Genomic DNA, 57,671 nt, shown 5'->3' on the forward strand with positions numbered 1-57,671 from the left:
ATCACGAAGGCGCCGTCGATTACCCGGAGAATCGTCTGCACCTGGAGGTATTCAGCGCGGGCGACGTGAAAACGTTCCTGCGCCTGAGCCGCCTTTGGGCAGACAAACTGCCCGCCAGCAGCAGGACCTGGCTGAAGCTCGTCAAAGGCACTCGCGTAATCGCGCATCAGGGCACGTTCAGCAGCAAAAAACCGCCGACGTTGAAGGGGGCTGGCACGCCCAGCGCCGCGCAGTTGTTGCTTCCCAAAAGTCTGATCGACGGCTTGCCGGCCGAACGAAAAATCGCGGTGCCTGCCAGTGGTGACAGTAAAGCGTGCAACTGGTATCGCCTGGACGGGCTGCTGCACGACGCCGACAACAACCTGCTCGACGGTTGGGTGCGTGAAGAAGTGGGCGTGACGCCGTGGCTCAGTCCTTGGTCGTGGGAGGGTTACGAGACCTTGGCAGACTACGATTCACCGCGGAGCATGCTCGCCTCTTTTATGCGTGCATCAGGCCGGTTCAACGAAGACGAGATCACACGCCATGGCGCGGCTGCTGACAAGGCCGACCAAGGCCCGATCAAAAAGCGCCTGTTCGACATCATTGACCGCAACCGTGACGGCAAACTGAGCGGTAGCGAGATACAAGCCGCGCTAAGACTGCCAGCCCACGCGCAGTCGATTTCGCAGTTGATAGTTCGCTACCAAAGCGAATGGCATCACGTCCCGGGCAAGTGGGATGCGCTGGACGACTTGCTGGGGCACGGCGGCTCGACGCCTAACCTGAACTGGTTGGCGGAGAAGGAGCGGATCAAGGCGATGAGTTGGTGGGCAGAGGTGGCCGGACGGCTTGGGTTGCCCGCAGATGGGAAGTTGCATCATCTGCATCCGATCGGGTTGATCGGGTGTTTTGAAAAGACAGGTGGCCTGATAGATGTCGAAGCATTTTTGACGTTGTATGCCGCGGAACACACTTGCTTCGCTCCGGGCACGCCTGCGCTTACGGCGGGCTCAAGAGAAAATCTGCGCAGGACTGTCCTGGCGATCAACAAGTATTACGAGGAATCGACCGACGTCGCGAGCGTTTACGAGGTTGCTTATATGTTGGCAACGGTCAGACATGAAACCTATCACTGGCCGTCACGCGAGTTTTTCAGCGAAAAACCTGAGATTGGAGAGCTTTCTTACTTTAATAAGTACGACCCTGTACTTGCTCCTAACCCAGGCCAGCGAGCGGAAGCTGTGAAATACGGAAATACCAGTAAGGGCGATGGGTTTAAATATCGAGGGCGCGGTTGTGTGCATCTAACATGGAAGACTAATTATCGAAAGTTTTCTGATTTGCGAGGCTTCGATTATGTCGCTGATCCGGATGCGGCGGCTAAAGTCGAGCATTCAGTGCCTATTATGATCATTGGTATGACCAAAGGGCTTTTTACAGGGAGGAAACTCTCTTATTATTTCAAAGGTGATACGCGCGACTATTTATATGCTAGGCAAATTATTAATAAGATGGATAAAGCAGCGTTGATTGCTTCCTATGCAGAGCGCTTTGAAAAAATACTACAGCAGTCATCAAGACTGTCGGGAAAGCTATTATGAAAATTGAGCGCGCGACACTGATGTTCATGTGTTTGTCAATGTCTACTGGGCTAAGCGCGGATTTTTCCTTATCATCTAGTGCCGATAATACGATCTTAACAGCGCGTGTGGATGGTCATGAATTTAAGTACCCGGATATTATTGGTGACCAAGATGGTCTCTGGACGACGGACGGGCTGATCAATAATGCGCCCGCGCTCTACGTTTTGGGTCGAGATAGCTATTACTACACTTTAAAAACGCATGCAGGGGGTGTGCATATTGACTGTGCGTATGCCGATGCCAGAAATTCCACAAATGGGGCCAGAGTGCTTGCTGGTATGTGCGGGCTCGATGAGAGAATTATCGAAGACTTTCAGGTGATCGCTCAGAACTACTCAAACGACTGGCAAGACTCTGTCTACGGATTCGACACATGGCCAATGATCAGCAATAAAACCAGCGGAGACTTTCTCCTGGGAAAAATTGGCAAGGTTGAGGTATACGATCGATATGCCTCCATGGATGATCTGTTGAATGCAAAGCCCGAGAAGTACGTGAAAACGTCTTTGGGCTGTTATTACTTCAAACAAAAGCTGGCCTTCCTGGTGTTTAACAAACCTCGGCCGGATAAGCCTGTATTTCTAGACGTAATCCGCTCTCACGATCCATTTTTGTTAGATCGGTTAACAGAAGCCAAATTAACAAAAATGGCCGTCAGAAAGTGCCGTTAACAGGAACGGCACTAAGGCATTGACGCGTGCAAAAAAAAGACAGTTACGGCTAGCAAATAATTGATCCCGATGCACGGGACCTTTTAAGAAGAAAATTAAAGCAGTCACGAAGGCTGTCCGGAGAAATCGCTATGAAAATCGTGAAGGTGTTACTGGGGCTTATGTGCCTGTCGATGGCAACCGGGGTGAACGCAGCCTTTTCAATTTCTTCCAACGACAAAGATGGAACCCTGACAGCACATGTTAGCGGTCAGGAGTTTCAATATCCCAATATTATCGGCGATCGATATGGCTTATCGACAGGCGTAAAGCTCATCAATAATGCGCCCGCGCTGTTCGCTTTCGGAAGAGACAGTTATTACTACACTTTAAAAGCAGATGCGCGCGGTGCGTATATCGATTGCGCGTATGCCGATGGCAGAAACTCGAGAAATGGCGCTGGAGTGCTTGCGGGGATGTGCGGTCTGAATGCAAAGATCGACGAAGACTCTCAGAGCATTGCACAGGAGCTCGCTAATACTTGGATGCATTCGGTCTACGCATTCGACACATGGCCAATGATCAGCAATAAAACTAGCGGAGACTTTCTCCTGGGAAAAATTGGCAAGGTTGAGGTATACGATCGATATGCCTCCATGGATGATCTGTCGAATGCAAAGCCCGAGAAATACGTGAAAACGTCGTCGGGCTGTTATTACTTCAAACAAAAGCTGGCCTTTTTGGTATTTAACAAGCCTCAGCCGGATAAGCCGGTATATCTAGATGTCATCCGCTCTCATGATCCGTTTTTGTTAGATCGGTTAACAGAAGCCAAACTGACAAAAATGGCCGTCAATAGATGCCGTAAATCCAAATAAAACCTGGGTGCGGGCGCACGAGCAAGCGCTACCCATAGGCAGTTTTCAGAGGCATCTAAAAATGCCTGAAGGACTACCAAACGCACGTTCTGAAGGGCTTTTCCTGCAATGCACTTTTTTGTGCAAAGCACTGTTACGTCCCCGACCTCTATGAAGTCGGGTGGATTCGATCAACTTTTATTTCTGCCATCAAGAGACAAACATCGTGAAAAACATCATCCGCATAGGCGACACACACACCGGAGGCGGCCAGGTGCTTTCGGGTTCCGGGGTCATGAAATTCGGCGGCATTGGGGTCGCCCGGCTGAACGATCCTGTCTTTTGTCCGCTGCCCGGGCATGGCCCGACGTTCGTGGCCGAAGGGCACGCCACCTTCAATGACAACGGTATCCCGGTCGCCTTTCACGGCCATCGCTGCGCATGCGGATGCCTGTTGATTTCGTCCATGCCACAAGCGAGCGCACGTTAGTCATGCCGGTCAGACTGGATCAAGTGCCGCCCGTTGCTCAGCGACCGGGTCGGCCCCGGGTGTGGCTGTGGATTGGCGCACTCGTCTTGCTGGTGATGGCGGGCCTGGCCGCACAGGTGCTGTTGATCCCGCCACCGGAGGAGGGCCGGCCAATCATCCTGGGGCCGGTGGTGTTTTTGTCGCTCGTGGTATGGGCCGCCGTTGCCGGTTTAAGGGCGATGATCTTCGCCGGCCAGCAGCGTTCCGCCGATGGCTGGGATGAGGTGCGGGACGAGGACCTGGCTCAGCGGATCAGCTGTGGTCGCCGCTCGCTTGACGTATTGGGCGCAAGCCTGCACATCGCGTTGCGAGCGCCGGACTCAGATACACACCCTCTGCTCGATCTGATGCTCGTGGACGAACCCGCCATCAAATCCCAGGTAACAAGACTTGGCGGTGTGGCACGTCACAGTCGCTTGCCCGGGGATGTAGCCGAAGCGCCTGAGGATGTGCTGGATGGGGCCTTGCGCAGAGTGCTCGGTGATCTGGCACCTGCATTGGCGCAGTTCCCACAAGACAGCCCGATTACGTTGCTGCTTACGGTTGAGACCTGTGTACCCGAGGAAACGCTTCAAGACATCTGGAAACAGGCGTGGCAACAGTCAGGCATCCGGCACGCCCCAGTGCCTGTTGCCGAAACAGGCATGGCCGCTGTCGACCAATGGCTCGACCAACGTGCTGCGGACCAGAGCCCACTGATGGTCATCGCGCTGCAGATCGCCCCCTCGAACGCCGATGCAACGGCTGAGGCCGCCGTTGGGCTGTTGCTTGCAAACCCCACGAACCATAGCGGTGTGGCGACGCTTGCCTGCCTTCATCGTCCTGAACCGGAGCACGAGCAAGAAGACACCTCATTGATCCGGGCAATGCGTCAAGCGCTGGACTGGGTGCCGCTGCAGCCCGAGCAGGTCGGTCAGGTCTGGCGCGCAGGTGTCGATGGGGCGCGCAACGCCGCAATTGCTGCACAGATCCCAGCGGCCCTGCCGACGGCGGACGCTAAACCGGAGCTGATCGATCTCGACGCGTTGCTGGGCCACGCCGGACCTGCCGCGCCGTGGCTGGCCATCGCCGTCGCTGCGCTGAATCTGCAGCACGAAGCCAAACCTCAATTTGTTTTGTCCGGGGAGGGTTCGGGTGAAACCGCACTCTGGGGCATGGTCTTGACGCCCGTCCCCGCGCGTCCCTAGCAGGAGCTTTTTTATGCGTATTCCACGTTCTATCGGGTTTGTTGTTCTCACGGCCATTTTGGTGGTGGGCTTCGGCCTGATAATTCTGATATGGCAGTTCCCTCACCTCATGGGCATCGCTGCCGGCAGCGAGGAACAAACCGCATGGCTGCTGGGTGTTGCGGCCGCCACAATAACGGCCTGTGCGGGCGCGGTGAGTTTTCAGTGGCTGACGCAACGGTTGGGGCGGGCGGAATATCTCAGAAAAGCCAGTGAAATCTCTCCCCAGCCAGCGTCTGCCGAAGGGGCTGGACCGGGCGAGGACAAGGCGCTACAGATCGCCGATGCGCTCAAAGAGCACCTCCACCACCAATACACCCCCTTCCAGCGCACCCGCACCCGCTTCATTCTGGTCGTCGGCGAGCCCGAACAGATCGAAGCCATCGCCCCAGGCCTGGCCGACGCCCAGTGGCTTGAATCCCAGAACACCGTGCTGCTGTGGGGCGGCAGCCCGCAATCCCAGCTCTGCAAAACCGCCACCCGCTGGCACGCGCTAACCCATCGGCGCGGTCCGGACGGCGTGGTCTGGGCCCTTGATAAGCAGCAAAGCGCCAACGCCGCGACGATGGCCAGTGGCGTCGACGGTCTGCAACAACTGGCGCGAACCCTGGGCTGGCAGTTGCCACTGCACCTGTGGGAGGTCTGCGAGAGCAATCGGACGCAGCAAAAGCACGCACGCGGGCCCGCTGGGTCGCTGCTGCCCCCGCGCTTCCGCGGCTCGCAACTGCAGACAATATTGGCCCCCATTGACGACTCGTTGCACCAGATGGGCCTGGCCGAGCTGGCGGTCTACGCTGACCATGACTTTCTCTCCCGGTTGTCCTCCAACCTGAAAGCAGAGGGCATCGCCCGCTGGCACCAGGCCCTGACGCCGTTGCTGGGCAAGTTCGCGCGGGGCGTGCCATTACGCGGGCTGTGGTTCAGTTTGCCGGCGCTACCGACCGAGTCCGTCGGCAATCTGTGGCTGCCGGGTCCGGCGTGGGCCGGTGTTCTCGCGGGCACACCTCTCGACGCCCGGCGCCTGGGCTGGCCGGTCACTCGCATCACCTATGCACTGACCCTCGGCGCCCTGCTGATCGGGTTGACCGGCCAACTGCTGTCGTTTTCCACCCACCGCGCGCAGATCCTCGACATTCAGTCGTCCCTCGCGGCCGTGGAGCCGTCGGGCAACGGCGATGAGCCGTTGCTCGCCCTCAACGCGCTGATCCTCGAAATGGGACGGCTGAAGGACCGCGCGCGGCGGGGAGAGCCATGGTTTCAGCGCTTCGGGCTGAGTCAGAACGATGCCTTGCTCGCGGCGATGTGGCCGCGCTACGTGGAAGCCAATAATCGGCTGATGCGCGACCCGGCGGCGGAGAACCTCAAGCGCCAACTCGCCGCCTTGGTGGCATCGCCCGCCGACAGTCCTCGGCGTGCCAAGGGCGCGCACAACGCATATGTGCAGCTCAAGGCCTATCTGATGATGGCCCGCCCGGAGAAAGTGGACGCCGGGTTTCTGGTCACGGCCCTCGGTCATGCCGAACCGACGCGCATGGGCGTGTCTCCGGGTTTATGGAAAGGGCTATCACCGACGCTGTGGCAGTTTTATGCCGAGCAACTGAAGGCCAATCCCCAGTGGCAAATCGAGGCGGATAACGCGCTGGTGGCCCAGGCGCGGCAGGTGTTGCTGGTGCAACTGGGCCAGCGCAATGGCGAAGCCAGCCTGTATCAGCAGGTGCTAGAGGCCGCCGCGACTCACGCTCCCGATCTCGGGGTTGAGCAGATGGTCGATGACAAAGAGGCGTGGCCGCTGTTTTTCACCGAGGCGCGTGTGCCGGGTGTCTTCACGCGGCAGGCGTGGGAAGGGCAGGTGCGTCAGGCGATCGACGACATTGTCGCGGCCCGCCGCGAGCAGATCGACTGGGTGCTCAGCGACCGGGAAAACAGCGGCGTTGCGAATACCTCGCCGGAACAGCTGCGAGCGCGGCTGACCGAGCGCTACTTCCATGATTACTCCGGCGCCTGGCTGGAGTTTCTCAACAGCGTGCAATGGCGGCGGGCCGACAGCCTGGCCGACGTCATCGATCAATTGACGTTGATGAGCGACGTCCGCCAGTCACCCTTGATTGCCTTCATGAACACCCTGGCCTGGCAGGGTCAGGCCGGCCATCGCAGTCAGGGGCTCAAAGACTCGCTGATGCAGTCGGCGCAGAAGCTGATGGGCAGCGAGCGCCCGTCGCAGGCCCCTGGCATCAGCCAGCAGCTCGACACGCCGGCCGGGCCGCTGGATCCGACCTTCGGCCCACTGTTGGGGTTGCTGGGCAAGGACGCGGAAGGCAAGGGCGGCGATGACGACCTAAGCCTGCAAGCGTTTCTGACCCGCGTGACGCGGGTGCGCCTGAAGCTTCAGCAGGTCAGCCATGCCGCCGATCCCCAGGGCATGACCCAGGCCATGGCGCAAACGGTCTTTCAGGGCAAGAACATCGACCTTACCGATACTCGGGCCTACGGCGAACTGCTGGCGGCCAGCCTCGGCGAGGAGTGGGACGGCGTGGCCCATGCGCTGTTCGTGCAGCCGCTGGAGCAGGCGTGGGGCAAGGTGCTGGAACCTTCGGCGATCGCACTGAACCGGCAGTGGCAGCAGGCGGTGGTTGATGAATGGGATAAGGCATTTCTCGGCCGTTATCCTTTCGCCGCCACCGGCAGCGACGCCTCGTTGACGATGCTGGGCAAGATGATCCGCGCGGACTCGGGGCGTATTGAGCAGTTCTTGCAGCGGGAGCTGACCGGCGTGTTGCGCAAGGACGGTGGCCGCTGGGGGGTGGACCCGGCCCACGGTCAGGGCCTGCAGATCAACCCCAGGTTTCTCGCGGCGGTCAATCAGCTCAGCCACCTGGCCGACGTGCTCTACACCGACGGCGGCATGGGCATCAACTTCGAGCTGCAGGGCAAGGCGGTGCGCGACGTGGTGCAGACCACCTTCGTGCTCAATGGCGCGCGCCATCAGTACTTCAATCAGAAGGAGAGCTGGCAGCGCTTTGCCTGGCCCGGCAGCAGCGATTACCCCGGCGCCAGCCTCACGTGGACCAGCGTGCGCAGCGGCGAGCGTCTGTACTGTGACTTTCAGGGCGCCTGGGGGCTGATCCGTTTGCTGGACGCCGCCACGGTCAACGCGCTGGACGACAGCGACAGCCGCTACCGCATCAGCGTGCCGGCGCCGGACGGCCTGGACTTGACCTGGCACATGCGCACCGAGCTGGGCGCGGGACCGATGAGCCTGCTGGCGCTGCGCAATTTCAAACTGCCGCGACAGATCTTCCTCAACGGCATCGCCAGCGCGCAAACCCCGTCGCGCGCCGAGGTGACGGAATGAGCCTGCAAGCGTTGATCGCCACGACGCTGGGTGAGCGCGACGCGGTGGCCCTCGCCAAGGCCCACGCTACCGAGTGGGCGTCATGGCTGGCGCCGATCAGTGGTGACTCAAATGTGGGTCAGGACCCCGGCTATGACGATGATTTCCAGAGCATGCGCGAGGAGGTCAACAAGCTGTCCGGGGCGGACGCCGATCGGGTCATCGTACTGGCGGAAAAACTCCTCAAAGGCACCTGCAAGGACCTGCGCGTGCTCACCTATTACCTGTGGGCGCGCCTGCAGCGGGACGGCGAAGCGGGGCTGGCGGACGGTTTGAATCTGCTGGCCGCCATGGTTGATCGCTACAGCGTCGAGGTGCTGCCGGCGCGGCCCAACAGTCGCAAGGTCGCGCTGGAGTGGCTGGCCAGCGCCAAAGTCCTCGACAGCCTGACGCTGTACCCGGAAGTGGTGAAGGCCGAGGCCGAACGCACGGTCGCCGCGCTCGCCTGGCTGGATGAGGTGCTTGAACAATGGCCCGTCGACCAGCGTCCTGAGTTGGGCACGCTGTACTCGGCGCTGTCGGCACGACTGGCCCAGGCCGGCGGACTCGATGCCGTGGTGCCGCAATTCAGTGCCAGCCATGATGCTGCGAACCCTCAGGCCACCAAACAAGCCGCCACCCACGGCGCCGGCCCCGTGCCCAATACCATCCGCTCGGGCCGCGACCTGCTGGACAGCGGCCGCGCGCTGGCCAGCTATCTGCGCGAACAACCCCAGGGCTGGCTGGCCGCCCATCGGCTGATGAAAAGCCTGCGCTGGGACACCGTGCACCAGTCGCCGCCCCAGGACGCCACTGGCCGCACGCGCCTGGCACCGCCCCGATCCGAATACCGCGCGCAACTCAAGCGGCTGTACCTGCAACAGAGCTGGAACGAGTTGCTCGATCAGGTGGAGCGCATGTTCGCCGAGGGCGTGAACCATTTCTGGCTCGACCTGCAATGGTTTCTGTACCAGGCGCTGAGCCGGCAACCGGCGCCGTCCGAGGTCTGGGCGCGCATCGTCAAAGAGGATCTGGGCCTGCTCCTGGAGCGACTGCCGGGCCTCGAAACCTTGTGCTGGGAAGACGGCTCGGCCTTTGCCGACGAGACCACCCGCGAGTGGATCGATCAGCACGTCAGCACTCAAAGCGTGGCTGCCTGGCTGCCCGCGACGGCCGCTTCCAACGCAGACGAAGCCGACATTCTGGCCCTCGAAAGCGAGGCACTGGCCCAGGCCGATCGCGACGGCGTCGAGGTGGCGCTGAGCTGGCTCGACACGCGCCCCGACATTCACGGCGGCCGGCAGCGCTGGCTACTGCGCCTGCTGATGGCGCGGGTCGCCGAACAGTACGGCAAAAGCGAGCTGGCGTTGCACGTCCTCGGCGAACTGGACGCCACGGCCCAGCGCCATGTGCTCGCTCAGTGGGAGCCGGCGCGGGTGTTTGAAGTCAAGGCGCGGCTGCTCAAGTTGCTGCGCATGAAAGCCCAGCGCAGCGACGCCGACAAGGCTGCGCTGGGCAAACGGATGGAGCCGCTGCTGGCGGCTCTGGTGGCTATGGACCCGGTGCGCGCGGCAGTGCTGTGCGGCTGACACTTTCAACCAGGAGGTTTTTTTTGAACACGGACAATCTGACCCTGCGCTACTTCGATGCGGAAATGCGCTACCTGCGCGAGGCCGGCAAGGAGTTCGCCCAGGCGTTTCCCGACCGCGCCGCTTCGCTGAATCTAGACAAGCCCGGCGCCCACGATCCCTACGTCGAGCGGCTGTTCGAAGGCTTCGCGTTTCTCATGGGACGGCTACGGGAAAAACTCGACGATGACCTGCCGGAGCTGACCGAAGGCCTGGTCAGTCTGCTGTGGCCCCATTACCTGCGCACGATTCCGTCGCTGTCGATCGTCGAGCTGCAGCCCGACGTGCACCAGATGAAGCAGAGCGAGCAGGTCGCGACCGGCTTTGAAATACAGTCGCAACCCATCGGCCCCCAGCGCACGCGCTGCAGTTACACCACCACCCAGGACCTGACCCTGCGTCCGTTGGCGCTGGATTCGGTGCGCCTGGCTCAGGAACCGGACGGGCGCTCGGTGATTCGCCTGCGGTTTTCCTGCGGGGCGCTGAGCAACTGGGGCCAGCTGGATTTGCGCCGCATCCCGCTGTACCTCAACGCCACCCCGGCGGTGGCCAACGCGTTGCATCACGCGCTGACCCTGGGCACTCAGGCCCTCTATGTGCGTCAGCCCGGGGACGCGCAACGTCAACCGCTGCAAGGACGTTTTGGGCCCAAGGGCTTCGGCGATGACGACCGGCTCTGGCCGAAGGGCGACAGCGCCTTCAGTGGCTATCAGTTGCTGCTGGAGTACTTCAGTTTTCGCGAGAAATTCATGTTCGTGACCCTGCACGGGCTCGAAAACATGAGCATCGCGCCGGACGCGCCGTGGTTCGAACTCGAGGCTGTCCTGAGTGTGCCCTGGCCCCATGCATTTTCGCTGAGCAGCGAGCACATTCGCCTGCACGCCGTGCCGGTGATCAATCTGTTTCCGCTGGAGGCCGACCCGCTGTCCCTTGATCCCTTGCAGACCGACTATTTGCTGCGGCCCATGCGCCTGCAGGACGGCCACACCGAAATCTATTCCGTCGACCGGGTAACGGCGTCCCGCGACTCGGGGCGGGAAGAGTACGTGCCGTTTTCCAGCTTCCGGCACAAGGGCGGCATGCTCCGTGACGAGGCGCCCGAGCGTTATTTCCACACCCGCCTCAAGCGCGGCGCGAACGGGCTGCACGACACCTGGCTGATACTGGGCGGCGAGGGCGCCGACCTCGATCGATTGACCGAGCGGCCGTGCCTGTCCCTGCGCCTTACCGGCACCAATGGGCAACTGCCTAGAAAAGCGCTGCAAAGCACGATCCTTGACACGCCGCTGCACACGACCCAGTCCGGTCTGCGGGTGCGCAACCTGTGCGCGCCGACCCTGCCGTGTTATCCGCCCAGCCGCGACCGCTTTCACTGGCGGGTGTTGAGCCATCTGGGCTCGAACTTTCTGCCGATGCTCGACAGCGCCGAAGTGCTGCGCGGCACCCTGGCGCTGTACGACTGGACCGGCAGCGAGCTCAATCGCCGGCGTCTGGAAGCCATCGTGGAAGTGCGTCACCACCTCATTCAGCGCTTCGAAAAAGGCTTTCTGCTGCGCGGCGTGGACATCGAAGTGACCCTCGATGCCAGCGGCTTTGCCGGCGAGGGCGATATCTGCCTGTTCGGCGAAATGCTCAACCGGTTCTTCGCGCTGTACGCCGACATCCATCTGTTCACCCAGATCACCCTGATTCTGCAACCGACCGGGAGGAGCCTGCGATGGAGCGAAAACCACAGCCAGCGGATTCCCGGTTAAGAGTCGCCGAATGGCTCGCTGCCGTGCAGGGGCGGGTGGCCGAGGCGAGCGTCTACCGCTTCTGCCAGTTGCTGGAAAACGCTGCGCCGGAGCAGCCGCCGTTGGGCAGCTCGGAAGATCCGGCGGATGATCTGGTGCGCTTCCGGTCCGATCCCGGCATGGGTTTTCCGGCCAGTGAACTGAAAGCAGTGGAGTGGTCGTCTGAGGATCAGGCGCTACCTGCAACCGTGCGCACCCGCTTGCTCGGCCTCTACGGCGTGGACTCGCCGATGCCGACGCGCTACCTCGACGACATCGCGCAAAAGCGGGAAGGCCACGAGGCGCTGGAGGGGTTTCTCGACATCTTCAACCACCGGGTCTTCACCCAGTTCTACCGGATCTGGCGCAAGTATTCCTACCCGGCCTCGTTCGCGCCCGCTGGGGCCGACCCCACCTCGCAGTGCCTGTTCGGGCTGATCGGGATGGGCATCCCCGGCACCGCGAAACGCATCGCCACGCCGCTGTCGCGTTTTCTGGCGTTGCTCGGCGTGATGCGTCTGCCAACCCGCAACGCCGAGGGCATTTCGGCGCTGGTGCATTTGCTGGCGTCTCATACTCAGGCGTCGATCAAGCCGCACTGGCCGCGAAACATTGCCCTCGACGCGCCTGCCAGCCTGTCGTCGGTGCGGCCGGTGAGTCTGTCCCAGGGCACGCCGTTGGGCTGCGTCGGCCGCGACGTCAACAGCGAACTGTTGCTGACGCTGTTCACCGCCGACCACGACGAGGCGCGGGAATGGCTGCCCGGCGGTGGTTTGCACAGCGACCTGCGGGTGCTGTTGCAGGTTTACCTCGGTTGGCGCTGTACTGCGCGCTTGCGCCTGTCGCTGCCCATCGGCTGCCTGCCGGTGCCAGCGCTCGGCGGACGAGGTGTGCTGCTGGGCATGACCGCCGGACTCGGGTTGCAGGGCAGCGCTGCCGGGATAAACGACATCATCACTATCCATCTGGGCCGTTATCAGGGGCTCCACATCAATCCTCAGGAAAGAGAACCCACCCATGTCGCCTATTTTTTATAAAGCGTTGTCCATCATCGTCCTCGGCCTCTTCGTCAGTGGCTGCGGGGTGACGCAGAGCGTGTCCGAATCCACCGCAGCAATGACCCAGGCGATCTTCTACAAACAGGTCAGAACCCTGCGTCTGGACTTCGACGGCCGCCTGGCCCTGAACACCGACGGCACGGACATGCGCGCGCTGTCGGTGCCGGTCATGGTGCGGGTGTATCAGCTGCGCGATGGCAAGTCGGCGAGCAAAGCCACCTACGACGACCTGCTGCGGGACGCCGACCAGGTGCTCGGCGCTGACCTGCTGGATCAGCGATCGCTGGTGATCAAGCCCGGCGAGGGCGCGCCGCTGGATGTACCGCTGAACGAAAACGCCGGAGTGGTCGCCGTGGTCGGGTTATTCCGCGAGCCCGATATGCAGCTCAATGAATGGCGCTTGCTGCTCACCCGCGACGACCTCGACCCGGACCGGCCCCGGGTCATCGAGCTGGGCGAAAGCCGGCTGACCCTGCGCCCCCTGGCCGAGGGTTGAGCCATGAGCGAGCTCAACCCTTCGCTGTACGAAACCCTGCTACAGAATTTCAGCGGCGAGCTCGACCTGTCCCGGGTGGGGGAAAACGATCAATACGTGCTCTCGGTGCTGGACAATGTGCAACGTGTGCTCAACAGCCGCGCGGGCACCCTCGCGCACTTGCCCGATTACGGCCTGCCGGACATGGGCGCTGTGCTCGAAGGCTTGCCCTCTGCCGCCCATGGGCTGATGCGAACCATCGCCGACACGCTGCTCAAGTACGAGCCGCGCCTGTTGTCGCTGGACATCGAATTGTTGCCCCAGACCCAGCCGGGCCATCTGGTCTACGCCCTCGACGCCACCCTTGAAGGGAACCGCACCGCGACGTTCGGCACGACCTTGAGCCCGGAGGGAAGGGCGGTGGTGCGTCATCTCAAGCGCCATGATGTGCAGGCCCGAACGTGAGCGGCCAGGCAAAAGAGCGGTCGGGCCTGGACATCCAGCCTGGGGGCGATCCGCGCGCACTGCCCGAATACCGCGTGCTGTGCACGGAGATGGCCCGACTCGCTCATCCCGCCTGCCCGGATGTGGATTGGCGAACCGTCGAGCAGTGTTGCCTGGATGTGTTTGCCCGCAATGGCGCCGATCTGCAAACAGCGGCTGCCTATGCCCTAGCCCGCAGTCACCGAGCCGGGGTAAAAGGGATGTACGAAGGCCTGTCGGTCCTGGAAACCCTGTTGCGGGCAGACGCCCAACCCTGGCCCCGAGGGGTGTCGGCGCGGGCGGAACTCCTCAATGGACTGTTCGGCTCTTGGCAAGCGGTGCTGCGTGAACTGCAGATCAATGTCGGCGATCTGGCGGACCTCGGTCTGTTTTGCGTGCAGCTTGAGCACGTGCGCCGGACGCTGCTTGAGCGGATTCCTGTGTCCATCAATAGCCTGGAAGGCTTGCGCACGCAGGTGGCGCAACGGGCGTCGCGGATCGAGCGCGAAGCTCAGGCCGCGGTGCTGGTCGCGCCGAACGCCATGCCGCCCCGATCGCTGCACATCGGGACTCATTCCTCAACCCAGAGAAACACCCCAACCCACAGAAACATCCCAACCCAGAGAAACATCCCAACCCAGAGAAACTCTGCAGCCACGCAGCCAACGTCCACCGACATCAAGGTCACTGCAGAAAAACGCACCGCGATGTGGATCGGATTACTCATCGGCGGATTGCTCGGCCTGCTCGCCGCATTGGCCTGGCTGTGACAATACCCGTGTATCAAGGCTTGCCGACGGCCAAGGTCGCGCAGAGAACGTACCGCCCGGCCGAACGTCGGCATTTCCCCGTCAGCCATATTTACAGCCGGGCACTGTCTCCATTAGTGTGCGCGCATCATCTGCCTCAACAGCGGCTGCCGCATGTTCAGGCACGTCCGCTCAGACCGGACACTTTCGCCCTTGGTTGAAATCACCCCTGCGTTGCGCGACCCTTGCGTCCCGGCCCCCTATGCCAGTGTCCTTCAGCAATTGCGAACGGCTACCGCCGTCCAGCACTCGACACTCGAAGCCCGACTGCCACTGACCCACCCCCAGCTTGATCTCGGCACCTACAAACGGATCATCGCGGCCTACTACGGCTTCCATCTGCCCTTGCAACAATCGATTGAGCGCTTTCTTGCGCCCCAGGCCATCGACCCCGCCCGGCAGAAAATCCCCGCGCTGATCAAGGATCTGCACGCCCTCGGCCTGGACGACCTGCAGATTCAGGCGTTGCCGCTGTGCACCGAACTGCCCGCCATCGACAGCGTCGCGCAGTTGCTCGGTGTGATGTATGTCATGGAAGGGGCTACGCTGGGGGGGCAGGTGCTGCGCCGGATCATCGCCAACAGGCTGGGCGTCGACGCCGACAGCGGCGGCGAGTTTCTGGACGTGTACGGCCGCGACACCGGGCGTTTGTGGAAGGCCTTCCTCAAGCAACTGGCCGAGTTCGATACGCCGCTGCACAACGCCGAGGTGGTGCAGGCGGCCTGTGCCACTTTCCACTGCTTTCAAACCTGGCTGGAGCAAACGGGAGTGTTGAATGACGCTTGACCACACGCTGAACATGGATGAGCTGCTGGACACCTGTGCCAATGAACCCATTCGTATCCCCGGCGCCATTCAGCCCCACGGCGCTCTGCTGACCCTGCTCGAAACCGACTGGACCGTGCAACAGGCCAGCGCCAATGCCTGGCAGATGCTGGGCATCCCCGGCGACGTGCAGGCTGGCGACTCGCTGGTACGCTGGCTGGGCGAGGCGCAGGCCGACGCTTTGCGCGACGCCGTTCAGGACGCGGATCTGCACAGCCTCGATCCATTGCCGATGCAATGTGCCGGGCAGGCATTCGATGGCCTGTTGCATCGCCACGACGGCCTGTTGTTTCTGGAACTTGAGCCCGTCGCCACACAGGCATCGATGCAGCACTTGGGGCCGCGCCTCACGCGCACCTTGCGTCGCCTGCAATCGGCCAAATCGTTGGACGATCTGTACGCCATCAGCGTCTCGGAAATCCGTGCACTGACCGGCTACGACCGGGTCATGATCTATCGCTTTGAAGAGGAGGGTCACGGGCAGGTCATTGCCGAGTCGGCGACGGCCGAACTGGACGCCTACCTGGGGCTGTTTTTCCCCGCCACCGACATCCCGCAGCAGGCCCGCGAGCTGTACCGCCTGAACTGGCTGCGCATCATCCCCGACGCCGCGTATGTGCCAGCGCCTTTGGTCCCGGCCCTGCGCCCGGATACCGGCGAGCCGCTGGACATGAGCCACGCGGTGCTGCGCAGCGTGTCGCCGATCCATTGTCAGTACATGCACAACATGGGCGTGCGCTCATCAATGAGCATTTCCCTGCTCAAGGATGAACGCCTCTGGGGCCTGATCAGTTGCGGCAATCGCGAGCCGCTGCAGGTGCCGCACACGCTGCGCTCGGCCTGCCAGACCATCGGGCAAGTGCTGTCGATGCAGATCAGCCTGCTGGAAGATCAGCAGACTCAGCGCCAGCGACTGGCCAAGCATCACATGCTGGACAGGCTGTCCAGGGCGATGAACGAGTCCGCTGACGACGTCTACAACGGGCTGCTTGAACACGCCCAGGCGCTGCTGACACTGGTCGACGCCAACGGTGCGGCGGTGATCATCGACGGTCAGGTACACCTGATCGGCCAGTGCCCGAGCACCGAGCAAGTGAGCGCGTTGCAGCAATGGCTGCAGAACCGGCCCGGATCGGTGTTCGAGACGTCCAGCCTTGGTGCCGTGTTCCCCGACGCGCAAGCGTATCAACGCGTGGCCAGCGGACTGCTGGCGTTCAGTTTGCCCAAGCCGGTGGCCAACGGGGTGCTGTGGTTTCGCGCCGAAGTCAGGGGCAGCGTGGAGTGGAGCGGCAACCCGCAACAGGCCAAACGGGTCGTCAATGATCGCCTGCAACCACGGGAATCCTTTGCCCTGTGGGAACAGCAGGTCGAGGGCAAGGCCAGAACCTGGAGCGCTGGTGAGGTCTACGCGGTGTCCGATCTGCGTCGCTCTGCGCTGGAGGCAGACCTGTCACGGCAGGTGCTGCGCGAGAAAGAGGCGGTGCGTGCCCGCGATGAACTGGTGGCGGTGGTGTCCCACGACCTGCGCAGCCCGCTGACGGTTATCGTCATGCAGTGCGGCATGATGCAGCGAGTCATCAACGCCGACGCCACAGCATCTACCAAACGACTCAGCTCTGCCGTCGACATCCTGCAGCGCGCGTCTTCGCGGATGAGCAGCCTGCTGGAGGATTTGCTCGATACGTCAAAGATCGAAGCCGGCCGCTACTTCATCGACGCCGAGCGGCTGGAAGTCAGCCAGTTGTTCGAAGACGCCTGGTCACTGCTCACGCCACTGGCACTGAACAAATTCATCGACCTGACCTTCCACGCCGAACCCGAGCTGACGGTTTTCGCCGATCCGGAGCGCATGTTTCAGGTGCTGTCCAACCTGGTGGGCAATGCGATCAAATTCACCCCCAAGGCTGGTAGTGTGAAGGTCACGGCGGCAGGTGCGGGCGACCATGTGGTGTTCACCGTGGTGGATACCGGGGAGGGTATTGGCAGCGATCAGTTGCCCCATGTGTTCGAGCGCTACTGGCGCAGACGTGAAGGCAACCCGAATGGCACCGGCCTTGGGCTCTATATCTCCCAAGGGATCGTCAAAGTTCACGGCGGTGAACTGACGGCCACCAGTGAAGAGGGCGTTGGCAGCGAATTCCGTTTCACGATACCGCGCGCGTCCATGGCGTCGTGAATCGGGTGCGCCCGCTTTAGCGGCAGGGGGTTATTCCTGACTGGAATCCCCCGCATGAAAAACATGAATTTTATTTATGGCCGTAGCCCCTCTACCGTGAGCGTATTCCGTTCACGGTAGAGCCGTCATGACCACGCCCTCTCAATCTCAGCCATCCCTCGTCGAAGAACACTGGAAGCGCAACCTGGCCGTCTGTGTGTTCGGCGCGTTCACCACCATCGTTGCGATGACCTTGCTGCTGCCGTTTCTGCCGCTGTATGTCGAGCACCTGGGCGTCACTGATCAGGCCGCCATCGTGCAGTGGTCAGGGGTGGCGTTTGGCGCGACCTTTCTGTCTGCCGCGCTGACCGCGCCGCTGTGGGGGCGGCTGGGTGATCGCTACGGGCGCAAGCTCATGCTGATTCGCGCCAGCCTGGGCATGGCGGTGGCGATGTCGCTGATCGGGCTGGCAGAGAACATTTACCAGTTGGTCGGGCTGCGTTTGCTGGCGGGGTTGCTCGGCGGCTATGCCTCCGGCGCGACCATTCTCGTGGCCACGCAGACGCCCAAGGCGCGCACCGGCTGGGCGCTGGGCATGCTCTCGTCGGGAATCATGGCCGGTAATCTGACCGGACCGTTGATTGGCGGGCTGTTGCCGCCGCTGATCGGCATCCGCAGCACGTTCTTCCTGGCCGGGGGCGTGATCTTTCTGACCTTCCTTGCCACGCTGTTTCTGATGAAGGAGGCACCTCGGCCCAAGCGTCAGACTGGCGTGGCGAAAGCGCCGGCTGTGCGGGCCTGGGACGTCATCGCGGACAGGAAACCGGTGCTGACCATGCTGGTTGTGGCCTGTCTGGTGATGTTTTCGATCATGTCCATCGAGCCGATCATCACCGTGTACCTGACCCAGATGCACAGCGAAAACGTCACGCTGATGGCCGGGCTGGTGATGTCGGCCACTGCACTGGCCAGTGTGTTGTCAGCCTCGCGTATTGGCAAACTCGCCGACCGCATCGGCCACTGGAAAGTGGTCATCGGCTGTCTGACGGCGGCGGCTGTCTTGCTCATTCCCCAGGCGTTCGTCACCCATGCCTGGCAGCTGGTGCTGCTGCGCTTTCTTATGGGCATCGCCCTGGGCGGCCTGTTGCCGTGCATTGCGGCGATCATCCGCCATTCCGTGCCCGACGCCGTCGCCGGGCGCATGCTCGGCTACTCCACGTCCTGCCAGTACATCGGTCAGGTGCTGGGGCCACTGACCGGGGGATACCTGGGCGGGCATTTCGGCATGCCGGTGGTCTTCATCGTCACCTGCCTGCTGATGGGCGGGTGCGCGGCCGGCATGTTGCTCATGCGGCCGCTGATTTCCAACGGGAACGGCTTCAGCCGGAAAGAGCGCGGCATTTGACAAAACCATGACATCCCGCACCGGATAATCGCCGCCGGTGGGGCCACGCCCCGGATTCGAGTACCGCCATGCACGGACCTTCATGGACATCAAACACAGCCTTAAACAACGGATTGTCATCGTATTTGCGTTGATGAGCGCGCTGGTCGCCGGGGTATTCGCCGTCGGCATCATCGCCACCGTGCACGTGGTCGAAAAGCGCCTGACGATCATGAGCCTGGGCGGCAATCTGCACCGGCTGCTGGCCGTGGACAGCGTCAACGACTGGCGCCACCGGCCGGAAAAAGACGAGTTGTTCTACGCCGACGAGGGCGTCGGTGACCTCGCCATGAGCGACGACCTCAAGGGCCTGCGCCCGGGATTTCAGGAGTTCTTCCGTGGCAAGAAGGCCTATTACGCTATGGTCTCCGAGGTAAACGGGCGCCACTACGTGCTGCTGCGTGATCAGCGCAAATTCGAAAAGCGCGAGCGCATTCTGTTCGGTGTGGTGCTGGTCGGTTTCTTTCTCAGCGTGCTGTTGGCGGTGCTGCTGGGTCGGCTGCTCGCGTCCCGGGTGATTACGCCGGTGTCGCGCCTGGCCGGCCAGGTGCGTCATCGCGATCAGTTGCTGGAGATGGCGCCGGTGCTCGCCAGCGACTACGCCAACGATGAAGTCGGTGCGCTGGCCCGCTCATTCGACGAAACCCTGGGCCGGCTGCGCGCCGCATTGAGCCGCGAGAAGCTGTTCACCAGCGACGTCAGCCATGAACTGCGCACGCCGCTCATGGTGCTGGCGACGTCCTGCGAATTGCTGATGGAATACCCGGCGCTGGACGACCGCTCCCGCACGCAGGTAAAGCGCATCGGCAAGGCCACGGCGGGGATGAACCAACTGGTCGAAACCTTCCTGCTGCTGGCGCGCACGGAGGGCAAGAACACGCCTCAGGGTCAGCGTTCTTCGCTGGTGCTGATTGCCGAGGAGCTGGTGGACACCTGGCGCACGCCCATCGAAGCCAAAGGTTTGCGCTTCATTTATCAGCGCCACGACGAGGACGGTGAGGTCTACAACGCGCCCTTGCTGCGCTCGGTGATGGGCAATTTGCTGCGCAACGCCTGGCATTACACCGATCAGGGGTTCATTCAGCTGACCCTGCGCAGTGATGGTTTCAGCGTCGAGGACAGCGGCATCGGCATCCCGCTGGAAAAACAGCAGGCCATGTTCCAGCCCTTCGTGCGCGGCGACGAGCAGCGCGGTGAGGGGCTGGGCCTGGGGTTGTCGCTGGTTCAGCGGATCTGCGCCAATCAGCACTGGACCGTGACCCTGACCAGCCGCGATGACGGCGGATGCTGTTTTACCGTGTTGCTGAATCTGGATGAGGCCGGGGAAAAACGGGTGTGAGCGCCCTCCGTTTTGCGTTGTAACGACCTACGCCTTCCCGGCAGTAGGACCGGCTTCAGCCGGGAAGAGGCCAGTGGGTACAGTCTCAATTTTGCAGTGGGGGTATTGACGCCTTCCCGGCTAAAGCCGCTCCTACAGTTGAGGTCGTAGCCAATCCAGCTCGGTGCACACGACACCGTTCACTCCATTGGTCCGGTGAACCGCACGAGTGCCTGCCGGTGCGCTCCAACACCTGCCTCCCTCAATGGACCTGCAACCATGTGCCCAGACCGCTCATCACTCGTTCGCGGGGCTGCTGACGATCAACCGGCTGACCGTGACGACACGCCTGAATACCCGTTGTCCGCCCCCATCAAGCCCGACGATCCCGAGCGGCGCACCGAGCAGTCCCAGGCCGAGACGGACGGTTGTGCCCCGGAACCCGGATCCGATTCGGTCGAGTGATAAGCACTCGTTCGAATGGGTTTGCCGCGATGTCTGTCGGCGAATGCGTGTGAATCTGTCATGAGAATTGATGATTGCCCTTGGAAAGCTTCCTTAAAAACTCAATAATCCGCGATTAGTCGCGGTCTTAACTCGCAATATTCACGACGCCAATACGGTGGCGGAGGAAGCAAATTTGAATCAGCTAAAACGCCTTCAGAGCGGAATTGAAGGGCTTGATGAGCTGCTAATGGGCGGTTTCGTTGCCGGATCCTCGTACATCATTCAGGGCCGACCGGGCTCCGGAAAAACCATTCTGGCCAACCAGATCGGTTTCAATCACATCCGCAATGGCGGCCGAGTGCTGTTCGCGACCCTGCTCGCCGAACCCCACGAGCGGCTGTTTCAGTTTCTTTCCACGCTGAGCTTCTTCGACAAGGACCGGGTCGGCGACCAGATCCAGTTCGTGAGCGCGTTCGACACCATGGAAAACGACGGCCTCGATGAAGTCGTCAAGCTGCTGCGCCGGGAGATCGTCCGCCAGAAGTCCACGGTGATGATCCTCGACGGGTTGCTCAATGCCCGCTCCAAAGCCGAATCCACCCTCAACACCAAACGCTTTATCTCCGAATTGCAGGGCCATGCCGCCTTCGCCGGTTGCACGGTGTTCTTCCTGACCAGCTCCCAGCTGGATGACGGCAGCCCCGAACACACCATGGTCGACGGCGTGCTGGAAATGGGTGAAGAACTGGTCGGCAACCGTTCCGTACGCCGCATCAAGGCGCGCAAGACCCGCGGCAGCGGCGCCATCCCCGGCGCCCACGAATGCGAAATCACGGAAAACGGCCTGGTCGTCTACCCGCGCCTCGAAAGCACCATCACCCACTCGGCACTGCGCGACAGCGCAGAATTCAGTGTCGTCCCCAGCGGCATCGACACGCTGGACCCGTTGATTGGCGGTGGTCTGGTGGAATCGTCGGTGACCTTGCTCCTCGGCCCGTCGGGCACTGGCAAGACCACATTCGGCCTCAATTTCCTCGCTCGCTCGACGCCCGACGAGCCGGGGCTGTTGTTTGGCTTCTACGAGTCGCCCCAGCGCCTTCGGGTGAAGGCGGCGGCGCTCGGGCTGGACTTCGAAGCGCTGGAACGCGCCGGTGCGCTGCACATTGCCTGGAAATCGGCGAGCGCCGAGTTGATCGACAAACTGGCCCTCGACCTGCTGAGGATCGTCGAGCAGCAGGGCATCAAGCGGGTGTTCCTCGACAGCCTCGGTGGCATGGCCCGCGCTTCGGCCGATCAATCGCGGATTCTCGACCTCTTCAGTGCCCTGATGAGCGAGCTTCGCGCCCGTGGCGTCACGGTGGTCTGCAGCTGGGAAATCCGCGGCCTGATTGGCGGCAAGATCGACGCCCCGGCCCCGGACATGTCGGGCATTGTCGACAACCTCATGCTGATCCGCTTTGCGCAATCGACAGCGGGGCTGACCCGGCAACTGTCGATCCTCAAAATCCGCGATAACCCCTACGACCCGGCCCTGCTGGACGTCTTGATTGGCGAGCAGGGTCTGACTGTGAAAAAGGCTGCGTTTCATGCCCTCGACGATTCAGGCAATGCAACGGCGTAGAAGTCGTCATCGAGCCGATGATCGCTCGTTCGCGCGGAGGGCTGCATGACCACGATTCTGATTGTCGATGATGAATACCTCATCGCCGACATACTGAGCTTCGCGCTGGAAGACGAAGGCTACCTGACCGTCACCGCCAGCAGCGGATTGAAGGCCCTCGGCATTCTCGAACGCGAGCGCCCGCAGCTGATCATCACCGATTACATGATGCCCGGGATGAACGGCATCGAGCTGGCGGAAGCGGTTCGCATGAATCAGAGCCTGGGGCAGATTCCCATTGTGCTGATGAGCGGTGCGCAGTCCCATCTGGGCATCGCCCGGCCCGATCTGTTCAGCAAGGTGTTCGACAAGCCCTTCGAGATCAGCGCGGTGCTCGACGCCGTGCGCGCGTTGCTGGGCACCTAGGACCGGCTTCAGTCGGGAAAAGGCCGGTACCGACGCCATCGATATTGCGGCGCGGCAGATGTTGCCGGGAGTGGATACACGTTCAGGAGGCAGGGCGGCTGTAAGGCCGCCCGGATTGAATCAACGGCCGTCAGCAACCTTGCGTTCGATTTCGGCGGATTTCTTGTTCAGCTCTTCGGCGTCCTGTTCCTTTTCCCGAATGGAGGTCGGCGTGATGACTTCGTCCACCGCGCGGGTGTCGTCGTCCGGGTCGTTGAGGTCACGCTGCACGACATTGACAGGTTTGCCGGCGCTGTCGAGGGTTGGCGCGTCGGGCTGGGTGACTTTGCGTGGGTCGACTGGGGTGTCATTGCTCATGGATTCATCCTCGCTGTGGGGTATGAAGGTTGGATGTGTGAGCGGTCGGCGAGTTCGGTTTTTTTCGACGGCGCACGAACCTGATCCGCGGCCGATCAACGTTGCTCCACCAGATTGAGAAAGCGCCGCGTGCGCTCGTTGTCCGGGTCGACCAGCACCTCGGTCGGCGAGCCGTCGGCGACGATGCGCCCGGCCTCCATGAACAGCACGCGGTCGGCGATGTCCTGAGCGAACTTCATTTCGTGGGTCACCAGCAGCATGGTCATCTGCTGCTCGTGGGCGATGGCGCGGATCACCGCCAGCACTTCACCGACCAGCTCCGGGTCCAGCGCGGAGGTGACCTCGTCGAACAGCATCACCTGGGGCCGCATGGCCAGCGCCCGGGCGATCGCGACGCGCTGTTGCTGGCCGCCGGAAAGCTGCGCGGGATAGGCATCGGCCTTGTGGCTCAAACCGACCAGCCCGAGGTATTGATGGGCGCGCTCCAGGGCCTCTTCGCGACTGAGCTTGAGCACCTGAAGCGGCGCTTCGGTGACGTTCTGCTGCACGGTCAGGTGCGGAAACAGGTTGAACTGCTGAAACACCATGCCCACCCGGTGCACCACCGGTGGCTTTTTCGCGCCGGGCCAGTGCCAGCCGCCGGATTTGGCCGGCACCGGCGCGCCGGCCACCTCAATGCTGCCGTGCTGATAGGCCTCAAGGCCCTTGATCAGGCGCAGCACCGTGGATTTGCCCGAACCGCTAGGGCCGATCAGCGCGACTTTCTGGCCGGCGGGAATGCTCAGGTCCAGGTGATCGATGACCCGGGTCGCGCCGAAGTTTTTCACCACTTGCTTGAGGATGATCTGCGGCGAAGCGCCGGGCAGAGCGTGTGCGAGATCAGACATGGCTGCGCCTCTCGAAATATTTGAACAACAGGGAGGTCGGCACGCTGATCGCCAGAAACATCAGCGCCATCACCGTGTAGGGCTCGTTGTAGCGGTAGGTCATGCCGGCGATCTGTTTCGCCGCCTGGAACAGCTCGGGAATGGTGATCACCGCCAGCAGCGGGGTTTCCTTGAACATGCCGATCAGGTAATTGCCGAGCACCGGCAGCATCGGCTTGAGGGCCTGGGGCAGGACGATCCGCCGCCACGTGGTGGCGCTGTCGAAATCCAGTGCCCTGGCCGCTTCCCATTGACCGGCCGGCACGCCTTCGATGGCACCGCGAAAGGCTTCGGCAATGTAGGCCGCGTAGTACAGCCCCAGCCCGATCACTCCGGTGGAAATCGGCGGCAGGGTCAGGCCGGCCAGGGGCAGGGCGAAGAACAGCACGTACAGCTGAACCATCAGCGGCGTGTGCCGAAAGAAGCTCAGGTAGCCGGCGCTCAGTCGTTGCACCAGCGCTTTTTTCGAGCGCTGGGCGATGGCCAGCAGCAGACCGAGCAGCACCGCCAGCAGAAAGCCGAGGATCACCACTTGCAGCGTCACCAGCAGCCCCTGAAACAGATCGGGGACGATGGACCAGGCGAAGGCGTAATCGAAGTTCATGGCGCCACCCCGCGACGCCAGTGGGTGACCCGTCGCTCGTAGCGCTTGACCAGCCAACTGAGCGGCCAGGCCATGACGAAATAACACACCAGCACAATGCTCCAGATCAGCGTCTGCTGACCCAGGGTGGTGATCAGTTGACCGCCGGAAAAGGTCAGGTCGCTGAGGGTGATCAATGACACCAGCGAGGTGGTCTTTAACAGTTCGACCAATTGATTGCCCATCGGCGGCAGCATGAAGGGCAACGCCTGAGGCAGGATAATTCGGCGAAACGCGGTGATCGCGTCGAAGTCCAGGGCCTTGATCGCGTCGCGCTGGCCCCGGGCGACGTTGCTCAGGGCGGAGCGGACGATTTCCGAACCGTAGGCGGAGAAGGTCAGGCCCAGGCCGAGAATGCCGGTGGTCATCGGCGCCAGGGTGATGCCGAACAGCGGCAGGATGAAGAACAGGTAAAACAGCAGCACCAGGGCGGATATGCCACGCAGGATTTCGACGTAGACCGTCGCGATCCAGCGCAACGCGCGCCACGGCGACAGGCGCATCAGCGCGATGACAAACGACATCACCACCACGACGACTTGGGCGAAGAAGGTGATTTCAAGGGTGACCAGTGCGCCGTTGGCCAGTTGGCGGGCGATGAAGCGCGCGGTGTCCAGGGTGGAAGCATCAAAAAGCATGGGCCGTACTCGTATGGGCTGGGGCCGTTATGTTGCGGGGTGAAAAATCAACTTTGCGGTGTGCCTATCGACGCCTTCCCGGCTAAAGCCGGTCCCACTGAATGCACGCGATCCCGCTGTAGGACCGGCTTCAGCCGGGAAGAGGCCCGTGCTGGCGCCCTCCATTTTGCGGTGCGCCCACCGACGCCTTCCCAGCTGAAGCCGGTCCTACAATGGCAACAACATCGGCATCGGCATCGGCATCAGCATCAGGTCGGCATCAGGTCGGCATCAGCGGTTGCAGCGTTGCTCGGCCGTCACGTCTGCGGGTGGCAGTTCGTTTTCGGTGTAGCCGTATTTCTGCAGGATCTTCAGCAGGTCGCCGGAAGCGCGCAGTTTCGCCAGTTGCTCATTGAACGCCTGGGTAAACGCCGGATCGTTTTTCGGCAGGCCGTAGGCGTGGTAATTCCAGGTCGGTTTGCCGTCGGCATCCGGGATCTGCTCGAACGGCAGCGCCCGTTCAACCGGCGTGCCTTCGGCTTTTTTGAGCAGGCCGATGATTTCGGCATCCGGGAAGTACACCACGTCGACCCGATCGGCCTGCAGCGCGGCGAGGGCTTCGGTGTCCTTGTCGAAGAGCACAACGTTGCCATTACTGATGCCGCTGTCCTTGGCTTCCTGCACCTGATTGCTGCCGGGCTGGGTCGCCAGCCGCGCCTTGCCGTTGGCCGCGACGTCCTTGAGGCTGTGTAGCTTCAGCGGGTTGCCGGCCTTGACCAGAAACGCGCCGCCGGAACGGGTGACCGGGTTGGAATAGCCAATCACTTTGCACCGCGCCGGATTGATGAACAGGCCAGCACCGATCAGATCGAAACGACCTGCCGCAAGACCCGGCACCAGCGAGCCGAACTCGGTGATCGGCAGTTCAACTTTGTTGATGCCCAGGGGCTCCAGAATGGCCCGGAGGATTTCGACGTTGGCGCCGACGATTTTCCCGTCAGTGCCCACGTACGCATAGGGTTGCTCATTGGCGATGCCGGCGGTCAGGCCCTGACTGCGGCCCTTTTCCAGCAGGCCGGCGACGGCGGAGAACGAAAACACGGCATTCAGCAGCAGGGCGGAGCCGAGTACGGCAGACAGCGACAGCGGTTTTAAGCCTTTCATCAAGTGCGCTCAAGAGTGGGAATGAAGGGTCAGGTGCAGCGGTTGGCAACGCCAGGTGCTCCATTCATGGCGTCCAGATGTCCACGTCCTTGGCATCCACAGCAGTGGGCAATAGCCCGGCCTTGAAAAAGGCATCAGCGATCTTCTGTTGTTCGCCCAGTTGGTCGGCCTTCACCGGCTCGACCTGATAGCTGCGATGGGCGTTGGCGGCCTCGACGGTTTCCATGTCCAGATTGCCCCACAGCGGGCCGAGCACTTGCGCGGCTTCCCGGGGGTGGCCTTTGATCCAGCCGCCGGCCTGTTGCAGCTGTTCGTAAACCCGCTTCAGCACCTCGGGATGCGCCTTGGCGTAGGGCGTGCTGGTCAGGTAATAGCGCTTGTAACTGGCCAGGCCGACGCCGTCAGTCAACGTGCGCGTCGGCAACTGGCGCTGCACGCTGGTGAGGAAGGGTTCCCACGTCACCCAGGCGTCGACCTTGCCATTCTCGAACGCCGCCCGGCCGTCTGCGGGGGACAGGTACGCCGGCTGGATATCGGAGAACGAAAGGCCGGCCTTGCTCAGCGCGGCGATCAACAGGTAATGGGTGCCGGCCGCCTTGGTCACGGCGATCTTCTTGCCTCTCAAATCCGACAACTGGCGGATCGGCGAATCATTGCGCACAACGATGGCCTGGGCGGCGGGCGAGGGCGACTCTTCAGCAAAATAGGTGAGCTTGGCCTTCGCGGCCTGGGCGAAGATCGGCACGGTATCGGCGACGTCCGCGCTGATGTCGACATTGCCGACGTTCAGGGCTTCAAGCAGGGGCAGACCGCTGGGGAACTCGTGCCAGGTGATGTCAATGTTGTCTTTCCCCAGTGCCTCCTCAAGGGTGCCTTGGGTCTTGAGCAGGGTGATCAGGGTGGAGGATTTCTGGTAGCCGATGCGCACCGTTTCTCGAGCACTCGCCGACAGCGAGAAACCGCTCGCCATCGCAGCGACCAGACCGGTCAGCAATGCGTTTCGAATGAAAGTGCCAGCGATGGTACGAAGAATGGGCATGGCGAACTCGTGGCGAGTGAGGCGCGAAAGGGCGCAAGCCACGAATCATAATGTTCTAAAAAGAAATGGCTAAATATCGTTTGGTTATTAGTTTATGCACGGATGAGACTCGGAAAATGTGCCTCAGCGATGACCGTGATGTTCGAGGGACCGCTCTGGCAAGCGGCCCCCCGTCAAAGTAAACCCAATCAGGCGGTGGTGGCCTTGTCCCGCACCGGCAGTGTCCAGTTTGGGCGAATGAAATGGCAGGTGTAGCCGTTGGGGATGCGCTCCAGGTAATCCTGATGCTCGGGTTCGGCTTCCCAGAACGGTCCGGCCGGGGCAATTTCGGTGACGACTTTGCCCGGCCACAGGCCAGAGGCATCGACATCGGCCACGGTGTCCAGGGCCACGGCTTTCTGCTGTTCGTTAAGGTAGAAAATCGCCGAGCGATAGCTCACGCCCCGGTCATTGCCCTGGCGGTTCGGGGTCGACGGGTCATGAATCTGGAAGAAGAATTCCAGGATTTTGCGGTAGGAAATCTGCTCGGGGTCGAAGACGATTTCGATGGCTTCGGCGTGGGTGCCGTGGTTGCGATAGGTGGCGTTGTCAACGTCGCCACCGGAGTAGCCGACGCGGGTCGAGACGACGCCGGGGTAGCGGCGCAACAAGTCCTGCATGCCCCAGAAGCAGCCTCCGGCAAGCAGCGCGGTTTCGGTGTGGGTGGTCATGGGCAAGTCCTTCCAGCGATTGAACGGTGTGTGTTTCAGACAAGCAGCGCAGTTGCGTGTCTGCGAGCTTGTTTGCGAGTGTGCGGCGCAATGGCCGCCCTTGAAGATCAGATGACTGACGCGCGCACTCGTTCAGTCGCCGCCGAACTGCTGACGGTATTGTCCGGGCGTCACGCCAATGCGCTCGCTGAATGCCTTGCGCATGTGCCGCGCGCTGCCAAAGCCGCAACGACTGGCCACGACCTTGAGGGGCAGGTCGCTGCCTTCGAGCAGTTTGCGTGAATGGTCGATGCGCGCGTTGAGCAGAAATTGCATGGGCGTCAGGCTGACTTCGCGCTGGAACGCCCGGGCGAAATTGCGCGGGCTCATCGCCGCCAGGTCGGCCATGCGCTGCACGGTGTAGGGCTCATCAATGTGGTCCACGACGTAGGCCTGCACCCGGGCGATCGCGCTGTCATCCCGGGGCACCGCCGCCAGCAACGGGCCGTAGGGCGTTTGTCCGCCCTGACGCTTCATCACCACCAGCAGCACTTTGGCGACCTCCAGCGCGACCTCTTTGCCGTGGTCTTCGGCGACGATGGCCAGGGCCATGTCGATCCCCGCTGTAATGCCGCCGGAAGTGATCAGGTTGCGGTCGACCACGTAGATCTGCTCGGTTTCGACCCGGGAGGCGGGAAAGCGCCGAGCCAACCGCTCAACGTAGTTCCAGTGGGTGGTGCAGCGGTAGCCGTCGAGCAGACCGGCGTCACCCAGCAGAAACGCCCCGGTGCAGATCGCCCCGAAACGCCCTGCGCCCTGGGCGGCGGCCGGTAGCCAGGCGGTGAGCTGAGGATGGCTGACGCCATACGCGCCTGGCCCGCCGGGGACCAGCAGCAGGTCGATGTCGCCCGACAGATCGTTCAGCGCCAGGTCCGCCTGAACCTTGAGCCCGCAGGAGCTGCGGATGAGCAGCGGGGGTTCGGCCACGGTGATCAGTCGGTACTGCTTCTCCGGCGCCAGCAGTCGATTGGAAATCGAAAAAACGTCCATGGGGCCGGTCACGTCGAGCATGAGCACGTCGTTGAACAGCACCACCGCCACTGTTTTCTGCTTTGGAATGTCGCGCATGCCTTGATCGCCTTTCTGTTACCGCCACTGCCAGCGCAGGGGGGCACGAGCCTGAATCCAGGCGGCATTCTAGGGGATTGCGCGAACGAATGTGAATGATTGGCGTTTGGACGAAATCGGGGATGTGCGGCGTGCCTGCCGCGGCTGATCGGCACGCGCTCGATGAGGCGTCGTTAGGGGATGGCTAGCTGGCTGGCAGGCTTTCAGTAACAGCACGTCGGCAGCTGAACGCGGATGCGTGCGCCACCGCTGGCCGAGGCTTGGGCCCAGATACGCCCGTGATGGGCGTCCACCACCGCGCGACAGATCGCCAGCCCGACGCCGAGGCCGCTGCTCTTGGTGGTATAGAACGCGCCGAAGATCTGTTCGCGACGGTCTGCCGGGATGCCCGGACCGTTGTCTTCGACGCACACCTCAACGCCGTCATTGAGGGTGAACGAATTGATGCGCAGGACAGCGGCGTCGCGGTTACCGGCCATGGCTTCCACGGCATTGGTGATGAGGTTGACCAGCAATTGCTGCAACTGCACGGCGTCGGCGACGATGGATTGGTCGACGAACAAACCGGTTTCGAGCCGCACCCGCTGGGCGGTAAGCGCAGGCTGGGTGAGGCGGATGGCTTCGCGAATGACGTCGTCAATCTTCAGGATCTGCAGCTGCAAAGGCGCCTGACGGGCCAGCGCGCCCAGGGCCTTGACGATGTTGGCAGCGCGTTCGCAGCCGGCGCGGATGTCCTTAAGACCGGCAATGGCCTCTTCGATCTCTGGCACGTCGCGCTGCAGCCAGCGCAGGCTGGCGGCGGCATTGGCGGCGATGCCCAGCAGAGGCTGGCAGATTTCATGGGCGATGGAGGCGCTGAACTCAGCCATCTTTCGGGCGTGAAGGCTCTGGGCGTAATCGCTTTGCGCGGCGGCGTCCTGATGGCAGATGGGAGTGATGCGCGCGGCCGGGCGCGCAAGGGGCTGCAGAGAAGGGTGCCGAATCGCCTCCGGCCAGTGTTGTTCCGCTGGCGGCGGGAAGCGGTCATAAAGAGGAGATTGATGTTCGTCCAGCATCGTAGCCCCCGGCGGTTCGAAGTCCTGTGCTTCGTCGCGCTTGAGTATACGCAGCGTGTCCGGCTTGAAACGGCGGCGAAGGCGCTTTGGCAGGAACGGGCACCCTGATGTCTGTCAGGGTCCCCACAGCACCCGCCCAATGGGACCGCGCGCACATAGTGGGACCGCGATTACCTTGTAGGACTGGCTTTAGCCGGGAAGGCGTCAGTTGTCACACCGCTAGCAGAACGCCGCGCGTGAGCGTTGCCGGGTGGGCCGGGTAGGGCAGGCCCATCCGTTCGCGCAGGGTCTTGCCGGTCGGCCCATCGGCGGGCACCAGGCCGCGGCGTTTGAGCTCCGGCAGGATCAGCGCAATGAAATCGTCCAGTCCTTCGGGGTAGGTCGGCGGCAGGATGTTGAAGCCGTCGGCACCGTACCCTTCAAACCACGCTTGCAGCTGATCGACCACTTCTTCGGGTGAGCCGACCAGGGTCCAGTGACCCCGTGCGCCGGCCAGCCGCAGGTACAGCTCGCGGATGCTCAGCCCCTCGGCGGCTAATTGCAGAATCAATTGCTGGCGGCTTTTCGAGGCGTTGGTGGCAGGCAGGTCCTGGGGCAGCGGCCCGTCCAGCGGCAGGTGCGAGAGGTCGACGCCGCCGAGCAGCCCGGACAGCAAACTCAGGCCGACTTCCGGGTGCACCAGATTCTGCAGGCGCTGATGCTTGGCGTGGGCTTCGGCGGAGGTCGGCGCGGTGAAGATCGTCACCCCCGGCAGAATCTTGATGTGCTCGGGTTTGCGCCCCAGCACCGCCGCGCGGGATTTGATATCGCTGTAGAACGCCTGGGCGTCGTCGAGATTTTGGTGCGCGGCGAAGATCGCTTCAGCGGTCGCGGCCGCCAGCGCACGCCCATCCTCGGAAGCACCCGCCTGCACCAGCACCGGTTTGCCCTGGGGCGAGCGCAGTACGTTCAGCGGCCCGCGCACATGGAAGTGCTCGCCCCGGTGGTCGGCCCGGTGCAGCTTGCTGCGGTCCAGAAACACGCCGCTGTCCTTGTCCAGCAGCAGCGTGTCGTCCTCCCAGCTGTCCCACAACTTGTCGACCACCTCATGAAATTCCCGCGCCCGGCTGTAGCGGTCGGCGTGCGCCGCCTGCTCGCCCTGATGCCCGCCGCCGAAATTCTTCGCTGCGTCGGGGTCGCTGCTGGTGACCAGGTTCCAGCCCACACGACCGCCGCTGATCTGGTCCAGCGAGGCGAACTGCCGCGCCAGGTTGTACGGCTCGCTGTAACTGGTGCTGGCCGTGGCAATCAGACCGATGCGCGAGGTAACGGTTGCCAGGGCCGACAACAGGGTCAGAGGCTCGAAGCTCAGGCTCGGCGCGATGACCCGGTCGAACGTCGGCGCATCGATGCCCCGCACGGAAACACTGTCCGCGAGGAACAGCGTCTCGAACCCGGCCGCCTCGGCCTTGCGCGCCAGATTGACGAAGTGCTCTAGCCGAATGCCCGCGTCGGCCTCGGAACCGCTGTCGCGCCACGCGGCGATGTGATGCCCGGTGGCCCGCAGGAACAGGCCGAGCTTGAGGGTTTCAGTGCGTTGGGTCATGGGGTGGCTCCTGGATCGGATCGGAACAGGCGAGGTCCGCGGCACGGCTTGTTGTGCGTAAAGCCCGAAAGCGCGGAGTGCTGTGGAGATAGCAAGGCGTATGCCCACGCCGCTGGGTCGGCTAGACGGCGATGCGGCATCGACAAAAAAGCCAGCCATGGCAATGCCTTGGGTAAGCGCGGTGCCAGCCTGTGCTTCGGACCTCCAATCATCGAAGCCGCTGACACTGTTGTCCCAGCAACAGCACTCCACCACTTGCCATGCAAAACAAACAGTTACGCCCCTTAACGACCCTCGATCGCGCTGAATCCCGGGACCTTCCGGCGTGGCATAAAGCCTGCAATGACCCACAAACGAACCCGCGTCGACCCACCCATGGGGTCGCGTTTTACCCGTCATTGGCAGGAGTTAATGTGTCTACCGCCCCATCAACGATCCTTCACAACCTTTCAGCCCCGGGACCGGCCGGTATCGATCCACCCGTCGATGGCGACAACCTCACCAACCAGGGCCAGGGTTGATATGGCGTTCGATGTTGAATTTGCCGTGTCCACGCTGCCCGCGTTCGTCAGCGCCGTCGGGGTCACGTTGCAAGTGGGCTTCATCGCCATCGGTACCTCGCTGTGCGTGGCGCTGATCAATGCCGCGATCACCGCGTTCGGCGTGCCGATCCTGCGTCCGCTGGTGCGCGTCTATGTGGAGCTGGCGCGCAACACGCCGTTGCTGATCCAGCTGTTTTTCATCTACTTCGCGCTGCCCACGCTGGGCATCCGCATCTCCGGGTTTGCCTCGGCGGTCATTGCCATGACCTTCATGGGCGGCGCGTACCTGACCGAGATCCTGCGCGCGGGCATCGACGCGGTGCCCAAATCGCAGATCGAATCGGGGCTGTCCATCGGCCTGTCGCGCTGGCAGTTGCTGCGCCACGTCATCCTGCCCCAGGCCGGGATCCTCAGCCTGCCGGCACTGTTCGCCAACTTCATCTTTCTGCTCAAGGAAACCACCGTGGTCTCGGCGGTGGCGGTGCCGGAAATTCTCTACACCACCAAAAGCTACATCGCGCTGTACTACAAAACCTACGAAATGCTCGCGGTCATGACCGGCCTGTGCGTGCTGCTGTTCGTGCCGCTGTCGCTGCTGCTGCGCCTGATTGAAAGGAGGCTCCAGCATGGCCAGTTCGGGTCTTGAATTGCTGTGGATTTCGGCGCCGCAACTGGCCCAGGGCATCGGTCGCACGCTGGGTATTTCGCTGTTGGCGATCATCTTCAGCAGCGTCGGCGGGCTGACCTATGGCGTGCTGCGCAACCTCGGCGTGCGCTGGGTCGACGGGGTGCTGCTGATCTACCTGGAGCTGTTCCGGGCGATCCCGGTGCTGGTCTGGCTGTACCTGTTCTTTTTCGGTTTGCCGATTTTTCTCGGCTGGAGCATCCCCGGTTTCTGGTGCGCGGTGCTGGTGCTGTCGCTGTGGGGCGCCAGTGAAACCGGCGAAGTGGTGCGCGGGGCGCTGCGCTCGATTCCGAAAGGGCAACGGGAAGCGGGGCTCGCGATTGGCCTCGGCCAGCTGCAACTCTACGGCCGCGTGCTGCTGCCCCAGGCGTTGCGGCGTATGACGCCGCCGCTGATCAATGTCTTCACCCGGCTGATCAAAACCAGCTCCCTGGCGGTGCTGATCGGCGTCGTCGACGTGATCAAGATCGGCCAGCAAATCATCGAGCGGACCTATGAGTCGGTGCTGATCTACGGCTTCCTGTTCGTGTTTTTCTTTCTTGCCTGTTATCCGCTCTCGGCCGCTTCGCGGGTGCTCGAGCGGCATTGGAATCATTCATGAGCCCATTGATAGAACTGACCCGCTTCAGCAAAAAATTCGGTTCGGTGCCGGTGTTGCAAGACGTTGACCTGAGCATTCGTGAAGGCGAAGTGGTGGTGATTCTCGGCCCCAGCGGCTGCGGCAAAAGCACCTTGCTGCGCTGCCTCAACGGCCTCGAACTCGGCCATGCCGGGCAGTACCGCTTTGCCGGTCAGGACCTGCCGGCCAACACCGATTGGCGCCAGGTGCGGCAACAGATCGGCATGGTATTTCAGAGCTACCACCTGTTCCCGCACATGACCGTGCTGGAGAACATTGTGCTCGGGCCGTTGAGCGTGCAGAAGCGCACACGCGTCGACGCGCAGCGACAGGCCGAGACGCTGCTGACCCGCGTGGGCCTGCTGGACAAACGCGACGCCTATCCGCGCGAGCTTTCCGGTGGTCAGCAGCAACGCATCGCCATCGTCCGCGCGCTGTGCATGAACCCCAGGGTCATGCTGTTCGACGAAGTCACCGCGGCGCTTGATCCGGAGATGGTCAAGGAGGTGCTGGAAGTCATCCTGGACCTGGCCCGCAGCGGCATGACCCTGTTGATCGTCACCCACGAAATGGCCTTTGCCCGCGCGGTGGCCGATCGAATCCTGTTCATGGACGGCGGCCGTATCGCCGAACAGAGCGACCCCGAATCCTTCTTCAGCGCCCCGCAGACCGCACGCGCGCAGCAGTTCCTGGAGAAATTTTCGTACGTAGAAAACATGCCAAAAAGGAAAGCATCGTGACCCTTAAATCTGCCCTCGTACTGCCACTGCTCGCCCTCGGATTGCTGGTCGGCTCGGCTGCCGCCCATGCCGCCGGGTCATTGGAAAAAATCAAGGCGCGCGACACGTTGATTGTCGGCGTTTTCAGCGACAAACCGCCGTTCGGGTTCGTTAACGAACAGGGCGACTACGTCGGCTTCGACACCGATCTCGGTCGGCGCTTTGCCAAGGACTTGCTCGGCGACGAGAAGAAGATCGAGTTCGTGGTGGTCGAGCCCGCCAGCCGCATTCCGTTTCTGCAGAGCGACAAGGTTGACCTGATCCTCGCCAACATGACCGTGACGCCGGAACGGGCGCAAGTGGTCGATTTCACCCACCCCAACCTGCGCGTCGCCGTGCAGGCCCTGGTGCCCGACAGCAGCCCGGTGAAGACGCTGGATGATCTGGCGAGCAAAACCGTCATCGTCACCACCGGCACCACGGCGGATATCTGGCTGACCAAGAACCACCCGGACTGGAAGCTGCTCAAGTTCGAGAAGAATTCCGAGTCGCTGCAGGCGCTGGCCAACGGCCGAGGCGATGCCTACGCCCAGGACAACCTGGTGCTGTTCAGCTGGGCCAAGCAGAACCCCGGCTACCGCGTGCTCGCACAGAAACTCGGTGAAGAAGCGCCGATCGCCCCGGCGGTGAAGAAGGGCAACACTGAACTGCGCGACTGGGTGAACACCGAACTGGCCAGCCTCGGTCAGCAGAAGTATCTGCTCTCGCTGTACAACCAGTACGTGCGCGATCAACTGGCGGCGGACACCGATCCGTCGGCGGTGATCGTTGAAGGCGGGGCGTGGAAGCCTTGATTGATCGAGCTTGTGGCTGGTAGCCGGGAAGCGGCGATTTCGAACACCCTGGGTTTAGCGGTGTGATATCCGACGCTTTCCCGGCTAAAGCCGGTCCCACTAGGGTATGCGGGGCCACTGAATGCGCGCGGTTTCCAGTGGGACCGGCTTCAGTCCCACTGGATGAATGCGGTGTTTAGTGGGACCGGCTTCAGCCGGGAAGGGGCCCGTCCAGGCACCACCGCTTTGCAGTGATCAGGCGGCCTGGCTCAGACGCTGCCTTCGCTTTCGATCACCAGAATCCGCGCTTCACCCAACGGGTGGGCAACGTGGGCGGTGCCGATGGAGGCGTAGAAAATATCGCCGATGTGCAGCAGGGTTCTTTGCTCGACGCCGTCCTGCTTGAAGCGCATTTCCACTTGCCCGTCCAGCACCACAAAAACCTCCTGACCATCATTCACGTGCCATTTGTAGGGCTGATCCGTCCAGTGCAGTCGCGTGGTGATGCCGTTCAGGTTGGCGATGTCCAACGCGGCCCATGGGCGGTCACCGGTGAAGTCTTTGCTGCGGATGATGTTCATGGAGTGCCTGTTCAGGATGTGGGGTGTTGACCAATGAGCCCACTGGCATTGCCGAGGGTCGACCAACGTTCGATGCGCGGAATCATAAGCGCGGGACGACCGACTGCAACGGGTTGTCTGGGTAGGTGAGCTCAAAAGCGCAAGATTCTGCAAGTGGCGTTGTCTGCGGCCGATGTCCGGAATCATTGCGGATCTGACATTGCCGGGTCTGCACGTGCGCTTTAGACTCCCGGCCATCCACTAGACGACTGGTCTACGCAGTGCGATCTAGCCAACACTTTCAACGACTTGAACGGAGTATTACCCATGTCCACTCAACCCTTGCTCACCCACGTCAAGCTCGGTCGGCACGTGCTGAAAAACCGCATTGCCTTCCCGCCGTTGACCCGGCAGAGAAGCCTGCAGCCGGGCGATATCGCTTCGGACCTGATGGCGAGCTACTACCAGCAACGGGCATCCGCCGGTTTCATGATCACCGAAGGCACCCAGATCGAGCCGCGCGGCCAGGGCTATGCATGGACCCCGGGCATCTACAGCGCCGAGCAGGTCGAAGGCTGGCGCAAAGTGACCGATGCGGTACATGTAGAAGAGGGCGTGATTTTCGCCCAGCTCTGGCACGTCGGCCGTGTGTCCCATCACGCGCTGCAGCCCAACGGCGAAGCACCGGTTGCCCCTTCGGCGATTCCGGCGGCCAACTCCAAAGCGTTCATCGAAACGGCGCCGGGCGCAGGGCAACTGGTCGTGCCGCCAACGCCTCGCGCGCTGACCGTCGAGGAAATCCGCGAGCTGGTCACGCTGTATGCCCAGGCGGCTAAGAATGCGATCGAAGCGGGTTTTGATGGCGTGGAAATTCACGCCGCGAACGGTTATCTGGTCAACCAGTTCATCTCCGAGCACGCCAACCACCGCGATGACGAATACGGCGGCTCGCTGGAAAACCGCCTGCGCTTCCTGCGCGAGATCGTCACTGCCGTCGCCGAAGCCGTAGGCGCGGACCGTCTGGGCGTGCGCTTCTCGCCGCTGTTCGCCAGCACCGACGAAGAACGCGTCTACATCGGCCTGGTGGAAAGCGACCCGCACCACACCTACGTCGAAGCCATCAAGGTCCTGGAAAACGCAGGCGTCGCCTACGTCTCCATCGCCGAAGCCGACTGGGACAACGTCCCCGAACTGCCGGACACCTTCCGCAAAGCCATCCGCGAAGCCTTCAGCGGACGCATCATCTACGCCGGCCGCTACACCGCCAAACGCGGCAACCGCCTGATCGACGCCGGCTTGGCCGACCTCATCGCCTTCGGCCGCCCCTTCATCGCCAACCCCGACCTGCCGGCCCGCATCGCCAACGGCTGGCCCCTCAACCCCGTCAACCCGGCCACGTTGTATGGCGGGACGGAAGAGGGGTATATCGACTATCCGGTTTATAACGCGGGTGAGTGAAGCCAGGGCCGTTAGCCGATTGGGGTGACGCGGAGCGTCGGAGGATGCATTCTCACGCGGAGCGTGGGAACGATCTGCGCGTCGAGTCTGGAGCCGGTTTCAACGGCCAAGATTAGTGGCGCATGAACTGGCCTCTTCCCGGCTAAAGCCGGTCCCACTAAGAGCAGCGCGTGCATTCAGCAAAATTGGGAGTGATTCGGCCTGCGCATTCCCGGCTAAAGCCGGTCCTACCAAGAACGCGTTAGCTCTGCTTTTGATCTTCATACACAGAAGGTTCAGTCACTGCGAAACGCGACTTGGGTGCAGGCTGAACGCAGGTCTCGCGCAGTGGGCCGAGCCGCATGGATGCGGCGAGAGCGCCGTCAGGGCATGGATGCCCGTTCGGCGCGGGCCCACGGAGCGGGACCGGAGTGAAGGAACCCGACGAAGTCGGGCCCAACCGAGAGCAAGCACCCTTGGTTACTTGGGGTGCTTTGCCAAGTAACTCGCCGAAGGCGAAACAGTCTGCCCCTAGGCAGACGCTTTTAAGCTTCTAATCCCGCGTAGCGATCTCATCGAGATGGTTGAGCAGCGCCAGCGGATCCTCATACACCCGCAACGCCCCGGCCCGCTCCAGCTCACTCACATCGTAGCCACCCGAAAGCAACCCAATCCCCGTCGCCTTGCACCGCCGCGCCGCCAGCATGTCCCAGATCGCATCGCCGATCACCAGACAATCCTCAATCTTCGCGTCGATCTTCTTCGCAGCCGTCACAAACAAATCCGGGTCCGGCTTGCCATTCTTCACATCATCGCGCGTGATCAGATTGATCTTCTTCGGGTCCAGCCCCAACGCCTTCAAATTGATCTCCGCCGTCGACATCTCCCCACTGGTCGCGATGCACCAGGGGAAGCCCTCATCGTCCAGCGTCTTCAGCAAATCAACAGCGCCAGGCAAAGCAATGATCTGATCCTGAGTTCTCTCATACGCCTCGGCGTGCCTTTTACTCAACCGCTCGGCCTGCGCCTCGGTGATTTCCATCCCGGTTTCCCGGGACAGCATCTTCAGCATCAAACCGCCGCTCATGCCGATCTTGCGGTGGATCCGCCACATCGCCAGGGGAATGTTTTCCGAATCGAGGGCTTCTTTCCACGCCGTGACGTTCTGATAAACGCTGTCGGTCAGGGTGCCGTCGAGGTCGAAAAGAAAGGAAGTATTGGATCGCATGGTGTGGCTCCGTTGGTAAACATGTCATCCGCTGACAATGGCTAAAAATAAAAGGGACGCGCCAGGCGCTCAGGCAAGCCGCATAAAGCTGCTCAGGACAAACCGAGTGTCAGCCGTTTCAACCGCGACTCCACGACGGCGTCGTAGAACTCGGAAAGCTGCTCGGCCTGCTGCGCGTCGATTCCCCCGCAGCAACGCAAACCGAGCACGAAGCCATTGGCCTGAGCGCCGCTCTTGACCACATCGATGGTCGAGCCAGAGGCGCGTATGTCGGCCAGGATCATTTCGCTTTGCGGTCGTAGCACGGGGGGCAAGTGATCAAGGATGTCGGTCATGGGGAGGCTGCCTTTCAGTTCTCTGTCCGCCTGTCAGTGCCTGCACAGAAGCGGGTGAATGCTCATGCAAGACCTGACCGGGAGAGGGACGCAGCGGTTCCGACAAATTTGCCGAAATGGCCGCGAACGGCAGGGGATACCGTCGCGGCGATCTGTTTGGATAAGTTGCTGTCAATCTATACGAGGGTGCTGCTGAACCAGGCTCTCGCGTTTGGCTTGCAACTCGGCAATCTGCGTGTCGATGTCTTCGATCTTCTGTTCGATGTTGTCGTGGTGCTCCTGCAGCAGTTCACGGGCTTCGTTGAGGTCCGATGCCGCCGGCGCTGCGCCGCGCAAAGGCTTATTGGCGGTTTCCTTCATGGTCAGGCCGGTGATCAGGCCCACCACCGCGACGACCATCAGGTAGTACGCCGGCATGTACAGGTCCTGGGTGGTTTCAACCAGCCAGGCGACCACGGTCGGGGTCAGGCCGGCGATCAACACCGACACGTTAAAGGCACTGGCCAGCGCGCTGTAGCGGATGTGGGTGGGGAACATCGCCGGGAGTGTCGAGGCCATCACCCCGATGAAGAAGTTGAGGATCACCGCGATCATCAGCAGGCCGGCGAAGATCAAGCCGAGCTGGCCGCTGTTGATCAGTTTGAACGCCGGAATCGACAGCACCAGCAGGGCGATGCTGCCGGCAATGATGAAGGGCCGACGGCCGATCTTGTCGCTGAGGAAACCAATCAGCGGCTGCACGAACAGCATGCCGACCATGATCGCGACGATGATCAGTACGCCGCGGTTCTCGCTGTAATGCAGGTTGTGCGAGAGGTAGCTGGGCATGTACGTCAGGAGCATGTAATACGTGACGTTGGTCGCCGCGACCACGCCGATGCAGGTCAGCAGGCTGCGCCAGTGCTTGGTGGCGACCTCCTTGAACGACACTTTCGGGCCGTGGGCCAGGCCTTCGCGGTCACCCTGTTCGAGTTTTTCCACGTGCTGCTGGAATGCCGGGGTTTCTTCCAGGGCGTTACGCAGGTAGAGGCCGATCATGCCCAGGGGCAGGGCGAGGAAGAACGGCAGGCGCCAGCCCCATTCGAGAAATTTCTCCTCGCCGACGACGGAAGAGATCAGCACCACGACGCCGGCACCGAGTACGAAACCGGCGATCGAGCCGAAATCCAGCCAGCTGCCGAGGAACCCGCGTTTGCGGTCCGGCGCGTATTCAGCCACGAAGATCGAAGCGCCGGTGTATTCGCCCCCGACCGAGAAACCCTGGGCCATCTTAGCCAACAGCAGCAGGATCGGCGCCCAGATGCCAATCGTTTCATACGAGGGGATCAGCCCGATGGCGAAGGTGCTGAGGGACATGATGACGATGGTCGCGGCGAGGACTTTCTGTCGCCCGTATTTGTCGCCGATGGCGCCGAAGAACACGCCGCCAATGGGGCGAATCAGGAAGGGCACGGAAAAGGTCGCGAGGGCCGCGATCATCTGCACGCTGGGGTCGGCGCCGGGGAAGAAGATCTTTCCCAGTGCGTAGGCCACGAAGCCGTAGACGCCGAAGTCGAACCATTCCATTGCGTTGCCCAGGGCGGCGGCGGTGATGGCCTTCCGCATCTTGGCATCGTCGACAATAGTGATGTCTTGCAACCCGATCGGGTTGACGGTTTTCTTGCGTGATCTCATAAAAGTCCCGGCAGGTAGAGGTGTGACGTTGCGACAGCGTGGCGATCAGATCTCTGGCCTTGGCAGCGGACGCCCTCCGTTTGGAGGGGCCGTACTGTCGTAATAGTGGCAGGCTGATCAGCATCAGATAGGCGCAGGGCGTGAATAATTCAGAAGCATCATCATTTTATTCAAAATCCGTACAAATGAATGATTCATCGACCGAACCGATCAACTGATAGATCCAAATAGGTTGGATCCAATAACCTGAGTGCATTACCACTAGTCGGGTGGTAGTTAAACTCTATTGCCAGAGTGATGGCGCAATGACATATTCGCTCCCGTCATCCATCCTCACACACGGAAAACCAGATGCGCCCCTTCAAGTCACTTGTTGCAGCCTCAGTGCTGATCAGCGGGTGCAACGGAATGCCCACCGCTTTTACCCAGGATCCTGTCTTTGACCAAGCCTTCGTCGTCCACTCCGGTGCGCCGTTGCCCTATCTGTTGATGGGCACCGCGATCCAGTGGAATGAAGATTATGCGGTGACCGTCAAACACATCCCTTACATCTCGGGCGCGGTGTTTCAGGGGCAGGGCGACGTGCAGTTCTTCAAGCACAAGGCCGATTCCGTTCCGATGTGGCGTTCATACCAGCCGGGTGAAGAGCTCACCTCCGTGGGCTACAACTCCGCTTACATGTCGGTGAAAGGCACAGGCCATGCGCTGCCGGCGATGGTTCGCCTGGACGCAAAAGAAGGCAACGTGATGTACGGCACCCATGATGGCCCGGTGGCCAAGGGCATGTCGGGCGGTCCGGTATTCGCCGCAGATGGCAAGGTGGTGGGGATCACCGTGGCGTTGCTGACCTCCAGCGACCTGGCCAAGATCAAGCGTCCAGACCTGGCCAACCAGCCACGGATCAGCATCTTCATGCCGTACAACGAAATCAACCGCGAGTGGACCCGTTACATGGCGCAGCTCAAGCCTGCCACGCCAGCGCCGGTTCATCTCGCGGTCAACTGATCAACGCTCGCGCAGGGCTTCACGGGCGCGGTTGAGGGGTTTGATCAGGTAGTCCAGCACGGTTTTTTCACCCGTGCGGATGTCCACGGTGGCGATCATCCCGGGGACGATGGCAAAGGTCTTGCCTGCCTTGTTGCGCAGCACATCCGAGTCCGTACGGATAAACACGCGGTAATAGAAGATTTCCGGCTTGACCTCATCCTGAATCGTGTCCGGCGAGATGGTCACCACCTTGCCGTCGAGGCTGCCGTAGATCGAATAGTCGTAGGCCGTGATTTTCACTTTGGCCTGCTGCTCGGGGTGAATGAAAGCAATGTCCCGGGGCGAGATGCGGGTTTCGATCAGCAGTTGCTCATCCAGCGGGACGATCTGCATCAGCTGCCCATTGGGCGGCACGACCCCGCCGATGGTGGTGACTTTGATGTCCTTGACGATGCCGCGCACCGGCGAGCGCAAGGTCAGGCGTGACAACGAATCGCTACGCCCACGGATCACCGCCGACAGCATCTGCGCCTCGGCATTGGCTTTGGCCAGGTCTTCGCGGGCATGCACCATGTACTCCGAACGCGCCTCGGTCGCCTTGAGCTCAAGCTCGGAGCGCTGGCGGTTCAGGCGCAGCACTTCGACCCGGCTCGACGCGCCGATCTTCGCCAGGTTCTCGGTGATGTCCAGTTCGCTGCGCACCAGCTTCAGCGAGCTTTCGATGCCGGTGAGGGTTTCGCTCAGGCCCCTGCGCCGGGCGTTGAACAAGTCCGTCTCCGCGCGGCGCAGCTCCGGGTACTTGTCCAGCGACGCATCGAAGGTCAGCGGTTTCTCGCTGACTTCCGCCTGCAGCCGATTGACGCTGGCCAGCGCCGCCCGGTATTTCGCCTCGCTTTCACCCACGTTCGATTCACTCTTTACCGCATCCAGTTGCGCGAGCACCTGACCGCGCTCCACCAGCGTGCCTTCGCTGACATTCAGCTCCTTGATAATCCCGCCCTCCATGGACTGAATCAGCTGCTCCCTGGAACTGGGCACCACCTTGCCGGTGCCGGTGGACACTTCCACCACCTGAAACCAGGCCGCCCAGGCGATAAAGCACGCCAGCACCAGCGCGCAGGTCCAGATCACCCGCACGCTTCCGGTGATGCTGCGCTCGTCCTTGCCGTCGAGGTAGGTGATCTGGTCGGCGAGCCGTGGAGTTTGCTCCGTGGTCAGTGCGTTCATGCCTGCGCTCCTTGCGGCTGCCTGAGTCGGGTGAGGGCGGCGTCGCGATGGTCATCGATGACGATGCGGCCGTTGTCCAGCACGATGATCCGTTCCACCAGTTGCAGCAGGCTGACCCGGTGGGTGGCGACGATCAGCGTGCGGCCCTGACACCAGGTCGAGAGTTTTTCCAGCAACTGGCGTTCGGTGATGTCATCCAGTGACGCCGTGGGTTCGTCCAGCAGCAGCACCTGGGGCTGGCGAATCAGCAAGCGTGACAGCAGCAGGCTCTGGCGCTGACCGCCGGACAGGCCCAGACCCCCTTCGAGAATCAGGTGGTCCATGCCCTTGGGCATCTGGCGGACAAACTCCAGCGCGCCGGTCACCGACAGGGCGGCGATGATTTCCTGATCGCTGGCTTGGCCCGCGCCGAGGGTGAGGTTGTCGCGCAGGGTGCCGTGAAACAGCCGCGCCTGCTGCGACATCAGGCCGACGTCCCGGCGCAGGTCGGCCGGGTCCAGGTGAGCGAGGGAGATGCCGTCCACGGTGGTCTCGCCGCTGGACAAATCCATCGAACCCGCCAGCGCCTGCAGCAGCGTCGACTTGCCCGCGCCATTGCGCCCGAGAATGGCGACGCGCTCACCGGGCCGTATGTTCAGGTTGATACCACTCAGCGCGGGCGATGCCTCTTCGCTGTATTTGAAGCCGGCCTGACGCAACACGTAATCCCCGCGAATGGCGGGCACATGCACGCGCTGGCTGCCTTCGGGGTGATCGACCGGCATCTGCATCAGCCGGTTGAGCCCCTGCAGCGCGACTTTCGCCTGTTGCCAGCGGGTCAGCACGTGGGTCAGTTGCGCCATTGGCGCCATCATCCGCGAGGCCAGCATCGAGGCGGCCACCAGGCTGCCGGTGGTGAGGTCGCCGCCAATCACCATGGGCGCACCGAACACGATGACCACGGCAAACACCGCGCCCTGCACGTTCTGGGTCCAGGCCACCAGGCTGTTGGTCAGCGAACGCAATTTCAGGCTGCTGTCGGCAGACGCGGCGTTGTAGTGATTCCACTGCTGCTGGAAACGTTGCTCGGCCTGCAGCGCTTTGATGTCGTCCATGCCTTGCACGGTTTCCACCAGCATGGCGTTGCGCAGCGCGGCTTCGCGCATCGAGGCATTGGCCAGCCGCGCCAGTTTGCGTTGGGCAAGGACGCCGGGCAGCACCATCGCCACCAGCGCGACCAGAGTAATCAGCACCAACGCCCCGCCAATCAGATAGAACACCAGCAAGAACAGGAAGAAGAACGGCATGTCCGCCAGCGCCGTGGCGGTGCTGGAGGTGATCAGGTCGCGGATCTGCTCCAGCTCGCGCAGCTGCGAAATGAACGAGCCGGTGGATTTCGGCCGCGCCGAATTGCGCAGGCGCAGGGCGTGGCCGAACACCAGGTCCGACACCCGCAGGTCGGCGCGCTTGCCCAGTACGTCGGTGATGCGCAGACGCATGATGCGCATGACGAAGTCGAACACCAGCGCCAGCATCACGCCGCCGAACAACACGTACAGGGTCGGCAGCGACTCGGCGGGAATCACCCGGTCGTAGACCTGCATGGAGAACACCACGCCGGCCATGCCCAGCAGGTTGGCAACCAGCGACGCCAGCATCACCTGGCGGTAGGGGCGCAGGTCGCTGAGGACGATGCGCCGGAACCAGTGCTCGTCGTAAGGCTTGATGTAGTCGTCGGTGCGCACGTCGCTCAGGGGCTGGATGGGCCGCAGGATCACCGTGCGCAGCGCCTGCTCGGCAAGCACGGCCGGGTCGATGCGGCTTTGCAGGCCCTGATCGCCGCTGTAGGCGATGCCCAGTTCGCCTTGCTCGCTGACGCTTTCGATCACCCCGACCTGGCCGTCGCGCAGTTGCACCAGCAGCGGCGTGCGCCAGCGCGACAGGCTCTTGCGGTCGTAGCGGGCGAACTTGACGCTCAAGCCCGCCTGGCGCGCCATGTAGCGAACCACTTCTTCGACACGGCCCTCGCTGTTGGTCGATGCCAGGCGAATGCTTTCCGGTGAAACGTCGAGGCGGTAATGCCGGGCGACGGTGAGGATGGCTTCCAGCCACGGCGAATAATCCGGACGATCGGGGCCTGCCGCAGGGGCTTCGGGGATGACGATGGTCTCGGTCATGGCAGGATCTCCACGTGCTGGATGGTGCTGTGATCGATGCCGAACGCGCGACGCAGCGCACCGCTGTTGTACAGGCAGTCGATTTGCAGGCGACGCAGGTCGGCCTGGGTGTTCGCCAGGTCGAAGCGCGACTGGTGGATTTCCTGCTCGGCGTTGAGCAGATCGAGCAGCGGCCGGGTGCCCAGTTCCAGGTACTGCCGGCCATACAACTCGCGGGCTTCGGTGATGCTGGTCTGCCGCGATTCCAGCGAGCTGAGCCGGCGCGTCAGGCCGGATGTCTGTGCCTGCGCTTCGCCCAGCCCTTGCCGCGCCTGCAGGCGGGCGGCGTCTTCGGCGGAATCGGCGGCGGTCAGCGCATAGTTGGCGGCGCGGCTGCGGGCGCTGATGGCGCCACCCTGATGAATCGGCACTTCCAGGTTGAGAAAGATCCCGGCCTGGGTGCGATTGATCCTCGAGTTCTGGTCGTCGTAGTGGTCGTCCAGATACTGGTTAATCGACGGCTGCAACGACAGTGTCGGATAGGCTTCGGCTTTGGCCTGGGCCAGTTCGGCCTGGGCCTGGGTGCGCTGTGCCACGGCTTGCAGCACGGCGGGGAGGGCGTCTGTGCTCACGGGCGCGGTGCAGGCGTCGGTCATCGAGGGCGTGAAGGTGTCGCTGACCTGGGGCGGGGTCTGCCGACCGAGAAGGTTGGTAAGCGTCGACTGCCAGCGCGCGTACAGCGCTTTGTACTCCTGCAGCGTGGCCATGCCGCCCTCGGCGCGGGACTGCGCCTGAACCACATCGGAGCGAGTGCTCGCGCCCATGTCGCTGCGCTGTCTGGCCAGTTCGACGATGTCGCCGATGCCGCGGATCTGCTCCCGGGCGATGTCCACCAGGTGCTGGTAGCGCTGGACCTCGATGTAGGCGAACGCGGTGTCGCGGCTGACCTGATCGATGGTCAGCAGAATGCTTGCCTGACTGCGTGCCACCTTGGCCCGGGCCGCTTCGACCGAGTTCGACACCTTGCCGAAGTCGTAGAGCATCTGTTTGAGGGAGATGCTCACCGACTGGCTGCCGTCATCGCTGCCGTAGCCGCTGGTGTAACCGCCTTTTATCCCGCCGGAGATCTGCGGGTAATAACCGGCTTCGGCCACGTTGATGCCCTCGGCCTGTTGATACAGGGTGCCGATCGCTTCGCTGATGCTGGGGTGCCAGTCAACGGCGAGCCTGACCGCCTGTTCGAGGCCCAGGGTCTGGCTGGCTTCCTTGACCATGACTGCCCCGGGCCCGAAACGGTCATTTGTATTCCCCTTGGCATTGCCTTTGGCACTGCTTTTGTTGCTGCCCTCAGGGCCATTGCCCTTGCGGCGCTGATCCGCAGGCGTTGCCTGCAGGCGCGAAGGGCTGATGCTGCGCAGGCCGGGATCGATCTGATCCTCCGCCAGCGCAACGGAAAACATCGGGTGACACAGGCCGAGGGTCAGAACGACCGCCGGCCATTTCTGCTTGCGAACGCGCTCCACATGGCTTCCTTACTGTACGAATACAGAGCTTCCCTTTTAGTGAATCAACCGGCCGACCCAATCAATCGGCCGGTTGAACCCCGCCGCTGGCAGCGCCAGACGGCGGGCTGATCAAACGACGTGAATACCGTTCTGCACCCACAGATGATGGGTTGTATCTTCCTGCGGCGTGTACTGGGTGTAATCGACGCCATCGGCCTGTTGCGCACCGCCGGCGACCCAGGTGTTGGTCATGTGTACGGTGTCCTCGCTGCCCCCCTTGATGATCAACGTGTTGTTGTCGGCCGAAGTAATGGAGACCAGGTCCGCCAGGCTGATGGTCAGCGCGACGGCACTGCTGTGGTTCAGGTCCAGCACCTCGATGTTGTGGATCCGGCTCTGCAGATCGCCCAGGTTGATGGTCGCATCGCCCCCGGCCCAGAGCAGGGTGTCGGTGCCCGTGCCGCCATCGACCGAGGCGAAATGCTGGTCGGCGATGATCAGCGTGTCGTTGCCGGCGCCGCCTTGCAGGGTGACCGCGCCGCCATGGGACCCGTCCAGCGTGTCGTTGCCCGCCGTGCCTTGAATCAGCTCGGCACCGGTGGTGGCCACGGCCGTAGCGCTGTGATCATCGACGTTCGCCACGGTAGACAGCGCGGCGAACGAGGTAGTGACGACGGCACCGGCCTGTTCCAGATCAATGGTCAACGTCGCCGTGTCGGTGGTGCCGTTGGGGTGCTTGAGCTGGTAAGTGAACACGTCCTCATGGCCGATGACCGCATCGGTCTGCCCCGGCGTCAGCGTGTAGGTGTAGCGTCCGTCGGCCTGCACCAGCAACGAGCCGTAGGTGCCGACAATCGTGGTGCCGTTGTAGCCCGGCGTCACGTAATTGCCGGCCGCCAGCACATTGAGCACGGTGTACGCCGAGCCCAGCACATCAGCGCCGCCGCCGGCGGTGTCGGTGAGCAGATTGCCCGCCACGGGCGTGTAGCTGCTGACCACGAACTGATTGGTGTAGGTGGCGTCGTTGATCAGGCTGGCGTTGACGGTGGTCAGCACACCGATGCCGCCGGAGCTGATTTTCACCTGATAGCTGCCGGCCGTCTGGTCGTCGAAGCGGATGCCGTAGCTGTTGCCGCCCAGGCTCGCCAGGGCACCGCCGCCGTAGCTCTTGACCAGTACATATTGGCCGGTCGCAGTATTGAGCTTGTACAGGCCGACGGTCAGCGAACCCAGCAGGCTGGCCACGTTGCTCGAGCTGACCACTACCGTCAGATCGCTGATGGTGCCGGCCGCCACACTGGTGTTCCACGACCCGTTGCCACCGCCGAGCACTGGTACGCTGAAGCTGCCCAGCGTCGAGTTGGTGATGACCTCCTTGTTGACCAGGGTGATGTCGCTGACCGCGATGTCGTTGGTGGCGTCGACCAGCAAGGCCGGGCTGGCCAGGCTGCTGTCGCTCCACACCTCGGTGGCCTGCGGGCTGTCGATGCGCACGTACAGATTGGCCGTGTCGCTGAGGCCGTTCGGGTGCACCAGCTGATAGCTGAAGACGTCCACTTTGCCGACGCTGGTCGCGGCCCCGTCGGGCCTGTAGCTGTAGTTGCCGCTGGCGTCGATGGTCAACGTGCCGTACAGGCCTTGCACCGTGGTGCCCGCGCTGGCCGTGACGTAGCTGCCGTTTTTCAGCACCTGCAACACCGCGCCGTTGTCCGGGCCGGTCACGTCCGCCTGCCCGTCAACCCCCGGGTTGGTGATGACGTTGCCGGTCACGGCGGCACCGGCCACCCCGTTGAACTGGGTCAGGCTGGTCACGTCCAGCTGCAGCTGGGTGGTGACGTTGGTCACCACGCCGATGCCGGTGCTCGACACGACCAGCCGGTAATCGCCACCCAGCAAATCACCGATGTTCACCCGCACGCCCTGGCCGGTCAGGGCCACGAGGTCGATCAGACCGCCGTTGCCGTTGACGTCCAGCGTGACCCAATTGCCGCTGGCGTTCTTCACTTGCAGCGTGTAGACCACGCCGTCGAGCAAGGACACCGCACTGCCGGTGGTCAGCGTCAGGGTCGGATCAAGGCTGGTGCCGCTGTTGACCGTGAACACAAACGCCTTGGAGAACCCGGCCAGCAGCGTGGTGAAAGAGTCCGCAAAATTCTGCGTGGTCTTCACCGGTACCAGCGTGACCGACGCCGTGGCGAGGTTGTCACTGGCGATGACCGGGGTGTTGACGTCGATGTCCGGCGCGGTGACGTTGGCCACCACCGAGAGGTTGCCCTTGATGTCGGTGAGGCTGACCAGCAGGGTTTCCCCATTGATCTGCGCAGGGGCGAGGGTGACGCTGAACAGCCCCGTGGCCCCGACGGTGCCCGTCCCGAGCACCGCGCCGCCGGTGGATTTGATCTGCACCGTCGAACCGACTTCCCCGGTGCCGCTGACCGTCAGGCCATCGACACTGACCAGCAGCGCACCCGGTGCCGCAGGCGGCGTCAGGTCAGGTGCGATAGCGCTGGCGGCCACCGACACATTCCCGGCGGCATCCGCCTGAGTGATGCTCAGCACCTGGTTATCGATCTGCGCGGCATTCAGTGCCACCGTGAAGCTGCCGTTGGCGGCCACTGTCGTGGTGCCGAGCACAGCTCCCAGCGCGTTGCGCACGGTCGCCGTCGAACCGGCGACACCGGTCCCGGTCACCACGGAACCGCTGGCATTCACGGTCACCGCTGTAGGTGCGCCCGGCGCCGTGATATCCGGTGCCAGAAGGCTGCCGGCAGCCGACACGTTGCCGGCGACGTCGACCTGACGCACCGTCAGCGCCTGGCCGTCCAGTTGCGCAGCATTCAGGGTGACGTTGAACGTCCCGCCAACGCCCACGGTGGTGGTCCCCAGCAGCGTACCGCCGGCGTTGAACACGTTGACCGTCGCGCCGACTTCACCGCTGCCGGTGAGGGTCAGGCCGTTGCCGGCCAACAACAAAGCGGACGGTGCATTCGGCGCCTGAAGGTCGAGGGCATTAACCGTCGTGACGGCCGAGACGTTACTCGCCGCGTCTACTTGCTGGACGCTCAGCACCTGACCATTCAACTGCGCGCTGGAGAGCGAAACGACAAACCCGCCCGCCGCATTGACCACTGCCGTGCCGAGCACGGTGTTGGCTGCGTTGGTCACGCGCACGGTCGCGCCGGCTTCGCCGTTGCCGCTGACCTGCAGGCCCGCGACGTTCAGCGCGACGTTGGTCAGGGCGGCGGGCGGTGTGGTGTCGACGGCACTGACATTGGCCAGCACCGAGACGTTACCGGCGGCGTCACGCTGACTCACCGTCAGCACTTGGCCATTGAGTTGCGCCGCCGACAGGTTGGCGTTGAACGTGCCGTCCAGGGCGACGGTTGCCGTCCCGAGTACGACGCCGAGGCTGCTGCGCACGGTCACTGTCGCGCCGGCTTCTCCAATCCCGCTCAGCACGGTGCCGGCGCCATTGAGAACCAGCGACACCGGTGCGTTGGGCGCGGTGATGTCGGGCGCAGTGACCGGCAGGACGGCCGACGGCAAGCCCGCGGTGTCGGTCTGATAGGCGTTGAGGATCTGACCGTTGGCTTGCGCCGGGCTCAACAGGACGCCAAACGTGCCGCCGGCATTGACCAGCGCAGTGCCCAGGGTGACGCCGTCGGAAGTGGTGATGGTCACCGTCGCCCCGGCTTCGCCACGACCGGTCACCAAGGTGCCGGTTGCATTGACTGCAAGGTCGGCGAGCGCCGCCGGCGGCGTGGAATCGGCCGCCAGCACTGCAGCCGGCAAGGATGCGCCGCCCGCCCCGGTGCTGGCCGTCACGCCCAGGCTTTCGCCGTTGGTTTGCGCGGTATTGAGTGCGACGCTGAAGGTGCCGCCCGCATTGGTAGCCACCGTCCCGAGCACAACACCCGTTGCGCTGTACACCGTGATGGTGGTGCCCGTTGCGGCGCTGCCTGTGACCGTCAGTCCGTCGGCGCTGACCAGCAGATTGGTTGGCGCATTCGGTGGAGGGGTCACGGGGACGGTAAGGCCGAGGGTCCCGGAGGCGTTGCCGCTGGCGTCCGCCTGACCGACCGTGAGGACGTCGTTGGCACTGATGCCGGCAGGCAGGCCCACCACAAACGTGCCATTGGCAGCCACCTGTCCGATGCCGAGCGTGATACCCAGGGAGTCTTTGACGGTCACTGTCGCGCCCGCTTCACCGCGACCCGCCAACAGCAGGTAATCGGCACTGATCGTCAGGTTGCTGACAGGATCAGGCGCCTGAGTGTCCGGCACGGTGTAAACCAGCGGCGCGGAAGCGTTGTTGGCCGCGTCCGTTGCCGTAATGGAGATGACTTGCCCGTTGGTTTGCGCAGGATTCAGCCCGACCTCGTAACGTCCACCGGCGTCGGTCTGCGTGGTGCCCAGCAACGTGCCGTCGGCGGACCGCACGGTCACCGTGCTGTTGGCTTCGGCCGTGCCTTGCAGGATCGTGCCGTTGCCGGTGAGCGAGGTGAACACCGGCACTGCGGGTGGCGTGATGTCCGGCGCGATGACGGGAACCGGCGCCGAATCGTTCAGCGCTGCGTCGACTTGCACCACCGACAACGACTGACCGTTGAGCTGCGCAGTCGACAGCGAAACGCTGAACGTGCCGTCCGCGAGCACGATGGCCGTGCCCAGCGCAGGCGTGCCCGCGCTTGCGCCGGTCAGCGAAACGCTCACCGAAGCACCGGGTTCGCCGCGTCCGCTCAGCGTCAGCCCGTCCTGGCTGACCGAAAGGTTGGTCACCGCAGCCGGATCGGTCACGTCGGCAACCTGGTAGACCACGGTGCCGGAGACGTTGGTCGCCGCGTCGGTCTGGGTCAGGTTGAGCTTCTCGCCGTTCAGTTGGGCAGGGCTCAGCGCGACGCTGAATGTCCCGTCGGCCAGCACCGTGGCGCTGCCGAGGCTGGCGCCGGTCGCGCTGGTCACTTTGACCGTCGCGCCCGCTTCACCGGTGCCGGTCAGCGTCAGGCCGTTGGCACTCAGCGCGGTCACCACCGGCAGCGCCGGGGGCGTGGTGTCCGGTGCCGTTACCGGGGCGCCGGCGGACGGATTGCCCGCGGCATCACGTTGCACCACCGACAGCAGCTCGCCATTGATTTGCGGTACCGACAGCGACACCGCGAAATTGCCGTCTACGCCGACCACGCCTGTGCCGACAATGTTGCCGGCGGCATCGGTGATCAACAGGCTGGCGCCTGCTTCACCGCGACCGCTGACCACCACGCCCGTGTTATCGATTTGCACGTTGGTGACCGCTGCGGGCGGTGTCAGGTCAGGTGAGGCGACGGAGCCGGCTGCCGAGGCATTGGTGGCCGCGTCGGTGAGCACGACGAATACGGGCTGACCGTCGTTCTGAGGCTGGTTCAAGGTGATCAGGAATTTGCCATCGACACCCACGGTGCCGGTGCCCACTTGCGTGCCATCGGCCAGGGTAATGCGCACCACCGCGCCCGCTTCGCCGCTGCCGCTGAGCACACTGCCGGAGGCATTGAACTGCAGGTTGGTGGCGACCGCCGGGGGGGTCAAATCCGCAGCGATCACCGTTGCGGGCACGCTGACGTTGCCGGGCGGATCGGCCTGCTGAACGCTCAGTACCTGGTTGTTGATCTGCGGCGTGGAGAGGGTGACGCTGAACGTGCCATCGGTCAGCACCAGCGTTGAGCCGAGCAGGGTGCCGCTGGCATCACGGACGGTGACAGTGGCGCCGGCTTCGCCGGTACCGGTAATCACCGCGCCGGCTGCGTTGATGCGCACGTTGTCGAGCTGTTCGGGCGGCGTGAAGTCCGGCGTGGTCAGGCTGGCCTGGGGCGACACGTTGCCGGCGGCATCCCGTTGCACCAGCGTCAGCACTTCGGCATTGGACAGCGCCGGGACCAACACCAGGGTAAACGCCCCGGTGCTGCCCACTGTTGCCGTGCCCAGCAGGGCACCGAGGTTGTTGGTCACCGTGACAATCGCCCCGGCTTCACCGCGGCCGGTCAGCGTCGCGCCATCGCTGGAAATGTTCAGCTGGGTCAGGGCGAGCGGCGCCGTGGTGTCGACCGAGGTCAGGTCGGCGGGCAGGGACGTATTCCCGGCCGCATCGGTCAGGGTGACCGCCAGCAGTTCGCCGTTGGCTTGCGGGGTGGTCAGGGTGAGCTGGAAGGTGCCGTCGATGAGCACGCTGCCGGAACCGATCAGGGCGCCGCTGGCGTTGAACACATCGACCGTGGCACCCGGTTCACCGGTGCCCGACAGCACCGCGCCGTCTGGCGTCATCGCCAGGGCGAGCGGCGCATTCGGGGCAATCAGGTCCCGGGCGGTCAGCGCGATGCTGGCCGATTCATTACCGGCGACGTCGGTCTGGCTGACGCTCAGGGATTGGCCGGCAATCTGCGGCGCGTTCAGCGTCAGCGAGAAGTTGCCGTCGACGCCCACTTGCCCGGTGCCGAGGATGACCCCGCCAGCGCCCAGCACCGTCACCGCTGCGCCCACTTCGCCGTGGCCGGTCAGGGAAACGCCGTTGGTATTGAGCACCAGATCGGTCAGCTGCCCGGGCGCGGTGACGTCCGCCGCCAGGTAACCGGTGGACAGCGAATTGATGCCGTCGCTGGACGTGGCGATGGCCGAGAGCGACTCACCGTTGAGTTGCGCGGCATTGAGCTGTGCACTGAACGTGCCGTCGCCATTGACCAGCGCCGTGCCCAGCAGCACACCGGAGGCGGTACGGATGCTGACCGTGCTGCCGGCGTTGGCGGTGCCGCTCAGCGTCAGGCCGTCGGCGCTGAGGGCCAGGTTGAGGGGCGCAGGCTCCGCCAGATTGCCGGGGGCTACCACCGTGCCGGCGTCGGACGGATTGCCAGCGGCGTCGGTCTGAATCACGGTCAGGGTAGAGCCAGCGGTCGCCGCCGGGTTCAGCCCGACGGTAAAGCTGCCATTGGCCGCCACAGTCGCGGTGCCCAGCGCGTTGCCATTGGCATCGCGCACGACCACCGTTGCCCCGGCCTCGCCGGTCCCGCCCAGGGTCAGGCCATCGGCGCTGACGGCCAGGTTGCTGGCAGCCGAGGGCGCGGTGGTGTCGGCGGCTTGATAAGCCGCGGGCACCGAGACATTACCCGAAGCGTCGGTGGAGGTGACGCTCAGGTTTTGGCCGTTGAGTTGCGGGCTGGACAGAGTGACCTGGAACACGCCGTTGGCCCCGGCGACGCCTGAACCCAGCACGTTGCCGGACGCATCGCGGACAATGACGGTGCTGCCGGCTTCGGCGTTCCCCGCCAGTTGCACGCCGCTGCCGCTGAGCAGCAGGGCGGTCGGGCTGTCCGGCGCAGTGAGGTCCACGGACGTCACATTGACCGCCGTCGACACGTTGCCGGGCGGGTCTTCCTGGGTGACGGTCAAGACTTCGGCGTTGATCTGCGCGGTGCTCAGCGTGACGCTGAACGCGCCATTGGCGGCCACCAGCGCCGTGCCCAGAAGGGCCCCCCCGGACGTGCGCACCGATACCGTTGCGCCAGGTTCGCCACGGCCAATCACCGTCAGGCCGTCGGCGTTCACCGACACTTGGGTGAGGGCGGCAGGCGGAGTGATGTCCGGCGCCGTGAGGTTCGCCGACGGCGAAACGTTGCCGCTCGGGTCGGTCTGGCTGATGTCCAGAGCCTGGCCGTTGTTCGGCGCAGGCGCGAGGGTCACGGTGAAGGTGCCGTCATTTGCCACCAGCGCGGTGCCCAGCAGCGTGCCGCTGGCGTCGAGGACTTTCACCGTTGCACCGGCCTCGCCGGTGCCGGTAAGCGTGCTGCCGTTGGCGCTGATCAACAGGTTCTGTGGCAGGGCTGGCGGTGTGGTGTCCACCGTCGCCAGGGCAGTGCCGGCCGAGATGTTGCCCGCCGCGTCGGTCAGGGTGACGGTCAGCGGCGCGCCAGTGGTGACGGCGTTTGGCAGGGTGACCTGGAACTGACCACTCTGATTGACCAGCCCCGTGGCGAGGATGTTGCCCGCGGCGTCGCGGATCGTCACCGTCGCCCCAGCCTCGCCGAGGCCATTGACCACGGTGCCGACGTTGTTGATGGTCAGACCCGTGGCGGCGTCGGGCGCCGTCAGGTCCGGCGCGATGATGCTGCCGGCCTGGGAAACGTTGCCCGCCTGATCGACCTGGGTCGCCGTCAGGGGTTGCGAATCCAGCTGGGACGGGGTCAGCGCGATGGTGAAGACGCCGTTGCTCGCGACGATCCCGGAACCCAGCACCGTGCCGCCACTGTTTGTAATGGTCACCGTCGCACCGGCTTCACCGCGCCCGGTGACAGAGCTGCCATCGGCGTTGATGGTCAGCCCGGCCGGGGCTTCGGGCGCCGTCAGGTCGTTGGCGACAACCAGTGCAGTGACAGAGGTGTGCCCTGCGTCATCGGTGGCGACGACGTGCAAGGTCTGCGCATTCAGTTGGGCGAAACGCATCAGGATGCTGAAGCGGCCGAGGCTGTTGACCCTGCCGCTGCCCAGGCTGACGCCGTTGCTGTCGAGGATGTTGACCGTGCTTCCCGCAGTGGCGGCGCCGGTGAGAATGAAACCGTCGCTGCTGACGGCCAGGTCGCTGGGAGTCGCCAGCTGCGTGCCGTCCGGCCCTGGGAGGGTAACCGGGTTGGACGCGTTGCCGCTGGCGTCGGTGCTGATGACGTCGACGTTGGTGTTGATGGCGGCAGGCGGATTGAGGCCGATGACGAATGCGCCATCCTGGCCGACGGTGCCGGTGCCGAGCAGCACATTGCCCGGCCCGCGAACGGTAACGGTGGTGCCGGGCTCGCCGACGCCGGAGACGCTCGCGCCGTCGGGGCTGATCGCCAGGTTGGTCACGTCGACCGGCCGGGTGGTGTCGGGGGCGAGCACTGGGGTCGCAAGGGCGTCGTTGGTGCCATCGGTGGCGACCACTTGCACCGTCTCGCCGTTTCTCAGGACGGACTGAAAGGTATACGTGAACGTGCCGTCAGGTCCGGCGGTGGCGTTGCCGATCTGAATGCCGTTGGCATCGAGGATTTTCACTGAACCGCCGGGCACGGTGGTGCCGGTCAGCACGCCATTGCCGTCGAGCGTGAGGTCGATGACCGCAGGAGGTGCCGTGATGTCGGGCGCCGTGACAGACGCGGGCGGCGAGGGCAGGGTGCTGGCGTCGGTCTGGGTGACGCTCAGCACCTGTCCGTCCAGCTGCGCCGGACTCAGGGTCAGCGCAAAGCTGCCGTTGGTGGCGACGGTGGCGGAACCCAGCAGGGTCCCGCTGGCATCGCGCACTTGAACGGTATCGCCTGCAACGCCTGTTCCGGACACGGTCAGGCCGTCATTGCTGATGGTGATGCCGGTCGGCGCGTCGGGCGCGGTGGTGTCAGGTGCGGCTAAAGAGGCCGCGGGAGAGATGTTCCCCGCCGCGTCGGTCTGTTTGACCAACAGCACCTGGCCGTCGTCCTGGGCCGAATTGAGCGTGACGTCAAAGCGACCGGTCACGGCATTGGCCGTCGCGGTGCCCAGCAGCGTGCCGTTGGCATCCCGCACGTTGACCGTCGCGCCGGGTTCGCACTGGCCGCTCAGCGTCAGGCCGTTGGCGCTCAGGGTGAGGCCGGTCGGGGCGTCGGGCGCCTGGATGTCCGCTGCCTGCAGTTGCACCGTCGGAGACGCCAGGGCCGAGCCATCCACTTGCGAGACGTTGAGTGCCTGGCCGTTGATCTGCGCGCTGGACAAGGTGACTTCAAAGCGTCCGTCACTGCCCACCACGGCACTGCCGCGGGTCGCGCCGAGGGCGTCCTTGACGGTGACAGTGGCGCCGATCTGGCCGTTACCGGTGACGATCAACCCGTTGGCCGACAGATCGAGGTTGGTCACCGGTGCCGGTGCGCTAAGGTCCGGCGCAGTGATGGGCACCGGCAGCGACTGGTTGCCCGCGCTGTCGGCCTGGGTGACTTGCAACAGCTGACCATCGGTTTGCGCCGCTGTCAGGGTCAGGGTAAAGCGGCCATCGGCGCCGGCCTGGCCGGTGCCGATGATGTTCCCGCCCGCATCACGCACCGTCACGGTTGCACCGGCTTCACCGGTGCCGGTGAGAATCAGCCCGGCGCCGTCGAGGGCAACGCCGGTCAGCGCGGCGGGCGCCTGGGTGTCGGGCGTGACAAAGGTCACGGGCAAGGCCGGGTTGCCACTGCTGTCGCTGGCGCCAATCAGCAGGGTCTGGCCGTTGTTCTGCGGGCTGTTCAAGATCACGCTGAACTGGCCGTTCGCAGACGCAACGGCGGTGCCGAGCACGTTGCCGTTGACGTCGGTGACGGTGATCGTCGACCCGGCCTCGCCGGTGCCCGTCAGCGTGGTGCCGCTGGCATCGATGCTGATGGCCGACGGTTGCAGCGGGCCATCCAGATCCGGCGCGGTGACCGGCGTCGCCAGGGACGGGTTCCCGGCGGCGTCGCTCAGGACCACCTGCAGCGCCTGACCATTGGTTTGAGCGGAAGCGAGGGTGACGCTGAAGTTGCCGGTCGCCGACGTTACGCCGGTGCCGATGACATTGCCCTGGGCGTCGCGCACTGAAACGGTCGACCCCGGTTCGCCGCGGCCGGTCAGGGTCAGTCCGTTGTTGGCCACCGCGAGATCAGTGGCGGCGGAAGGACCGGTGATGTCGGGCGCGGTGACGGGAACGGTGACCGAGCTTTCGCCCTGACCGTCCACCGCGACCACGTCGAGCACTTCGCCGTTGGCCTGGGCCGGATTGAGCACGACGGTGAAGCTGCCGTTGCTGCCAACCGTTGCACTGCCGAGCAGCACGCCGTTGGCATCGCGCACCTGGACCACCGAACCGGCGCTTGCGGTACCGGTCAGCTGGGTGCCGTCGGCGTTGATGACCAGCCCGGAAGGCGTCGCCGGCCCACTGGCGTCAGGCGCCGTGACCACCAGCACGGGGGACGGCAGGCCTGCGGCGTCGGTCTGGGTGACCTGCACCTGATCACCGGGGTTGACCGGCGGCGTCAGGGTTGTGGAGAAGGTGCCGTTGGCGCCGACCACCACAGTGCCGATTGCGGCGCCGGTGGCGTCGAGGAGGGTGACCGTCGCGCCGGCTTCGCCCTTGCCGGACACCTGCGTGCCGTCGGCGCTGATCACCACATCAGTGACCTGGGCGGGTGGCGTTGTGTCGGCCGCGGTCAGCTCGGCCGAGGCAGAGTTGCCGGCCGCATCCGTGGCAATGACGTTGAGTTTTTCGCCGTTGGTCTGCGCGGTGTCGAGGGTCACGCTGAACGTGCCGTCAA

General features: G+C 63.3%; 42 protein-coding genes and 1 pseudogene (1 of these 43 running past the window's edge). 25 read left to right on the forward strand and 18 right to left on the reverse strand.

Features of this window, described 5'->3' with window-relative positions; translation table 11 throughout:
* The 19 genes and pseudogenes from ABEH28_RS13820 to ABEH28_RS13910 all read left to right on the forward strand — a co-directional run.
* Positions 1-1,583: pseudogene (locus ABEH28_RS13820) on the forward strand (hypothetical protein); the annotation flags it as partial.
* A complete protein-coding gene (locus ABEH28_RS13825) occupies positions 1,580-2,296 on the forward strand; it encodes a hypothetical protein (protein WP_346630238.1) in 717 nt (238 codons plus the stop codon). The pseudogene ABEH28_RS13820 and the gene ABEH28_RS13825, both read left to right, overlap by 4 nt.
* A 131-nt stretch (positions 2,297-2,427) precedes the next feature.
* The gene (locus ABEH28_RS13830) at positions 2,428-3,153 is read left to right on the forward strand and encodes a hypothetical protein (protein ID WP_346630239.1); all 726 of its coding nucleotides are present in this window, start codon (positions 2,428-2,430) and stop codon (positions 3,151-3,153) included.
* A 160-nt stretch (positions 3,154-3,313) separates the two neighbouring features.
* On the forward strand, positions 3,314-3,622 hold the full coding sequence (locus ABEH28_RS13835; RefSeq protein WP_346630240.1) for a PAAR domain-containing protein: 309 nt from the start codon (positions 3,314-3,316) through the stop codon (positions 3,620-3,622).
* A gap of 2 nt (positions 3,623-3,624) precedes the next feature.
* Positions 3,625-4,848 (forward strand): hypothetical protein, encoded by a 1,224-nt coding sequence (locus ABEH28_RS13840; protein WP_346630241.1) that lies wholly within the window; start codon positions 3,625-3,627, stop codon positions 4,846-4,848.
* A gap of 13 nt (positions 4,849-4,861) precedes the next feature.
* Positions 4,862-8,239 carry an ImcF-related family protein gene (locus ABEH28_RS13845; RefSeq protein ID WP_346630242.1) on the forward strand — a complete coding sequence of 1,126 codons (3,378 nt, stop codon included), beginning with the start codon at positions 4,862-4,864 and terminating at the stop codon, positions 8,237-8,239.
* Entirely contained in the window at positions 8,236-9,846 is a 1,611-nt protein-coding gene (gene tssA / locus ABEH28_RS13850; RefSeq protein WP_346630243.1) for a type VI secretion system protein TssA, read from the forward strand. Before ABEH28_RS13845 ends, tssA begins: the two co-directional genes overlap by 4 nt.
* A 23-nt stretch (positions 9,847-9,869) precedes the next feature.
* Complete coding sequence (gene tssF / locus ABEH28_RS13855) at positions 9,870-11,639, forward strand: type VI secretion system baseplate subunit TssF (RefSeq protein WP_346630244.1); 1,770 nt, start codon at positions 9,870-9,872, stop codon at positions 11,637-11,639.
* On the forward strand, positions 11,603-12,694 hold the full coding sequence (tssG, locus tag ABEH28_RS13860; RefSeq protein ID WP_346630245.1) for a type VI secretion system baseplate subunit TssG: 1,092 nt from the start codon (positions 11,603-11,605) through the stop codon (positions 12,692-12,694). Before tssF ends, tssG begins: the two co-directional genes overlap by 37 nt.
* Positions 12,675-13,211: a type VI secretion system lipoprotein TssJ gene (tssJ, locus tag ABEH28_RS13865; RefSeq protein WP_346630246.1), complete on the forward strand. Its 537-nt coding sequence runs from the start codon at positions 12,675-12,677 to the stop codon at positions 13,209-13,211. Before tssG ends, tssJ begins: the two co-directional genes overlap by 20 nt.
* Positions 13,212-13,214: 3 nt before the next feature.
* A complete protein-coding gene (gene tssE / locus ABEH28_RS13870; RefSeq protein ID WP_346630247.1) occupies positions 13,215-13,655 on the forward strand; it encodes a type VI secretion system baseplate subunit TssE in 441 nt (146 codons plus the stop codon).
* Positions 13,652-14,443 (forward strand): type VI secretion system ImpA family N-terminal domain-containing protein, encoded by a 792-nt coding sequence (locus ABEH28_RS13875; protein ID WP_346630248.1) that lies wholly within the window; start codon positions 13,652-13,654, stop codon positions 14,441-14,443. The genes tssE and ABEH28_RS13875 overlap by 4 nt, the downstream gene beginning before the upstream one ends.
* Positions 14,444-14,635: 192 nt before the next feature.
* A complete protein-coding gene (locus ABEH28_RS13880) occupies positions 14,636-15,268 on the forward strand; it encodes a biliverdin-producing heme oxygenase (protein WP_346630249.1) in 633 nt (210 codons plus the stop codon).
* Positions 15,258-17,483 (forward strand): ATP-binding protein, encoded by a 2,226-nt coding sequence (locus ABEH28_RS13885; RefSeq protein WP_346630250.1) that lies wholly within the window; start codon positions 15,258-15,260, stop codon positions 17,481-17,483. The genes ABEH28_RS13880 and ABEH28_RS13885 overlap by 11 nt, the downstream gene beginning before the upstream one ends.
* 127 nt (positions 17,484-17,610) lie before the next feature.
* Complete coding sequence (locus tag ABEH28_RS13890) at positions 17,611-18,867, forward strand: MFS transporter (protein WP_346630251.1); 1,257 nt, start codon at positions 17,611-17,613, stop codon at positions 18,865-18,867.
* A gap of 82 nt (positions 18,868-18,949) precedes the next feature.
* A complete protein-coding gene (locus ABEH28_RS13895; protein ID WP_346630252.1) occupies positions 18,950-20,245 on the forward strand; it encodes a HAMP domain-containing sensor histidine kinase in 1,296 nt (431 codons plus the stop codon).
* A gap of 258 nt (positions 20,246-20,503) precedes the next feature.
* Positions 20,504-20,689, forward strand: coding sequence for a hypothetical protein (locus ABEH28_RS13900; RefSeq protein WP_346630253.1), 186 nt, complete (start codon positions 20,504-20,506; stop codon positions 20,687-20,689).
* Positions 20,690-20,864: 175 nt separating this feature from the next.
* Entirely contained in the window at positions 20,865-22,292 is a 1,428-nt protein-coding gene (locus tag ABEH28_RS13905) for an ATPase domain-containing protein (protein WP_274605507.1), read from the forward strand.
* 45 nt (positions 22,293-22,337) lie between these two features.
* On the forward strand, positions 22,338-22,697 hold the full coding sequence (locus tag ABEH28_RS13910; protein ID WP_192172256.1) for a response regulator: 360 nt from the start codon (positions 22,338-22,340) through the stop codon (positions 22,695-22,697).
* Between the two features lie 120 nt (positions 22,698-22,817).
* Here the strand turns inward: ABEH28_RS13910 and ABEH28_RS13915 are convergent, their stop codons facing one another.
* The 10 genes from ABEH28_RS13915 to ABEH28_RS13960 all read right to left on the reverse strand — a co-directional run bounded on the left by ABEH28_RS13915 (position 22,818) and on the right by ABEH28_RS13960 (position 31,900).
* Positions 22,818-23,054, reverse strand: a complete 237-nt coding sequence (locus ABEH28_RS13915; protein ID WP_346630254.1) for a hypothetical protein — start codon at positions 23,052-23,054, stop codon at positions 22,818-22,820.
* Positions 23,055-23,149: 95 nt separating this feature from the next.
* A complete protein-coding gene (locus ABEH28_RS13920) occupies positions 23,150-23,941 on the reverse strand; it encodes an amino acid ABC transporter ATP-binding protein (protein ID WP_192172254.1) in 792 nt (263 codons plus the stop codon).
* Positions 23,934-24,584, reverse strand: coding sequence for an ectoine/hydroxyectoine ABC transporter permease subunit EhuD (ehuD, locus tag ABEH28_RS13925; protein WP_346630255.1), 651 nt, complete (start codon positions 24,582-24,584; stop codon positions 23,934-23,936). Before ehuD ends, ABEH28_RS13920 begins: the two co-directional genes overlap by 8 nt.
* Positions 24,581-25,261, reverse strand: coding sequence for an ectoine/hydroxyectoine ABC transporter permease subunit EhuC (gene ehuC / locus ABEH28_RS13930; protein WP_065991599.1), 681 nt, complete (start codon positions 25,259-25,261; stop codon positions 24,581-24,583). Before ehuC ends, ehuD begins: the two co-directional genes overlap by 4 nt.
* A gap of 270 nt (positions 25,262-25,531) precedes the next feature.
* On the reverse strand, positions 25,532-26,404 hold the full coding sequence (gene ehuB, locus ABEH28_RS13935; RefSeq protein WP_346628221.1) for an ectoine/hydroxyectoine ABC transporter substrate-binding protein EhuB: 873 nt from the start codon (positions 26,402-26,404) through the stop codon (positions 25,532-25,534).
* A gap of 64 nt (positions 26,405-26,468) precedes the next feature.
* On the reverse strand, positions 26,469-27,374 hold the full coding sequence (locus ABEH28_RS13940; protein ID WP_346630494.1) for an aliphatic sulfonate ABC transporter substrate-binding protein: 906 nt from the start codon (positions 27,372-27,374) through the stop codon (positions 26,469-26,471).
* A gap of 257 nt (positions 27,375-27,631) precedes the next feature.
* Positions 27,632-28,153, reverse strand: coding sequence for a peptide-methionine (S)-S-oxide reductase MsrA (gene msrA / locus ABEH28_RS13945; protein WP_282372371.1), 522 nt, complete (start codon positions 28,151-28,153; stop codon positions 27,632-27,634).
* A 132-nt stretch (positions 28,154-28,285) separates the two neighbouring features.
* Positions 28,286-29,260: a GlxA family transcriptional regulator gene (locus ABEH28_RS13950; protein WP_346630256.1), complete on the reverse strand. Its 975-nt coding sequence runs from the start codon at positions 29,258-29,260 to the stop codon at positions 28,286-28,288.
* A gap of 203 nt (positions 29,261-29,463) precedes the next feature.
* Positions 29,464-30,315: an ATP-binding protein gene (locus tag ABEH28_RS13955; RefSeq protein WP_346630257.1), complete on the reverse strand. Its 852-nt coding sequence runs from the start codon at positions 30,313-30,315 to the stop codon at positions 29,464-29,466.
* A gap of 211 nt (positions 30,316-30,526) precedes the next feature.
* The gene (locus tag ABEH28_RS13960) at positions 30,527-31,900 is read right to left on the reverse strand and encodes an LLM class flavin-dependent oxidoreductase (protein ID WP_346630258.1); all 1,374 of its coding nucleotides are present in this window, start codon (positions 31,898-31,900) and stop codon (positions 30,527-30,529) included.
* Between the two features lie 522 nt (positions 31,901-32,422).
* Between ABEH28_RS13960 and ABEH28_RS13965 the strand changes: the two genes are divergently transcribed.
* Genes ABEH28_RS13965 through ABEH28_RS13980 form a run of 4 tightly spaced genes read left to right on the forward strand, consistent with a single transcriptional unit; the run spans position 32,423 to position 35,319 of the window.
* A complete protein-coding gene (locus tag ABEH28_RS13965) occupies positions 32,423-33,088 on the forward strand; it encodes an amino acid ABC transporter permease (RefSeq protein WP_192172245.1) in 666 nt (221 codons plus the stop codon).
* Entirely contained in the window at positions 33,069-33,728 is a 660-nt protein-coding gene (locus ABEH28_RS13970) for an amino acid ABC transporter permease (RefSeq protein ID WP_346630259.1), read from the forward strand. The genes ABEH28_RS13965 and ABEH28_RS13970 overlap by 20 nt, the downstream gene beginning before the upstream one ends.
* Positions 33,725-34,486, forward strand: a complete 762-nt coding sequence (locus ABEH28_RS13975) for an amino acid ABC transporter ATP-binding protein (RefSeq protein ID WP_282372365.1) — start codon at positions 33,725-33,727, stop codon at positions 34,484-34,486. Before ABEH28_RS13970 ends, ABEH28_RS13975 begins: the two co-directional genes overlap by 4 nt.
* On the forward strand, positions 34,480-35,319 hold the full coding sequence (locus tag ABEH28_RS13980; RefSeq protein ID WP_346628262.1) for a transporter substrate-binding domain-containing protein: 840 nt from the start codon (positions 34,480-34,482) through the stop codon (positions 35,317-35,319). Before ABEH28_RS13975 ends, ABEH28_RS13980 begins: the two co-directional genes overlap by 7 nt.
* A gap of 248 nt (positions 35,320-35,567) precedes the next feature.
* Here ABEH28_RS13980 and ABEH28_RS13985 read toward each other — a convergent pair whose 3' ends face one another.
* A complete protein-coding gene (locus ABEH28_RS13985; protein WP_346630260.1) occupies positions 35,568-35,879 on the reverse strand; it encodes a cupin in 312 nt (103 codons plus the stop codon).
* A 306-nt stretch (positions 35,880-36,185) separates the two neighbouring features.
* On the opposite strand from ABEH28_RS13985, the gene ABEH28_RS13990 reads away from it, so the two are divergent.
* Positions 36,186-37,316: an alkene reductase gene (locus ABEH28_RS13990; RefSeq protein ID WP_346630261.1), complete on the forward strand. Its 1,131-nt coding sequence runs from the start codon at positions 36,186-36,188 to the stop codon at positions 37,314-37,316.
* 532 nt (positions 37,317-37,848) lie between these two features.
* On the opposite strand, the gene ABEH28_RS13995 is transcribed toward ABEH28_RS13990, so the two are convergent.
* The 3 genes from ABEH28_RS13995 to proP all read right to left on the reverse strand — a co-directional run bounded on the left by ABEH28_RS13995 (position 37,849) and on the right by proP (position 40,532).
* Positions 37,849-38,523 carry an HAD family hydrolase gene (locus tag ABEH28_RS13995; protein ID WP_346630262.1) on the reverse strand — a complete coding sequence of 225 codons (675 nt, stop codon included), beginning with the start codon at positions 38,521-38,523 and terminating at the stop codon, positions 37,849-37,851.
* Positions 38,524-38,615: 92 nt separating this feature from the next.
* Positions 38,616-38,858, reverse strand: a complete 243-nt coding sequence (locus ABEH28_RS14000; RefSeq protein WP_282372359.1) for a hypothetical protein — start codon at positions 38,856-38,858, stop codon at positions 38,616-38,618.
* 171 nt (positions 38,859-39,029) lie between these two features.
* Positions 39,030-40,532, reverse strand: a complete 1,503-nt coding sequence (gene proP, locus ABEH28_RS14005) for a glycine betaine/L-proline transporter ProP (protein ID WP_192172238.1) — start codon at positions 40,530-40,532, stop codon at positions 39,030-39,032.
* Positions 40,533-40,940: 408 nt separating this feature from the next.
* On the opposite strand from proP, the gene ABEH28_RS14010 reads away from it, so the two are divergent.
* Positions 40,941-41,537, forward strand: coding sequence for a trypsin-like peptidase domain-containing protein (locus tag ABEH28_RS14010; protein WP_192172237.1), 597 nt, complete (start codon positions 40,941-40,943; stop codon positions 41,535-41,537).
* Here ABEH28_RS14010 and ABEH28_RS14015 read toward each other — a convergent pair whose 3' ends face one another.
* The 4 genes from ABEH28_RS14015 to ABEH28_RS14030 all read right to left on the reverse strand — a co-directional run.
* Positions 41,538-42,746, reverse strand: a complete 1,209-nt coding sequence (locus ABEH28_RS14015; protein WP_346630263.1) for an HlyD family efflux transporter periplasmic adaptor subunit — start codon at positions 42,744-42,746, stop codon at positions 41,538-41,540.
* Positions 42,743-44,902: a type I secretion system permease/ATPase gene (locus ABEH28_RS14020; protein WP_346630264.1), complete on the reverse strand. Its 2,160-nt coding sequence runs from the start codon at positions 44,900-44,902 to the stop codon at positions 42,743-42,745. The genes ABEH28_RS14015 and ABEH28_RS14020 overlap by 4 nt, the downstream gene beginning before the upstream one ends.
* Positions 44,899-46,404, reverse strand: coding sequence for a TolC family outer membrane protein (locus tag ABEH28_RS14025; RefSeq protein ID WP_346630265.1), 1,506 nt, complete (start codon positions 46,402-46,404; stop codon positions 44,899-44,901). The genes ABEH28_RS14020 and ABEH28_RS14025 overlap by 4 nt, the downstream gene beginning before the upstream one ends.
* Positions 46,405-46,515: 111 nt before the next feature.
* Positions 46,516-57,671 carry the 3' portion of a BapA/Bap/LapF family large adhesin gene (locus ABEH28_RS14030; protein WP_346630266.1) on the reverse strand. 2,254 nt of this gene lie beyond the right edge of the window, so 11,156 of the gene's 13,410 nt are visible here — the last part of the coding sequence; the start codon falls outside the window, past its right edge — the gene reads right to left on this strand; it ends in the stop codon at positions 46,516-46,518.

Source organism: Pseudomonas sp. Ps21-P2 (assembly GCF_039672565.1).
Lineage (GTDB): Bacteria > Pseudomonadota > Gammaproteobacteria > Pseudomonadales > Pseudomonadaceae > Aquipseudomonas.

Coding starts and splice junctions, on each gene's coding strand:
- ABEH28_RS13830 (WP_346630239.1), top strand. CDS start 2,428: ATGAAAATCGTGAAGGTGTTACTGGGGCTTATGTGCCTGTCGATGGCA.
- ABEH28_RS13825 (WP_346630238.1), top strand. CDS start 1,580: ATGAAAATTGAGCGCGCGACACTGATGTTCATGTGTTTGTCAATGTCT.
- ABEH28_RS13845 (WP_346630242.1), top strand. CDS start 4,862: ATGCGTATTCCACGTTCTATCGGGTTTGTTGTTCTCACGGCCATTTTG.
- ehuB (WP_346628221.1), bottom strand. CDS start 26,404: ATGAAAGGCTTAAAACCGCTGTCGCTGTCTGCCGTACTCGGCTCCGCC.
- ABEH28_RS13975 (WP_282372365.1), top strand. CDS start 33,725: ATGAGCCCATTGATAGAACTGACCCGCTTCAGCAAAAAATTCGGTTCG.
- ABEH28_RS13970 (WP_346630259.1), top strand. CDS start 33,069: ATGGCCAGTTCGGGTCTTGAATTGCTGTGGATTTCGGCGCCGCAACTG.
- ehuD (WP_346630255.1), bottom strand. CDS start 24,584: ATGAACTTCGATTACGCCTTCGCCTGGTCCATCGTCCCCGATCTGTTT.
- ABEH28_RS13940 (WP_346630494.1), bottom strand. CDS start 27,374: ATGGCGAGCGGTTTCTCGCTGTCGGCGAGTGCTCGAGAAACGGTGCGC.
- ABEH28_RS13985 (WP_346630260.1), bottom strand. CDS start 35,879: ATGAACATCATCCGCAGCAAAGACTTCACCGGTGACCGCCCATGGGCC.
- msrA (WP_282372371.1), bottom strand. CDS start 28,153: ATGACCACCCACACCGAAACCGCGCTGCTTGCCGGAGGCTGCTTCTGG.
- tssJ (WP_346630246.1), top strand. CDS start 12,675: ATGTCGCCTATTTTTTATAAAGCGTTGTCCATCATCGTCCTCGGCCTC.
- tssA (WP_346630243.1), top strand. CDS start 8,236: ATGAGCCTGCAAGCGTTGATCGCCACGACGCTGGGTGAGCGCGACGCG.
- ABEH28_RS13965 (WP_192172245.1), top strand. CDS start 32,423: ATGGCGTTCGATGTTGAATTTGCCGTGTCCACGCTGCCCGCGTTCGTC.
- ABEH28_RS13950 (WP_346630256.1), bottom strand. CDS start 29,260: ATGCGCGACATTCCAAAGCAGAAAACAGTGGCGGTGGTGCTGTTCAAC.
- ABEH28_RS14000 (WP_282372359.1), bottom strand. CDS start 38,858: ATGACCGACATCCTTGATCACTTGCCCCCCGTGCTACGACCGCAAAGC.
- ABEH28_RS13990 (WP_346630261.1), top strand. CDS start 36,186: ATGTCCACTCAACCCTTGCTCACCCACGTCAAGCTCGGTCGGCACGTG.
- ABEH28_RS13995 (WP_346630262.1), bottom strand. CDS start 38,523: ATGCGATCCAATACTTCCTTTCTTTTCGACCTCGACGGCACCCTGACC.
- ABEH28_RS14020 (WP_346630264.1), bottom strand. CDS start 44,902: ATGACCGAGACCATCGTCATCCCCGAAGCCCCTGCGGCAGGCCCCGAT.
- ABEH28_RS13840 (WP_346630241.1), top strand. CDS start 3,625: ATGCCGGTCAGACTGGATCAAGTGCCGCCCGTTGCTCAGCGACCGGGT.
- tssG (WP_346630245.1), top strand. CDS start 11,603: ATGGAGCGAAAACCACAGCCAGCGGATTCCCGGTTAAGAGTCGCCGAA.
- ABEH28_RS13890 (WP_346630251.1), top strand. CDS start 17,611: ATGACCACGCCCTCTCAATCTCAGCCATCCCTCGTCGAAGAACACTGG.
- ABEH28_RS13920 (WP_192172254.1), bottom strand. CDS start 23,941: ATGTCTGATCTCGCACACGCTCTGCCCGGCGCTTCGCCGCAGATCATC.
- ABEH28_RS13915 (WP_346630254.1), bottom strand. CDS start 23,054: ATGAGCAATGACACCCCAGTCGACCCACGCAAAGTCACCCAGCCCGAC.
- ABEH28_RS13885 (WP_346630250.1), top strand. CDS start 15,258: ATGACGCTTGACCACACGCTGAACATGGATGAGCTGCTGGACACCTGT.
- ehuC (WP_065991599.1), bottom strand. CDS start 25,261: ATGCTTTTTGATGCTTCCACCCTGGACACCGCGCGCTTCATCGCCCGC.
- ABEH28_RS13895 (WP_346630252.1), top strand. CDS start 18,950: ATGGACATCAAACACAGCCTTAAACAACGGATTGTCATCGTATTTGCG.
- ABEH28_RS13900 (WP_346630253.1), top strand. CDS start 20,504: ATGTGCCCAGACCGCTCATCACTCGTTCGCGGGGCTGCTGACGATCAA.
- ABEH28_RS13955 (WP_346630257.1), bottom strand. CDS start 30,315: ATGCTGGACGAACATCAATCTCCTCTTTATGACCGCTTCCCGCCGCCA.
- proP (WP_192172238.1), bottom strand. CDS start 40,532: ATGAGATCACGCAAGAAAACCGTCAACCCGATCGGGTTGCAAGACATC.
- ABEH28_RS14010 (WP_192172237.1), top strand. CDS start 40,941: ATGCCCACCGCTTTTACCCAGGATCCTGTCTTTGACCAAGCCTTCGTC.
- tssE (WP_346630247.1), top strand. CDS start 13,215: ATGAGCGAGCTCAACCCTTCGCTGTACGAAACCCTGCTACAGAATTTC.
- ABEH28_RS13910 (WP_192172256.1), top strand. CDS start 22,338: ATGACCACGATTCTGATTGTCGATGATGAATACCTCATCGCCGACATA.
- ABEH28_RS13960 (WP_346630258.1), bottom strand. CDS start 31,900: ATGACCCAACGCACTGAAACCCTCAAGCTCGGCCTGTTCCTGCGGGCC.
- ABEH28_RS14015 (WP_346630263.1), bottom strand. CDS start 42,746: ATGAACGCACTGACCACGGAGCAAACTCCACGGCTCGCCGACCAGATC.